Here is a 55673-nt window from a genome sequence, read left to right as displayed (position 1 = left end):
TCGGATCGTCCGCTCACGCATCGCTCACGCGCTGCCGACTGCTGAGCAGCGCCAGGTCAGACCTGCCCCAGGTCGATCTCCACCGGGAAGGGCGCCGCTGCCTTGAGGACGCCGGTGAAGACGTCTCCGTCCCGGTAGGTCTTCGTCGCGGGGTCGAGAACGTAGGTGTACACGAGGGGAACGCCGGTCGCGGCCTGTTCGATCCGCCAGTAGAAGGCGATGCCTGCCTTGGCGTACTGGTCGACCTTCACGATCCGGTCGGTGGTCTCCGATCCTGGCGACACTACCTCCGCGACCAGCAGCACGTGCTCAGGGCGGGTGGGGGTGATGTCGATCGTGTCCGCGCGGTAGACGACGACGTCCGGGCGGCGATTGGTGAGCGGGACGTCCTGAAGCCGGACGTCAAAGTCGGTGTCGGCGTTCCACTCCGAGCCCGCGGCGGCATCCAGAGCGTTGGCCAGAATGCGGGCCAGCCGGTTGTGCCGCTTGGACGCACTCGGGCTCACGACGACCATCCCGTCCACGATCTCGATGCCGGCGCACTGCTCCTCGGACCAGGAGTCGTACTCCTCCGCCGTGATCTGCTCATGCATCCACGCCGGGGCCACCATCTCGGCTGTCATGAAGCACCTCCCGGACACTGTGCTGCGGGCCCGATCCCGCTGGATTCAGCGTACTGTCTGCCATCCGCCCGGCATGCTGATCCCGCTCACGCCCCTCCCCGTCGGCCGGCGTCCGACCAGCGATCCCACAACAAGTGATGAACAGGCGCCGGCCTGCGGAACGTCTCGGTCGGTAGCAGCCCCTCCGTCGAGGGACCGTACGGGGCGTTCACCTCGCTGCTCCGGACCGGGACCGGCACCCTGCTGACCGCTGGGGTGCGGGGATCACGCCCGTGCGAGCCATGCTGGAGGAGGCGCCCGGCGGCGGCGTCTGCTGTGCCGGGTGGGCAGCGGCGCCGACGCCGTGCAACTGAACGAGGTGCGCCACCTGGTCGCGCTACGGGGCGGAGCTGCACCTGCTCACCGGCGTTACCGGCGAGGGCGGCACTGCGCCGTTCGGCCCGGGCAGCCGGTACCGGCTGGTCCCCGACATCACCGAACACGACGTGTACGTCTATGCCCCGCCCGCCCGCCATGACCAGGGCCGTGCCCGCCGGCCTACGAAACTTGCGGGTCCTGCGCGACAGGCGCACGCCGAGGAGTTCGGTCTGGCCTGAATCGGAAAGCGGCCCGACGTTCGCGGCCCTGGGTTATTAGGCGCAAGGGGCTTGAAAGTGTCGCTTCATCCAATTTCCGGATGGGGAGACATGCGCTCGTTGACCAGTCAACGGCGAGGAGGCTGCGTGTCGCGGAGACAGGACACAGAGAGGATCTTCAAAGAGCTCGAAGAGATACGGGAGGCGCTCAACGATCCGACCATCGGGCTCGGTGCTTTCCATCAAGATCAGGACCAACTGCGCCGCAAGATCCTGGAGAACGTCCAGCAGGGCACGGCCGGACTGCGCGAAGAGAACCGGGAGTTGCGCCGCCGCCAGGAGCGGATGCTGAGCGATCTCGGCGACACCCGCACTGCGGTCGAAGCGCTCCGTCGCGAGATTGCGCAAGCATGGGCGCACACGTTGGGTGTGCCACGCCCAGTAACTCCTGATGACCGGATCCGGATTGTGCTTCCAGAGCATGAGCCACAGCCTTTGGGGGCCAGCAGCGACAACGAGGAGCCTCACAGGTGGGGGGAAGAAGAGGTGGCCGAGGTGACAGACGCGGACCCTGCTGACGAAGGAAGCGCCAGGCACGACGATCAGTCGGGAACGAACGACCCACCTGCAGAGGCGTTGCCGGTGCCTGAACCGGACGTGGCGTCAGCCGATGCGAATGAGGGGGCGCCAACCGGACACGACGAAACGGCATCGGACATCGAACTGAGGGAGTCCCGGCGTGCGGAGGAGCGTGGTAAGCACCTTCGTGGCCTACTGACGGCCGCGGCCATTTCCTCGGTCCGACTGATCTGCCACAAAGATACGTGGGCATTCCTGCTGGAGCAGACCTCTCGGCACCAGCACTTTCGCCTGCCGGACCGCGTCACCGACCTCGAAGACGGGCGAATCGAGACGTTCGTCTCCGGTCGCTCCCTGCTCGCGGTTCTGGTCACCACCCGGGAAATTCTCGATGATCACGGGCCCGATACCGACATGGTGACGTGGGCCCTGGCAAGCGCGGTGTACTCGCGAACTCACTTGGCTATCGAGAACGCCACGGTGAATCGACCCGATGACAGTGAGGTCACGACCATCGTTCTGGACGACCGTCCAGGACGCCCGGTGCAAGGCAGCGCTGCGTGATCTCCTTGAGCCCGACCGTCGGTTCGTGCCCCTGAAGCACTGCGGCGTTCACTCAGAGGGCGATGTCAGCAGCGATGGGTGAACTCGGTAAGTGACCGCCTGGTGGCGCCCCCTGGAACTGGTTCGCTCGGTCTGCAGGGGGCGCACGTATCCGTGTTCTTCGAGCAGCCCGAGCACTGAGCTGACGGCAGAGACGGTCTTGAACCGGCGGGAGACGGTAACGACGTCCTTGTACGGGGCATTGAAGTGGCGGACGATTGAAACCAGGGGTTTCGGCTCGATCCCTCGGCGGCTGGTTGTGCACCAGCATCGTTGAGGGAAGGGGGCCGCACTGTGCGAGGTAGAGGCGACTGCCGTCAAATGGTGCCGCCAAAACGGCCCGGACCACGATCGGTCCGGGCCGTTTTGCCTAGTGCCCCCGGCAGGATTCGAACCTGCGACACCCGCTTTAGGAGTTCGATCCGAGCGCAGTCCCGGTGCTGCCGACGACTGATGCGATGCCCGGACGCAGCCGCTGGTGTACACCCCCGCCCGACGTCGTTGATGTCAGCAGTGGATGTCAGACACGTGGTCTTGCGGGGCGGGTGACAGCGCGGCGCGGGCGGCGGAGAGCACCCGCCCGGACAGCGGGGAGTTCTTGGTGGCGCGGGCCAGGAGAAGGGCGCCGAGCATGGTGCACAGCCGGGCGATGCCGTCCTCGTCGTCGGTGGCGAGCCACTGGGTGAAGTCCTCTACCCCTTCGGCGTAGGCGCGGTGCGCTCCGTGGTCGCCACTGTCCCGGGCCATGTCGGTGGCGAGCGCGGCGACGGGGCAGCCCGAGGCGGGGTTGTCCCGGTGCCGGACGGACAGGTACCCGTCGATCAGGGACTGCTGGGCCTCGACACGGTGCCCCTCGTGCTCTTCGAGTGTGGTGGCGTGGAACTCGGCCAGTTCGCCGAACGCGTGGGTGACCGCCTCGTCGATCAGGGCCTCCTTGGAGGCGAACTGCTTGTAGAAGCCGCCGTGCGTCAGGCCGGCCGCCTTCATCAGATCCGCGACGCTCACGCCCGTGCCCTGCTCGCGGAACAGCTGCGAGGCCCGTTCCACGACCCGCTGGCGGTTCGCCTGTGCCTGCGCCTGTGAGACGCGACCCATAGGGCACCTCCCTTTTGGATGCTGGACGGCATCTATCGTACGGTTGCTGTTTAGATTACTAACATCATCTATTTGTGGGTGCCCCCCTCCCCTCGTCCCAGGGCGCGCCCCCTTTCCGGGAGACACTTCATGGCCACTCGCCTCGGCCCGGCCGCCGAAGCCGACCTGACCACCGCCACCTCCTCCTCGGCAACCGCGCCACCGGTCCGGCTCTGGCTCCAGCCGACCGTGATCGCCCTGGTCGTCGTGGCGGCCTTCATCGGCTGCTACGTCGGTCTGCAGCGCAACCCCCAGCCGCACCGGGTGCCGGTGGCTGTCGCCGGCCAGGAGCTTTCGGGCGAGATGAGCCAGGTCCTTGGTGACAGCGTCGATGTCCATCCTGTCGCCGACGCCGCCACCGGGCGCGCTGAGGTTGAGCGCCGCGATGTCGTGGCCGCGCTCAGCGGCCGCGCGGCCTCCGACCGGTTGCGCCTGGAGGTCGGCGGAGCCAACGGGCAGTCGACCACGACGGCCGTCAAGAGCCTGATCGGCGCCTATGCCCATGGGTCGGGCCAGCGCCTGACCACGGTGGATGTCGTCCCGTTCGCTCGTTTCGACTCGCGTGGACTGGCCGGCTTCTACCTGGCGTTCGGCGTCACACTGGCCGGCTTCGTCCTCGCCCAGAACGTTCTGGGTCTCGCGAACCATCTGCACCTGCACCACCGGTTCTGGCTGCTGTCCGGCGCCTCTGCGGCCATCGGCATCGTCGCCACCGTCATCGCCGGCCCCATCCTCGGGGCGGTGCCCGCGCCGGTGATGCCGCTGGCCTTCGCCCTGACCCTGCTTGCCGCGGCAGCCGCGTTCACCACCAAGCTGCTGGGCACCTACCTCGGCCCGGTCGGCGTGCCCGTCGCCACTCTTTTGCTGCTCACGGTCGGCAATTCCACCAGCGGAGCGGCCATCGGCCCGGACCTCCTGCCCTCCGCCGCACACGCCGTCTCCGCCCTGCTGCCGCCGGGTGCGGCCGTTCGCGCCGTGACCGACCTGAGCTACTTCCACGGCGCGCAGGCGGTGCAACCCTTGGCCACCCTCGCGCTGTGGGCGCTGATCGCCGCCATGCTGGTGGGCCTGCGTCCCCGCCTGAGGCGGCGGCGCACGCGGGTTGCCACCTGACCCCACGGTCGGGGTGAAGGTCGTGCCGCAGGCATGGCACTACGGGCCCCCAGGGTCCTTCGCTTTTCTCAGGGCGGCTGTCGGCGTTAGCGAGTGAACAGCTCGGGGTTCTTGCGGACGAAGTCGGCTACTCCTCCGGCGGACCGCCCGGTGACCTCTGCCATGCCTTCTGCCTGGCGGTCATAGCGGCCGTCCAGGTGCAGGCGAGCCATGGTGGAGATGTGCTGACGTACATGGGCCGGCAGTTCCAGCGCTGCGAGATCGTTGTCCAGCCATTCCTGCAACGGGACGGCGGTGTAGTCGACCGTGTGGTGCAAAGCATCGGAAATCTCCGCGGCCAGGCCGGCAACGTCCTGTGATCGGGGGCCGGTCAGCTCGTAGCTCCGGCCGATGTGACCGGCCGGATCGGCCAAGATCTCCTCGACAACCGCGGCAACGTCATCGGCCGCGATCGGGGAGGTTCGCGCCTCCCCGAAGGGCCACCTGATCACGCCGTCCGTGGCGATCGAGGAAAACACGGTCTGGAAGAGCGGGTTCTCCATGAAGACGGTGGGCCTGACCTGGACCACGGGCAGGCCTGACCAGTCGAGAACCTGCTCGACCAGCCACTGCTGTCGATGCTGGTGCGACTCGGAGCCGCTGGTGGCGTCCATCTCGGAGACGGTCAGCTGCGACATGTTCACGAACACCTCCAGCCTTCCGTAGGCGCGCGCGACCGCCGCCGTGGTCACGGCAGCCAGCAGATACTGGTCTGACACGGCCATGCCGAAATACATCCGACCGCAGCCGTCGAGGGCGTCGGCAACATCACGAGCACACGTCAGATCTCCGACCACGACCTCGGCGCCCGTCGCGCGCAGCGCCTGGGCACGGTCGTCATCACGGCGCACCAGAGCACGGACCTGGAGACCCCGGCGCCGCAGACCCTGGACCACGGTTCTGCCGACAGCCCCGACGCTGCCCGCAGCACCGGTCACCAGAATGGGCCGCATGCCTGCTTCCGGGCTGTAGTCCATGTCGGCAGACTGCGGCCCGCATGGCCAGGACGCAACCGGGGGGCGTTCTCCCGACCTTCGGGGCCGGAACGGTGGCCGAAGTGACTACCGCCCGCGTGCGGAGCTGGCGCGGCAAGCTCTTGGCGGCCGGGGCCACAGCAGCTCTCGCACCGCGCTGATCCGTCAGGGAAGCGCTCATTGCGAGGTGAGGACCGGACCTGCCTGAACGTGTGGTGTCCGTCGCTGAATGAGACGGAAACGAGACGGCCGGACGTCCGCCGGACCAGGTGCGCTCCCCCATGCGAGCTACGGGTACGCCGGGGAACGGGCCGGACGCTGAGGCCAGCCCGTCGGGGTCAGGAACGGATGAACGCGAGGATGTCCGGGTTGAGGACCTCCGGGTGCGTCGACAGCATCCCGTGCGGATAGCCCTCGTAGGACTTGAGGGTCCCGTTCTTCAGGAGCTTGACCGTCAGGGGTGCCGAGTCGTCGTACGGGACGACCTGGTCGTCGGTTCCGTGCGCGACGAGGACGGGCACCCTGATCTGCTGCAAGTCCTCGGTGAAGTCGGTCTCGGAGAACGCGGCAACGCACTCATAGTGCGCGTTCGCCGCGCCCATCATGCCCTGGCGCCACCAGTTGTCGATCAAACCCTGCGACACCTGCGCTCCGGGACGGTTGAAGCCGTAGAACGGCCCCGAGGGAATATCGATGAACGACTGAGCCCGGTTGCCGGCAACGCCCTCACGGAAGCCGTCGAAGACCTCCATCGGCAGACCGCCCGGGTTGGCCTCCGTCTTCAGCATCAGCGGTGGCACCGCGCCCACCAGGACCGCCTTTGAGACACGGCCGGGCTTAGCGCGGGCGACGTAGCGGGCCACCTCGCCACCGCCGGTGGAGTGGCCGATGTGCACGGCGCCCCGCAGGTCGAGTGCGTCGGTCAGGGCGGTCACGTCCGCGGCGTAGGTGTCCATATCGTGGCCGGTCGCGGTCTGGGTGGAGCGTCCGTGGCCACGGCGGTCGTGGGCGATGACTCGGTAGTCCTGCGCCAGGAAGAACAACATCTGGTTGTCCCAGTCGTCGGCGCTCAGCGGCCACCCGTGGTGGAAGACGATCGGCTCCCCATCCCGAGGACCCCAGTCCTTGTAGAAGATCGTGGTGCCGTCGTCGGTCGTGACTGTACCCATCGCAGGTCCTCCGCTCGTCCGAGCGCACCCCCAGCTACAGAGCAATGGGTGCGGGGCACGCGGGACTTCACGCCCAGCGGGCGCGGTCCGGATGTATGGCCCACATTACGCGCTGCCCCTGCGGGCCACATCCGCAGCTTGTCGGCGTCCGCCAAGTCTCAGAGATGGCATCAAGCTCGCCCGCCCGTCGTGGTGGCTCGTGGCCCTGCTCCTGGGATCGGTCTCTAACTTGTTGATGGTCAGGCCACGAGCAGAAGCGCCGCTCCCGGCATCGGGGCCGGCCGTACCCTCGCCCACCGCGGGCACCTCCCGTCCTCAGCGGGCCAGGTCCGCGCGCCCTGACCCAGATCGGTGCAACTCGGGGTTCGTGAAGCTTGCGGTCGTCAGGGGGTCGCGACGGCTTTCAGGATGGTTCGGCTCGTTCATCAGCGTGGCCGCCGGATTGGCGGAGCTCCCCGATCCATCTCAAGGCGGACAGGGAGGGCATGAAGAAGTATTCGCCGCCGCGCAGCACGTTGAATGTCTGGATGCCGTGGATGCGACGCCGCACCGGATGTTGCGGGATGGTGAACGTCGCCCCGTCCTCCTGCAGCCCGACGTTCGGATCGCGTTCGTCGCCCAGGTCCATGAAGTTGCCGTTGTTGATCCACTCCTGCTGCAGGAACTCCATCGTGGCCATTGCCTTGGCGCTGAGGAAGATGAAGTAGGTGCCGCGTGCTACCTCGTCGTCCTGCTCCGAGGTCGCGTCAGGGTCGTAGGGTGCCCCGTAGGTCGTGCTGCGCCGGATGATCCGGTGAACGTTCACGTCGGCGAGTAGGGCCATCTTGGTGTCGCGCGGGTTCATGCGCCGCATGTGTGAGCCGAGCGGCACCTGCCGGCCGTGCGGATCCGCGGCGTAGGTGAAGTCGTTGTTCCGGCGCGCGTCCGCGCCGAGCGCTGGGTCGTCCTGCGTCGGGGCGAGCGTCAAGGGCGCGCCGCTGCGCCAGCGGCCCACCAGCTTCGCGGCGAGCAGTTCCCGCTCCTGCTCGGTCTGCGCGTGCTCGCGCAGGAACCGGTTGAACGTCCCGACGCGGGCCTGGTAGTTGCGCAGCCCGACGAAGGTGCCGTTGCGGCCCAGCACGTCCGGGCGGGGCATCGGCAGCGGCACGCCGGCCTCGCCGGGGTAGCCGAGGATGAATTCGCCAGCCTTGATCGGTGGTCCCTGGCCGGGCAACGAGTCGACGCCGCAGCCCTCGATGGCCGGCTGGCCGATCGAATCTTTGTAGCCCAGCGGATTGAGGTCTCCTGGCTGGGCGCCGAAGTCCTGCAACAGCATTACGGTGACGCCGGAGAACCCCTGATACTGCTGGCCCGCGGTCTCCATCGCGCGGCGCCACTTGTCTTCCGTGTCGCTGAAGATGCTGACCGCGATGTGGATCTCCCCGGTGCCGAAGGGCCTTTCCCAGTTCGTCGGGTCGTTGGGTCCGTAGTCCCGGAGCTTGTCGGCGCGTGCGGCCATCCCCACGCGGAATGCTTCGGGGAAGGACCGGAAAGAATCCTCCGGCAGGCCTAGAGTCACCAGCCCGGTGGAGCTGATGGCGATTGAGGTCCAGACGTCGCCGGCCTGCCACCAGTCGGCGGCGGAGTCGACATAGGGTGTCAGCCGCTGCACGAATTCGCGGCCGGCCTGGGCATCCTCCACGTGGAGCATGACGTGCGTGCCGTAGTAGGGCTCGGGCCGGTAGCGCAGCACCGTCGCCTGGATGTCGTCGAGCTCCACGGTGACGGGGGCACGCGGAAGGTCGCCTCCGAGGCGATCGACGAGCGGCATGGCGTTCTCCCCACAAGAAACCGAGACGAGCCGGCTCACGGGGACACTCTCGCCGGGTGGCACGGCCGCACCCCGCAGACTGTCCGGGTGGCTGGACTAGTCGCTGATCTTGTCCAGGAATTCTTCCAGCGCGTGGCCGACGCGGTTCAGCCGCCTGGTCTCCGCCACCGTCAGATCTGGATTCGCGACGTACCAGCCATCGGCCGGGATCTGGTACTTCGCGATCCAGTCCTTCACCGACGGGCTGCGCGTTCCCGGCCATCCCACGCAATTGCACATAAACAGATCCAGTTCGTCCGGGATCTTCGTTGCGAAGTCGTCGATGTAGGGGTCCCACTCATCGTCGTAGGCGGTGCAGAAGAGCAGCTTCGTGTCGTTGTCAAGGAATACGAAGCGCATATCGTGGACGGTGCCAACCCTGTCTGTGTCATCGAAGTTTCCGTCCCGCAGCTGCAGGAAGGCGCGCAGTCGCTCCGCTCCACCTTCCACGAACGGAGCGATCAGGGTGAGCTCCGAGACCCTGCCCTGACGGCTGCCGACCCGGCCAGCGGATTCCATCCGCGTTCGCGGCTTCCCCACAAACGACGTCGCGCCTTTTTGGAGTACGTTCTCCAACGCCTGCTTTCCCACCTCCGGCGCGTCGGCGTAGAGCTCTCGCAGCTTCTGGATGTTCTGCTCCACGGCCTGATCGGGTTCCGGTGCGGTCGCTGTCCCTTCTTGCATTGTCATAGCTGTCCTGTCCTTTCGATCCGGTTCGATTCCTGCGCCCGGATAATGGCCGCACGGCCCACGGATGCGCCGCGGACCGGGTGGCTACCGCCCGAGCCGGGCCCGTGGGCCTCTGATCACGGCAACACCGAATCGGCACTGGTCGGCTCGGTTTGCGGCTGGTGGTTGAGCGTCCGGCGGACCTTGGCCGACGCCGTGTAGATCCGTCGCACGTTCATGATTTCGCCCAGCGGGCGGTGAGCGGACGTGACACGCCACTGATTGAACGCGAGCGCGTCACCCTTCTCGAAGTTCTCGGGTCCCGAGATGTCCTGGCGCGGTAGATGCACGCGTCCCACGGTGACAAAGGGAGACAACTTTTCGGGCCATTCCACGGTCAGGACGTTCACTGGCATCGCCGCGAGGTCCGTGCACAGCTGGACCTGAAGATCGAAATCGAATGGTCTCGCCTGTAGCTCGTCCGCCAGCGTCGGATAAAACACGTCCGGGCCAATCGTGAGGTCGAGATCACGATGGATCACGTGCGTGGCGCTCTCCGCGGCCGGCGCGACACGTATCTTGGCGATGTAGTCCCCATGACGTACCGCGCCCATGCTCCAGAACGTGGTGAGCAGCGGATTGCGCACATGCGTCTGCGTTACCAGTCTCACGATCGCGAATAGCTCGTCCCATGCCCACTCTTGCTGGTGCAGCTGGCCCTTGCCCGTGAGCACATCCGCCAGCAGCTCGTGGAGACCCGCCTTGCCGCGCGTCAGGTAGTCCTGCGCGTTGTTCGCGATGTCCTCGATGAACAGGTAGTGTTTCGCTGTATTGCTGATGAAGATGGGATTATTTTTGAGCACGAGGTCGAAGGTGGTCGAGTCCGGCTCGTCTTCGACGAGTTTTGGTCCGTCGATATCGAATATTTTGATCGCGAAGCCAAGGCCGGGTCCGAGTTGTGCGTCCGTGCCCAGGTGGGTGGACGTGCTGGAGAAGCGAATCAGTGCGCCGTGGTGGCCCGGCTTGGCATAGATGCCCTGCGCATACGCCGCCGGCACATCAGCCAAGATCTCGACTTCTGCCTTGACCAGGCCGAATGACTTCGCGTGCGCGCCGCGGACGGCCCGCCCGGTGCCCTCGGTACTCGGCGATTCACGGCCCTTTTTCTCCCAGAAATCGATGATCTGTGCCAGCAGCTCGTCGAGATGGGGATCGATGGTCTCGATCTCAGGGGTATAACGAACGAACTCGGATGACATTTGTCGCTCCTCCAAGTCGGTCTCGCTTGTCCCGTTCGTTCAATGCTTGTGGTTCTGTTGTACTCCCGAGCAATATTTGGCGGCCAAGTACAGCCTTTGAGTACTGCTGGACTCGATGGTCCCGAGTGTGCCCGGCACTGTCGGCGACTGGCGGAGGTTGCCGCTGTTGATCCACTCTTGTCCGAGAACTATCCATCGCCTCGGCACTAACTCTGATCATTCATGCGCCCAGCAGACGGGAGGTGACCTCGTGCAGGTGATCTTTCGCTTGCCGATGTGAGTCCGGTCCGGGTGCCTGCCAGGAGGCCCAATGTCCGAGCACGCTGGGGCCCGGTCTTGAAACGGGTCAACTGCAGACTGGGGCAGTCGCCGAAGGCGCATCACCCGACCTGAGTTGCATCATTACGGTGTAATCATCGCATGCGTTGGGCAGGAGCGCGAGCCGTTCGAGGGCGGCGGTGATCTGTGCACTGCTTCGACGTAATACACGATTCGTTCCTGCCTCGCTATCTTGAGGTGCTGGCTCGCGACGCTCGAAAGGCGGCGGAGAGGCTCGATGAACACTCGGTAGAGATCGCGGCAGGTGTTGGGTACTCGGACTTTTCTGTAGGTCACCAAAATTTGCGGCCGCTAGAGCCCAATCACTCGTACGATCTAACTCAACCATGCACGATACACATCGGCCGATTGTCCACTTCTTTGGCCATCTCGGTAGATAAATCTAGCGGTGAGATATCGAGCGCGCTCCTACCGGGTGCACCGGTGTTGGTCTCCCTGAGCGCACTGCCCGAGGAGGCCGCTGTCCGCGCCTGGATCGGCTCCGGGACCCGGCTGGTCCGCCAGGCGGCATCGCGAGCACGGCCAGATCGTCGGGCGTCAGCCGGTCGCGGTCGAGATCGCGCAGGGCGCCGTACGCCTCGGCCCAAGCATGGCGGGCCACCGCGTCTCTCGCCTGCTCGACGCAACGCCTGCGGGGTCGCGTGCTCACCGGCGATGATCTGCCGGCTCGCACCCGTACTCGAAGCAGGGCACCTCGCGCGGCAGCATCTCAGGCCGACGCAGCCGACGACACCAGCTCCTCCAACTTGTCGAGACCCTGCGTCCAGCCCTCCTCGTGAAGAGCGCGGCGCCGCTCCGTGGCGAAGCCACCCTGGATGAAATTCAAATCGGTCGCCGTACCGCCGATATCGCCAAGCGACAGCGTCACCACTGTCTCCCGGTCCTCGGGATCGGGATCCTCCCACCGGAATGTGTAGGACAGACGTTCAGGAGGCTCGACCTCTAGGAACTCGCCGACCAGGTAGAACAGGTCGCCTTGCGGAGGCTGCATCGCGATCCGATACCCACCTCCTGGCCGAAGGTCGCTTTCCACACTCGGGGTGGCGAACCCGTCAGGGCCCCACCACTTGGCCAGCCGCTCCGGTTCGGTCAAGGCCCGGAACACGACCGAGCGGGGTGCGCGGAGGACACGCTGCATACGCAAGCTCAGCCCGCCATCGTGCGTCACCAACGAACCTCCTTCGGCCGAAGGTGTCAGTGACCTTGACGGCCTGACAGAGCCGGACACCCATCGGCTCGCCCGAGAAGTCGGCGCCCCTACGGGTGGGTCAGAAGATCGGCGTCTGCGCCTGGATCTCGGTGAGACCTTCTTCCAAGGTCAGGGACGGCAGCACATGAACGCTGTTCCACTGGGAGAGACGAGACTCCATGAGGAAGCGGTCGACATTCTCGGCCTTGTCCGACTGCACGACGGCGACAACCGTGTGCTCGCGGTTGACGAAGGGACCGGCCACGATGTCGACGCCTGCCTTCTGGGCGAGGTTCGGCAGATCGGGAGCGGTCTTCAGCATCAGGTCGCGCGTTGTCGCGTTGGCGGTCGGACAGGTGTCCGGCGTGTGCGTCGCGAGCAGGACGAAATGCATCTCAGGATCCCTTCAACTCGAGGACCCTTGATCTCAGGCTAGGCGGCCCGGAGCGCTCCGGCGACCGGCGATCCCGGCCCCGGCTGCGGACGAAGCGAGTCCCGCCCGGATCGCAGCGCAGTTTTGGGCTATCCCGATGCCCCGTCGGGTGTCGGGATGACGCCGAGCTGCTGAAGGAAGCCGAGGAGATCCTTGTCCGACCACTTCTCGGCGAGCTTGCCGTTCTCGATGCGGTGCGTGACCGTCGCGGTCATCGTGATCGGCCTGCCGGTGGTGGGGATGCCGGGGAGGTCCCCCGCGTGCACGCCCCGGGCCGTCAGCCGGGTTACGACCTTGTCGCCCTCCGCGATCTGGTCCTCGATCTCGTGGGTTCCGGGTGTGGCCTCCCAGAACAGACGGAACGCCTGCTTGAGTCCCTCGCGACCGGGTGCGAACCCTGGAAACGGCGGTGGCGAGTGGTCTTGGTAGTCCTCGGCCACGAGCTCGTCCATGGCTTCCAGGCTTCGAGCCGCCCGCCGAGGCCGGCGAACGTTTCGCCACCACTCTGCTGCTGGAACTCCCTGACGACGACCCCATCACCCGCATGATCAGCTGCGGACACCCCCCTCCCTTGCTGCTCAGCCCCGGTAACGCCCTGACCGTCCCCAGCCTGCACCCCGCGCCACGGGACCGGATGCATACGCCATCGACGCGGTTTCCTTCGAGCCCGGCGACACCCTCCTGCTCTACACGGACGGCGTCATCGAAGCCCGTGACGCCACCGGCCGCTTCTACCCGTTCGAGGCACGGACCGCCCAGTGGAACAAGGCCGACCCCGCATCACTGCTCCACCACATCCAACGCGATCTGCTCGCCCATACCGGCGGACGCCTTGACGACGACGCGGCTCTCGTCGCGCTCCACCGCGAGCCCGACAGCCACCGCCGCCACGAGCGCGTCATTCACTCAAGCGGGTTCGGCCACACCTCCTGAACCAGAAGTGAGGGCAGGGCGGGTGCCGGGCAGCCGGCCGCCTGGCAACCGCAGGGAAGATGACAGGAACGGCTCATGAGTATCGAGGCGCACTGGATGTACCGGGTGGAGGAGCCGCACGGCTCCGAAGGCTGGCAGGGGACCGTCACCACCGACGACCCGAAGGAGGACGCCGAATACGTCGCCGCCCTCGTCGTCACCGAACGCGGACGACCAAGGCAACTGCCAACGCCGGCGCAGCGCGGGCGGCCGCCTCACTCATCCATGTCCTCATGGGCTTCCGCGCTGTCGCTTCTCGCTCGCGTGGCTTTGTTCACGAGTCCCGTTCTCGTGACAGAGCCACGCGCGATATCGGCCTGGCTCGCAGCTCGCACCCTGAGGGACCAGCATGAAAAGGGAGAAGGTAGACCCGACTGGCTTCCAGAGGACGGGAGCGGCTCCGATGGCCACCGACAACCGGAAACTGATCCAGGGGGCGTACGACGCCTTCGGTGCCGGCGACATCCCCGCGGTGCTTCAGGCTTTCGCCAAGGACATCACCTGGCACGTTCCGGGCCGCAGCCCGCTCTCCGGCGACTATCGCGGGCACCAGGAACTCGTCGGATTCTTCGGGCGGGTCATGGAGCTGTCCGAGGGCTCGTTCCGCATCCTGATCGACGACGTACTCACGGACGCATCGCGGGTCGTGGTCCTGTGCACGGTCAGCGCGGAGCGCAACGGTCGGGCCTGGACCTCGCCTGAAGTGCACGTCTGGGAGATCGCCGACGGCAGGGCCGTTGCTTTCCGCGAGTTCCAGGGGGACCAGCAGACAGAGGACGAGTTCTGGACATGACCAGCGGTAGACCGCGTCCGGGCGTCGTCGGCACGCATGACGACTGCGACGATGCCCGTGCCCTTTCGCGTGGCGCCTGGCCAGGCTCTCTCGGCATCCCGACGATCTTCCGTCCATGGCCCATGGCCATGGACGATGCATGCCGCCCCCGGAAAGCTGATCCGGGCTGCCATTGCAAGGTAGTCCGAGCGGGCACCATGGGCCGTCGGCAAGGGCTGTCCCAGGGAGTCCGCACTACCGTCGACCGCCGAATGGTCCGCCGGTGATGGCCTACTCGTAGGCCCACGCACGGCCGGTCTGCCGGTATTCCTCCACAGGGATTGGGGAGACTCCGGTTCGCATGCGGGCGGTGTACAGCAGGCCGTCGAGGTGGTCGATCTCGTGGTGGATGAGGCGGGCGAGGCCACGTTCGTAGACGGCGGTGGCGGCCTCGCCGGTCAGCGCCGTGGTCTCCACCGTGATCTTCAGCGGGCGGGGGACGAGCCCGCGGACGTCGAAGAAGCTGAGGCACCCCTCGTATTGCTCGTCCGTCTCCTCGGAGCGGTCGGTGATCCGGGGGTTGAGCAGGATGACGGCCGGGGCGTCGTCAGGAGGCAGGACGACCGCGGCTGCGCGGGCGATGCCGATCTGTGGGGCGGCGATGCCCATGCCCTTGGCGAAGGGATGGACCTGGCCGATGCGCTCGATGGCGGCGAACAGTTCGTCCACGATGCGTTCGGCCTCGTCTCGCTCGGCGGGCAGGTCGAAGGCTCGGGCCGGTTCGGTGAGGATGCCGGTGCCGTGCTGGACGACGCCGAGGTCTCGCATGCGCTGGCTTGGCCGCACGTCAATCACCTGAACTCCCTTGATCCCATTCGCTGTCGGGCCTTGCCCTGAACCGCCATTCCAGACGGTACCGAGCGTGCAGGGCGGGTGTGGCCGTGATCCATGTGAATTGCCGTAGTCCGGCGTCGTCGCTGCGGACGGGTGGGGTGCGCAGGGGGGAGGCTTCGGCGGTCATGGAGGTCTCGGTGCCCCATACGACGGGGTCCAGGTCTGCGGGGAAGACGAGCTGGACTTCGAGTTGTTCGGTGGGTAGACGTACGGCTCGCTGGAACCAGTTGCCCCACTTGTTGTCGCCGACGGTGTATGCGTACTCGATCCATACAGATTCGCCGGGGTAGAGCGGGAAGCGACCGTGTTCGTTGTCGAACAACAGCCAGACTTCCTTGAAGGCGTCGCGGTCGTGTTTGGCCTGCCAGCGCATCGTCTCGCCCCGGCAGGTGGCGGTGAGGGCGAGTTCGTCCCAGGTCAGGGGGTGGGCTCGGTGGTGGGCGTTGGACCGCTCGGGGTCGCCGGGGTAGCGGTCGACGCTGATGCGGATCAGGTAGCGGGTGACTGGTTCGGTGCCGGTGTTCCGCAGCAGGCGGCGCATGGTGAGCCGGTAGTCGCGGCCGTCGTACTTCAGGCAGGCGGCGTCGTGTTCGACGACGAGGGCGGAGCCGGTGGCGTAAGGCTGCTCGGGCCTGCGCGGGGCCGGCGGGGCCGCCGGCGGGCGCTTGGCCCGTGTCTCGCGGGCTTTGGCCTGCTCATAGTCGCACCAGCGTCGCCAGATCGCCTTGCCGGCGTTCAGGGCCTCGTCGGCGAGGCGGGCGAAGTCCTCGCTGGGCTTGTGACGGCCGGATTCCATGTGGCTGACGTAGGACGGGTCGAAGCCCATGGCCTGCGCGAGCGCCCGCTTGGACATGCCTCTCACTTCCCGCCAGCGTGCCAGCTCGGCCGCGAAGTCCTCGGCCGCCTGCTCGACGGTGATCTCCTCGCCCTGCGCGTCCATCGAAGTCCCGCCCCGCGTCATCTTCAGTGACCATGAATGAACCGTGAGTGATCCCAGTTCATCATCCCGTCACGGCTCACGTCGCGGCTTTCCTTCCCTCACCGACCCGGATCGACCCGTCCGGGCAGATGAGGGAGGCGACGCTCCATGCGCATGCTGTACCTGCTGAACATCTCCAACCCCGACCGGCTGTCAGCGGATTCGGGGTGGATCTTCGCCGACCTCCTCGCACCGGCGATGGCGGACGCGGGAGCGGAGGTGACCGTGGCCGCGCCGGCGCCGGCCGGTGACGACCGCTGCGGCTTCCACCAGACCAAGGTGCCAGGGACGAAGTACCGGGCCCGGTTCTCGGCGGACATCGACGAACTGGTCGCGCTCATCCGGACTGAGCGGCCGGATGTGGTGGTTGCCAACCAGATCGAGGAGGCTCCGGCCGTCCGCACCGCCCTGCTGGAGGCTCGGTCCGAGGCTCTGCTGGCCGGGTACTGCCACTACCTGCCCTTCTCCTTCAACAACGGCGGTCAGCTCCTGCTCGACCCGTCCCTGAGCGATGCCGGTTTGGGCAGGCCGGTGCTGCTGGCGTTCGCCGCCGGCCTGGCTGCCTGTGACCGGGTACTGGTCCACTCCTCGACGGCCGCCTCCTGGGTGTCTGCCGCCGCCGCCCGGATGACGGTGGACCTGGGTGAGAAGCTGCGAGTGGTGCCTGCGCCCAGGGACGAGCGCCTGGTTTGTGATCTCGCCACAGCCCGGGCCGGTTCGGGCACCGGCGGCGCGATCGGTATCTACAACCACCGCCTGTACGCGCATTACGGCACCGAGCAGTTCGTCGGCCTGGCTCGTGAGCTGGTGGCCGCCGGAACAGTGAGGCTGCGGGTGATGGACCTGTTCGGCCAGCGTCGCACCGAGCGCACCGGCCTGGACGACAGCCCCGAGAAGATGCGCGACCAGCTCGCCGCGCTGCCGCACGTCCAGGTCGTCTCCGACCGGGGCGACCGCGTCCGCTACCGGAGTCTGCTGGCCGGTGCCCGCTTCGGCATCGCCCCGTTCAGGCCCGGCTGCCCGTGGTCGATGAGCGTGATCGACTGCCAGGGCATGGGCCTGCCCGTGATCTCGCCCCGCCTGGGCTGGCTCGCCGAGCACATCGACCCCGAGCTGTGCTTCACCACCACCGACGAGGCTGTGGCCCTGGCCGAACGCCTCGCCACGGACGACGAGTTCCACGCCGTACACGCCAAACGCGCCCACGCCTCCACCTGCGAATTCACGCCCGCTCTGGTCGCCGCCCGCTACCTGGAGGCCGTCGCGTGAGCCTGTTCGACGCAGTCTTCCTCTCGTACGACGAGCCGATGGCCGGCTCCTTGCATGCCCGGCTGCAGCGCACGCTGGGTGGCACGGTCAAGCGCCTGCACGGTGTGCACGGGATGCGCCGGGCCTACCGGCTGTGCGCAGAGCTGGTCGATCGTGAGCAGTTCTTCCTCGCCGACGGCGACTTCGCCATCGACAACGGCTTCGACGCCTCCGGCATCGAGCCGCTGGAGGAGGGGGTGTCCATGCGGGTCTGGCAGGCGGTCAACCCGGTCAACGGCCTGGCGTACGGCTACGGCGGGCTGAAGCTGATCCGCCGCAGTGCACTGCGTGCGATGGGCGAGGCCGTGGATGTGCTGGCCGCGCTGCCCGGCCGGATCGAGTTCGCCCAGCAGAGGGCGGGCATCACACGGTTCAACCAGAGCCCCTTTCACGCCTGGAAGGCGGGTTTCCGTGAGTGCGCGATGCTCGCCCGCGGCAGCGAGTACGGCATGGCGGACGACGACGCACGCCGGCGGGTGGAGGCATGGACGACCAGCCGCGACGGTGAGTTCGCCGACTACGCCGCCGCCGGGGCCCGTGAAGGCGTCGCCTTCTCCCGCGAGGCCGCCCGCGACGCGACGCAGTTCGACCATCTCAACGACCCCGCGTGGCTGCGTGAGCGATTCACCACCGCTCACGGCGACCAGGTGGTTTCCGGATGACCGGCCCGCTCGTCCTCATCGAGCCCCATGCTCACCGGCTGGGCGGCCACCCCCAGCGCACGCTGGCAGCCCTGGCCCAGGCCAGGCCCGGCAGCCTGGTCATCGCCCCGCACGGGATCGCAGCCGAGGCAGTGGCCTCCTTGCGCGAGACCGGTGCCCGGCTGGTCACCACGCCAGCCGGACGCCGGGCGGCCATGCTCCTGATCGCAGCGCGAGCGGCGGCCGGGCTGTCCGCGGCCGGCCGGCGGAGCTTGCGTCATCGCCGCTGGCCCCGCGTCCTGCGGCGGCTGCCGCACCAGGCCACACTGGTCGCCCGTTGCTTGACCGAGGCGTCCGCCCTGCGCAGTGCCCGCCATCTTCAGCCCGCCGCCGACGCCGTGGTGATCCTGACCGCGAGCGAGGCCCTGCACGGAGCCGCCGCCCTGCTCGGCGGCGCGCCGCACCTGCGGTTCATCCACGAACTGGTCACCACCGAGGACACCATCGTGCGGTGGCTGGGCCGGATCGCTCGCCGCTGTGAGCAAGAGGCGATCGCCCTGGCCCCGACCAGGGCTGTCGGCGACCAGCTCGCCGCGTCCTTCCCCCACCTGCCCGCGCTGGTGGCCGCCTTCGCGGTCGATGACGGCCGTCGCCTGAGCGACGCCGAACGCGACGGCGGGCGGGCCGCGTTCGACATTCCGGCCCCCGACGCCGTGGTCTGCCTGGTCGGCGGCTGGTGGCCCTCCAAGGACATCGACACCATCGACGCCGCCCTGGCCCGGCTGAAGGAACCGTTGCACCTGGTGGTCACCGGCCATCCCCTTGATGAGCAGGTCCTTCAGCGGTGGCGTGACCTGCCCCATCTGCGGCTGCACATCGTGCCCGGTCCGGTCACGGACAGTGTGCTGCGGCTCGTCTACGGCGCCGCCGATGCCGTCCTGGTCGCTCGGCGTCCCGGCGCGGCCAAGGAATCAGGGCTGGTGATGGACGCCGCCCGTCTCGGCGTCCCGCTGATCTTCTCCGACCACGATCCGGCTCTCACCGCCCGCCTGCGCGGGCAGCCGTGGGCCCTTCCCTTCCCCGCCGGCGATCCGGACGCCCTCGTCGGCACCCTGCACGACGTCATCCGTCAGCCGCCCGAACTGCCCGGCACCGACGCGCCCGCCCTGCTGGGCATGCGCTCGGCGGCCGAACAGGCCGACCTCCTCACCCGCACCTTCGCCTCCCTGCACACGAAGGGGTCCTGATGCTGAGCACGCCTCCCGCCCTGATCGCCGTGATCGGCCCCATCGAGCCTCCGCTGCTGGCAGCCTGGGCCCGCCACTACCGCAAGCTGGGCATCGAGCGGTTCCTGATCGCGTTTCACTTCCCCGAGCACGTCCCCGACATCCGTCGGCACGAACTCCAGGCTGCCGCCCGGGAGGCGGGCATCATCCCCGCCCACACCAGCACCGGTCCCTGGCACGAACACACCAACAGCGAACGTCGAGACGCGCTGCGTCACCGGGCCGGACCGGGCTGGCACCTGCTCGCAGACGCCGACGAGTTCCACCAGTACCCCGGCCCGCTGCACCAGGTGATTGCCCACGCAGAGAAGACAGGTCACAGCGTGGTGGGCGGGCTCATGCTCGACCGGGTTACTGCGAGCGGACGCCTGACCGGCTGGCGTCCGGAAGGCGGACTGGACCACGCCTATCCCCTCGGCGGCTACCTCACCCATCGGCTCCTGCACGCCGACCCGCGCAAGGTCGTCCTGGCCCGCCACGACATCACCGTGGCCTCCGGTAACCACCGGGCTCCAGGCCACCGCCCGGATCCGGACCGCATCTGCGCGGTGCACCACTTCAAGTGGCGCGACGGCGTGCGGCAGGACATCGAACGCCGGGCGACCCACTCGGCGGATGGGACCTGGCAGACGGCCTCCCCGGCCCGGCTCGCTGAGGCCCGTCGCCTGCTGGCCCACCTCGGCGAGCATGGGGGCGGCATCAACACCAGCGACCCGCGGTTCGCCTTCCGCCGCGTGAGCTTGGCCCGGATGCCCGCGAACTGGCACGCCGAGGCCCGTGCCATCGTCACCGCCTGGCGGCCGTACGCCTACAGCGGCCAGGATTGACCGACAATGGCCCATGTTCGCGGACAGCTCCTTGCGGAAGGGATGAGCACGTGCCCCTCGCCGTTCTCCTGGCCGGCCTGACCGGCTCCGGGAAGACCACCGTCGCTCAGGCGCTGGCAGCGCACGGCTTCACCCGGCTGTCTGTGGACGAGGAGGTACACCGCCGCCATGGCCGCTACGGCGTGGACTACCCCGAGCACACCTACTTCGAGCGGGAACGGCCCGTGGTCGAGACGATCCGCCAGCGGTTCATCAAGGAACTCCAGGCCGACCACGACCTCGTCCTGGACCACGGACTGTGGCGCCGCGCCGAGCGCGACGCCTGGCAGCAGGCCGCCCGCGAAGCGGGCGGCCACCCCGTGGTGGTCTACCTCCCGGCCGACCGGGAGGAACTGCTTCGGCGCCTCGCCGGGCGCAACCAGCGCGAAGACGCCAACGCCCTCACTGTCACCCCCGAGGCCCTCGACGACTTCTTCGCCCGGTTCGACATCCCGGGCGAGGACGAGGAAGTGATCGTCCATACCGGCAGTGTCGATGGTCTGCTGGCCAAACTCGCCAGGGAACGGCAGAGCTGAAGGTCTCGGTCTCGGCCGCACCGCCTCGCTGAAGCGAGGCGGTTGCGCCCGGATCAGCGGTGTCGGGGACGTGCCGCAGCCGCAGTGGGCTGGTGGGAGCGGCTCAGTGCAGGGTCGGCAGGCTGCCCCGGTTGCGCTATCGCGGCCGTGCGAGCTTGGGCGGCTAGCGCTCGGTCACTGGGTGCGTGCCTTTGGGAGAGGCGTTGGATGCGCCAGGTGAGGGTCCTGGCGGTGGAGCGGGCGTCGTCCAGTGCGCGCTGGTCGGCGGCGTGCTGGAGGAGCTGGCGGGGGTCGTGGCCGACGGTCTCGGCTTGGGTGAGAGCGGCGGCCAGTGCCGGCCACGCGGGGTCGTCGAGGACCTGATCGGCATGGTCGGGCAGGACGGCTCGTACATGCTGGACGTGGCGTTCCATGGTGCGGGCCGGTGGCGTGCGCTGAGCCAGTGCGGCCAGTGGCTGAGCCGCAGCATGCTCGTAGGCAGCCTGGAGGTGGATCAGGGTCTGGTGGGCGGCTGCGACCTGTTGGTCGTGTCGGCGGGCCTGGTGCCAGCGGGCGGCGGCGATGACGACCAGGACGGCGATGTCGAGGAACATCGCCAGCCCGCTCCCGTCGCCGGTGACCGGCGCGGTGCGCAGCGCGCGTACCGCGTTACGCAGGGCGCGGGCCTGGTCTTGCTGGGCGCGGATGCGGGAGCGGGAGGCGCGTTCGAACGCGAGGGCCGCCTGCTGAAGCTGTGCTCGCTGGTGGGCGGGGGCGATCAGCGGCAGGACGTCGAGGGCCTCGGCGAAGGCCGCGATGTGCGCCTGGGCCACCGTGTCGTTGCTGCGGTCGAGGTGGTCGGGGATGCGTTCGGCCGCCGCGGTGGCCTGGTGCCAGGGGTTCGGCCTGCGCCGGCTGCCCGCCCCGATGGCGGGTGGGGTGTCGATGCCGGTGAAGCGTTCGGCGATCTTGGGGAAGGACAGGTCGGGGGCGAGTTGGGAGCCGGAGAACCAGATTGGCTGGCCTGCGGCGTTGGTGTCGCCTTCGATGGCGACCTTGTAGCCGCGTACGTCCCCGGAGGGGAAGCGCTGAACGTCGACGCGGACACCCTCGACCCCGTCGAGCAGGTGGAGGAACTCCTCCGGGCTGGCGGCGACGGACACCAGTTGACGGACGGTGGTGCGCAGCTGTTCGCGGGAGGTCTTCTGCCGACCGTTGCGGCGGGCCTTCTCCTGCTCTGCTCGGGTGGGTCGCTTGGCGGCGGTGCGATCCCCGCGCACAACCTGCTGCAGGCCGTATTCCTTCTCGACGGCTGCCAGTTCGCGGTCGGCGGTGAGGTAGTCGTTCCAGTGGCGTGCGGTGCGAAGGTCGCCGCGGACCTTGGTGGCGGCGATGTGGATGTGGTCGGGTGCGTGGCGTACGGCGACCCAGCGGCAGCCGTCAGGGTCTCCGTCGGGTGCGATGCCGGTGGCTGCCACGACTCGGCGGGCGATGTCGGCCCACTCCTCGTCGCTGAGGTGGCGGTCGGTTGTGGCGGCGCGGATGGAGCAGTGCCACACGTGCTTCTCGGGGGCGCGGCCGTGCCGTCGGGCCTGCTTGACGTGCAGGTCGAGGTCGGCCACGAGGAGCCTCTTGGCGGCGTCGAAGTCGTCGGCGCGGCCGGGGTCCGGGGCGAAGCCGTCCCAGGAGGCGACCAGGTGGGGGTCGGTGTGGTCTGTGGTCTTCTTGGTGTCGAACAGGTAGCGAATCAGGCCGCTAGTGTCCTTGCCGCTGCCGATCTTCGCGATCATCAGGCTGCCTTCTTCGAGACGGCCTGGTTCGCGGCTGTCGCTATGTCGCCGATGGCTGTGCGGACCGTGGTGAGGGTGCGTTCGGCCTGGGCCAGGACGGCGGTGTCCCCAGGGTGTGGGTGGCCGTTGGAGTTGAGCTTCCTGGCGATCTGGTTGACGTTGTTGCCGATCTTTGCGACCTGGCTGCGCAGGGCGTTGAGTTCGTCGATGTAGTCGTCGAGCGGGGTGCGCTGGCCGGGCAGGGTGAGGTCACCATCGATGTAGGCCATGACTGCAGCGCCGACGAGGTAGGCGCCGCTGACGTTCAGCTTCTGGGCCTGGCCGAGGATCTTGGTCTTCTCCTCGATGCTGTAGCGGGCGTCGACCCGCTGCTTGCGCTGGCCGTTCGGGTCGGGCTTACGGCGTCGGGCGACGCGGTGCAGGGCGGCGGCTTCGGAGGCACGCGGCAGCTGGGCGGCAGCGGTGTCGGCGGGCTGTTCCCCCTCGGGCGCCCCCTGGTGCCCGAGGGCCTCCGCCACCCCCGGGGCGGAGGCATCCCCGTTGAGGCCGTCCTTGGACGGTCCAGCGGCATACCTTGCTGCGCGGTTGTCTGGGGCGATGGGCGTCTCCTGCCGGTTGGTGTGTTCATGGTGTCGATCGTGCATGTGTGGTTCTCCGGGTGTTCGGTAGGGGAGCTGAGCCGTCGGGGCGCCGAGCGAGGGCAGCGGTCGGAGCAATTCGGCGGTGGTGGGTTGAGGTCTGGACAGGTCGACCGAGATGGGCGCTGTCCGAGCGAGGGCTGCGGTTGAAAGGAGAGCGACGGGGACCGGTCCCCAAAGTGCTGCGGTGCACGGTCCCCAGACGCTTGGGGACGGGGACGCGATGCTCATCGGGGACGGTCCCCCTGACATGTCGTCACGGGGACGGTCCCCGTTTTTCTGCACGGTCCCGGTCCCCGAGGGACCGAAGGTGCTGCTGCGGGGACGGTCCCCGTTGCTGGGGCGGCTCTGGGGACCGGCATGAAAGGCCCTCTGAGCTGCGGTTTCAGGGGGACCGGTCCCCGGCGGTCGTCGGCACGGTCCCCTGGGGCGCGGTCCCCAAAGTGTTCGTCGGGACCGTGTACGCGGTTCGGGGACCGACGGACGTAGCCCCACGTAGCTGCCGCGAGGGGCGAAGCCGGACCCCGTCACGCAGTTCGGCGTCGGTCCGTCCGGGCAGCGGCGCGGTCGACGCGCGAGGGGTGGGGAGTCGCACGTGCGGCATGGCCCCGGGCGGTTCCGTCGGGGCTCGCCCTTCGGTGACGGCAAGGGGAGCCCACGGGTGCGTGGCACCAGTCGCACCGGACACGAAGCGCATCGGGGACGCCCTCGGCGACGGCGGCCTCGCGTGCGGCGCGGGTCGGACGGTAGTGGGCCAGCTCGGTGCGGACGGCCGGCGGGATGCACGACCCGATCTCACGCAGGCGCTCCTCGACGTCGCGAGGTCGGCCACCGCTGGCGATCTGCCGGTGCGTGGTAGGGGAGGCTATGCCGGCGGCGACAGCGTTCCGGGACCGGAGCAGCTCGGCTCGCCAGGCGGCCGGATCGTCGGGGTCGGCGGCGGGAGTGGGGTCGGTGTGCCGGTCTAGGCGGTCGCGTCGGTGGGCACGCCATCTGCGGGCGATGTCCACGGGCAGGATCGGGTAGGGCGAGTCGAGTACGTGGGACCGTATCGCCTCGCGGACGTCCCAGCCGCCGTCGGTGGCGAAGGGCACGGCGTCGAGTAGCTCCTGCCACTGGGCGATCTGGTCACGGGCCTCGCCCGTGCCGGTGCGGATGGTGCGGGGATCGAGGCGTCCGGTGTACGCGAGGACAGCGGCGATTTCGTGTCGGTCCAAAGGCGGGTTACTCCGTTCCGGTCGGTTCGTCGAGGGCGGCGAGCAGGGAGGCCATGTGCGCCTGGGAGCGCGTCATGCCGGGTGTTGGTGTGGAGGGTGTGCCGCCTGGCAGGGCGTAGAGGTTGGGGCGGCCAGGGGCGGGGGTGTGCTCGCGGGCGATCCAAGCGCGCCAGTCGGCCGCCCACGCGGCGGCGGTGCGGGGCGCCCAGGCTGCCCGGTAGGTGCGCCACTTCTCGTCGGCGGCGTGCAGTGCGTCCTCGCCGAGGCGGTCGAGGTGGCCGTGTTGCTGCAGCCAGGCACGGGCATCGTCGTCGATCTGCCATTCGATGGCGGGGATGAGCGGGGCAGAGCTGCTGCTGCTCTTACCGTTCACCTTCGGTTCTCTACTGTTCTGGGGGTCGGAATCTGCACCCCCCTCGGGTCGGAATCCGTACCCCCTGGGGGCCGGATTCCGTTCCCCGGGGTCGGATTCCGACCCCCCTTCGACGTGCTCGGCAGGGTCAGATTCCGATCCCCCGAGGGTCAGAATCTGACCCCCCTGGGTCGGATTCCGGTCCCCCTCCGCGGCCTGTTCGGCGAGGAACCGGGCGGCGCCCGGGAGGCGGTAGTACGTCTCGCCCCGTGGGCCCTTGCGGTCGGGGAGCTGCACGAGCTCGCCGTCGGCGATCAGCTTGGTCAGGGCGTCGCGCACGGCGGTGCGGGAGGCGTTGGCGCGTTTCATGAGGGTGGGCACGGACGCGTACGCGACGCAGTGCTGGTCGCGGCACCGGTCGGCGATCAGGGCGAGGACCATGCGGGCGGTGCCTTTGCTGTGGCTGTGATCCCACACCCATTCGCGGGCGTCGTAGCTCATCGGGCGGCGGCTCCTAGGTGAGGACGGGGAGGTGCGGTCGGCCCTCGTCGGGCATTGCACAGGGAGGGGGTTGCACACAGCCCCGGTCCGAGCGCGGGGGAGGGCTGGTGGCGTCGTATAGCCAAGACAGCCACACGCATGCCGCACAAGTCCAGCATTCCGCTGCGAAATCAGACAGCTGACGGCGAACGTGTGCTGCGAGGCATCACTAAAACCATAAACCCGGATCAGCGGTTACCGAAATAATGCACCGTCAGTTGAAGCCAGAAGCATCACATCGGGAGACCGTTGACTCCCTGCTGCGGCGCAAGCTACAACACAACATCCCACGTCAGAGCACTCTGTCGGGCCGGCGAAGGCAACGCCCGACGGATCCCCGAACCCCCAGCCCAGAGGTAACTCCCGCCTGTTCGCCGGGCGGAACATAGCCGACGATCCCCGGTTAACCAAACCGGCGAATGCAAGCTACAAATGGAGCCATGGCAGCACGATCCCTGGAAATCGGTACGGCCGGAATACGGACCGCCCGCAGCATCGAAATCCTCCGCACCGAACGCGGCCTCGCCCAGCGCGAGCTCGCCGCCCGCGTCACCGCCCTTGGCCGTCCGATGACCAACACGATGCTGTCCCGCATCGAACGCGCCCAACGCCGTTGCGACATCGACGACCTCGTCGCCCTCTCCCAGGCCCTCCGGGTCTCGCCCCAAGAACTTCTCCAGGGGCCCCGTGCCGCGTAACCCCAAGCGCTGCCAGCAGGAACGGCCTGCCGCCCAGAACCACCCCGAGTAAAGGACCCGTCGCCCTTGCGCCGATCCGCAATACCCCCTGCCCTTCCCCGCTCCCAGCGCACCGCTCGCACCACCGAGGAGGTGACCGCGAATGGCTGACCGCCTCCTGACAGTGGCCGAGGCCGGCGAAATGCTCGGTACAGGCGAGCGCTTCGTCCGCCGCCTGATCGCCGAGCGCCGCATCCGCTACGTGAAGCTCGGCCGCCCGGTGCGCATCCCGGAAAGCGCGATCGCCGAGTACGTCGAGGCGCGCACAGTCGAGCCGGTCCGCCGCATCCGTGCCCGCTACGGGAAGGCGGCTTGATGGCGGGACGCAAGCCGCAGCGGCGGCGCGAGTTCGGCACGGTACGCAAGCTCCCCTCCGGCCGGTGGCAGGCTCGCTACCTGGGACCGGACGGGCAGCGCTACACCGCGCCGGAGACGTTCGACACCAAGTCCGACGCGCAGGAGTGGCTCAACCTCACCCGCGCCGACATCGAGCGCAATCAGTGGCGCGACCCGGAGGCCGGGGCGGTCAACTTCAAGAAGTACGCCCTGCGCTGGCTGAAGGAGCGCGGACTGGCCCCGACGACGGTCGACCGCTACAGCGGTCTGCTGCGCCTGCACATCCTGCCGACCTTCGGCGGCAAGGACCTGGACGAGATCACCCCGCCCAGCGTCCGTACCTGGCGGGCCGAGCGCTTGAAGGCGACGGGCGCCACCACGGTCGCCAAGTCGTACCGGCTGCTGAAGGCCATCCTGCAGACCGCGGTCGACGATGACCTGCTCCGCAGCAACCCGTGCCGTATCAAGGGCGCCGGCAAGGAGGAGGCCGACGAGCGTCCAACGGCCATGATCGAGCAGGTCTTCGATCTGGCCGACGCCATGGGCCCGCGCTGGCGACTGATGGTCCTGCTCGGCGCGTTCGCCTCACTCCGCCCCGAGGAACTGGCCGAGCTGCGCCGTCGTAGTGTCGATCTCGACGATTGCTCCGTGCGCATCACGCAGGCTTCCCCGGAGCTCACCAACGGCAAGCGGGTCACCGGTGCCCCGAAGTCTCGTGCGGGTAAGCGCACCGTCTATCTGCCCGACTTCTTGCTCCCCGAGCTGCGCCGCCACCTGCAGTGGTTCGCCGAGAAGGAGGCGGACGGCCTCCTTTTCGTCGGTGAGAAGGGGGCACCGTTCCGCCGCTCGACCTTCGGGCGGAAGTGGCGCAAGGCGCGCGCCAAGGTCGGCATGCCGCAGAACTTCCGCTTCTACGACCTCCGGCACACCGGCAACACCCTCGCCGCCGACACCGGCGCCAAGCTGAAGGACCTCATGGTTCGCGCTGGCCAGTCCTCCGAGCGGGCCCAGCTGATCTACCAGCACTCGACGACGAAGCACCAGCGCAAGCTGGCGCGGGGCATCGACGCCGAGGTGCGGCAACAGCTTCGTGATTCAGCCGTCGAGCAGGGAGCCATGGAGGCGTGAGGAAACCCTGACCGACGGAGTCCGGCCGGACGGTTTCGTCGGCCGGACTCCGACACGTCGGCACCGCGTGCGACAGCCTCCGCAGTGCCGTGCGCCCCTCGTGCCCCCTTGAGAGACGGCCGTGAGTGAGATCAGCTTTTCCTGCATGCACTGACAGGGGAGTTGTGGGCGGCCGTGACCGGCCCAACTGGAGGGGGGAGCAATGGCGATCAAGTTGGTGTCCGTTTCGCCTGCGCAGGACGAGCTGATCGACAAGGCCATAGCCCTGGGTGATCGCTACACGAAGACGCTGGGGCTTCTGACGCCTCCTGCTTACCGGAAGGCAGCGGAGGATGGCGGCCTTCTGGCCGCGGTTGAAGCGGACGAGGTGCTCGGCTATGCGCTGTTCGGACTGCCGAAGAGGAGCGCGCGTATTCGGCTCGCACACCTGTGTGTGGCGGAGGAACAGCGCGGCCGGGGCATCGCCCGCCGGCTGGTGGAGAGCATCAAAGAGCGGTACCCACAGCGACTCGGGATCAAGGCCAAGTGCCGACGGGACTACAACCTGAGCGGGATGTGGAGGAGTCTCGGCTTCGTCCCGGATGGTGAGGTGCGAGGCCGCGGCCGTGACGGCGAGATCCTGGACGGTTGGTGGTTGGACCTCGGCCATCCGGACCTGTTCACGGAGATGGAGAGCGACGCGCTCCTGGTGGTAACGGTCGACCACGGAGTGTTCGCCGATCTGCGCGGCCTCGCTGACACGGCCGACGCGGAGGAATCCCGCGCACTGGAAGCCGGCTGGATGGCGGATCTCATCGAGCTCGCATACACACCCCAGCTGGTTCATCAGATCCGGGACCTCACAGACACGGCAGAGCGTCAGCACCAGCGGGCGGCTCTGACCGGCCTGCGCAAGCTGTCCCCCGACTCGGCAGCTGTGGACGAGCGAACCCGTGAACTACTCGTGGCCGCCACGCAGGCCATCCCCAGTCTGACCGTCGGCGCTGAGCTTCGGCTCTGCCTGCGGTACGTGGCCGAGACCTCATGTGCCGGTCTGCAAGTCCTGGCGACCCGCGATCCGCTGTTGTCCCGCCTGGCTGACGTGGCCTGGGAGGTCGCCCGGGTCCGGGTCGTCTCGCCTTCCACCGTGACGCTGCACGTGGATGAGTTGCGGCAGGCCCAGGTGTATCGCCCGGCCGATCTGATGGGGACGGAGTTCCGGTCCGGCGAGGTGGCACCAGGCGCAGAGGGCGAACTGGTCGCCTTCTTCCACCAGGCGGGTGGCGACGACGGCTCGGCCTTCGCCGAGCGCCTGCGGTCGCTGAATGGGGGTACGGTCGCCTGGCGCCGCGAACTGCTCAGGGATGGTCAGGGCCACCCGGTTGCCCTCTACGCATGGGCGCTGGATGGGCGAACGCTGGTTGTCCCCGTCCTTCGTACGGCCAGCCACCCACTGGAAGAGACTCTGGCCCGGCAGCTCCTCTTCCTGATCAAGCGGCTTGGCCGGGACTGCGGTGCAGAGATCATCCGCATCAGCGATTCGCATCCCTCCGCGGCCGCCAAGTCCGCGGCAGGCGACGACGGGTTCTTCGAGCATGACGGCAGGCTTGTCGCCCTCCTCGTGAATGTGTGCGGGACGGCTGCCGAGGTGGAGACTGTGGCGGGCGGACTGGCCCGCGAGCTGACCGTGGAGACGACCGCGCTCCGCGTCGGCATGCCCGCCGAGGTAGCCGCCGTGGTGGAGCGGGCGTGGTGGCCGGCGAAGGTCATCGACTCGGGGCTGCCGTCCTTCCTGGTGCCCATCAAGCCGCGCTGGTCAACCGAGCTGTTCAACGTCCCGGCCATGCTCATTCCTCGGAGTGACGCCCTGGGCATCAGCAGGGAGCACGTCTACTACCGTTCCTCGGGCCGCCGCGGGGAGAGCGTCCCGGCTCGCCTGCTCTGGTACGTCAGCGAGGGCAGTTCCCCGGGCGAAGGCCAAATGGTGGTGGGCAGTTCGCGACTCGACGAGGTGCTCATCGACACGCCCGACACCCTCTTCTCGAAATTCGAACACCTGGGCGTATATGGTCGAGCTGAGGTTCAAGCAGCTGCTGACACCTCCGGCCACGCCATGGCACTGAGGTTCTCGGACACCGAGATCTTCCCGAAGCCGGTGACGCTGCGGCGATTGACCTCGCTGGCCAGGGAGCGGGGACTACCGTGGTCGCCGAGTTCGCTGATCTCGCTGTCCAAGATCAGCGAGGAGCTGTTCCAGGCGATCTACCAAGAGGGGCACCGAACGACGTGAACGATCCGGAACGCGCGATGCTGCTGTCCGTCCACCCGCGCTTCGCCACCGCGATTTTGGCCGGCAGCAAGACGGTGGAGGTCCGCCGCCAACGCGTCGCTGCGCCACCCGGAACCCCGGTTCTGTTGTACGCGACCGCGCCCACCATGGCTGTGGTGGGCATGGCGCGCATCGCTTCAGTCCATGTCGCCTCCCCAAAGGAGGTGTGGTCCGCCCACAGCGCCCAGACGGGAATCACTCGGCGTGAGTACGACGCCTACATGAGTGGCGCGACTCAGGCGAGCGGCCTCACGCTGGAGGATCCCGTCTCCTTCGACGAGCCGGTGACGCTCAGCGCGCTGCGCTCCACGGGGGCTTTCCACCCTCCACAGAGCTACCGCTACATGAAGGGCGAAGAGCTTCGGCAGGTGGCCGTGGCAGGACCTGTCGTAGGCACCGCCCTTCGTGAAGCGTTGGGAGACCTGGTGCCTGCCTAAGGCAAGGGTCGAAGCCCTGGGTTGTCGCGTCCTACGTGATCAGTCGAAGAACAACGTGGCCCATGGGAGCCCAGCGACAACGCCGCCGTGGTGTGAACATGCACCTTGTCGGCCGATGGAGTTGGACGGCCACCTGTCGCTGCAGTGAGCGGGTGAGGGCATTTCTACCCGGCTGACCTCGGTAGGGGCCTGGTCTATGCGGGTGGCCTCGGCGATGAAGTCGCTGTCGAAGCACTCCTGGTGGTCGAGAACGATGCGTGCAGCCTGACCAGCCAGGTCGCGCTTCTTGGCGTACGCCGTTGCTATGTCCAGCTCGGTGGCCGATGTGGTGTCGAAGTTTCCGAGATCGTCGGGGAGCTTGGTCCCGAGCTGCAGGATGCTGATGTTCGGGTCGCTGGCGAACACCAATGGAATCGGTACGGCGCGGGCCTTGTCGCTCAGCGCAAGGGCCTCGGTTCGGTGTGGCCGGCACATGGACTCGTGCTGATCGTTCTTCCAGGCATCCCAGATACCGACGCCAAGGCCAACAAACACGGCCAGGGTGACGAGCGAGAGCACGACTCTGATCGTCCGTTGTTCTCGTTCTGCCTGCTGCCTCGCCGTCTCGGTCCGAGCTTTTGCCTCCTCGGCGGCAGCTTCACGCTCAGCTCGGGTGGCGTGGTGCCGACAGCCTCGGCCGATCTCCTGGGGGAGCTTGCAGGGCGTCCCTTTCTTCGTGGGACGCCCACAACGCGATGACGTTCGGCGTCTTCGAGAACGGTCGTACCTCGTGGGCATGGCGCGCATTGTGAACCACCCGCTCATGCTGCCGCTGCGAAACGACCGAAGTGCAGTCCGGATGGTCGACAGCTGCGTGCCAGCCCGCAAGTCGTCCTTTGCGTAAGCGACTTCACCATCATTTGCACAACTTGTGGCGCAGATCACGCGAAATACGTCTCGCCATTCGAGACGAACCAGGGCGGGGTGGCCAGAGAGGCGACCAGGCACCCCTGAAATGACCGCTCAGCCTCGACTTAGGGCACGCGGAGGGCGCGCCGCCCTCAAATTGGCCTAGACAACAAACAAACCCCAGGCCACTGACCTGGGGTTTCTCTCTGGAGCGGGTGACGAGAATCGAACTCGCGCTCTCAGCTTGGGAAGCTGATGTTCTACCATTAAACTACACCCGCGTAAGTCGGATTCGGTGATCCCCGAGGGGGTCGATGTCCCGACGCTCGCTCACTGTACATCATTGCGGACCCCCGGTGCTTCGGACCGGGGGTCCGTGTCCGTTCCGGGGGGCGGGATCCGGCTGCGGGCGGCCGGAGTTGGGGCGTACGGTGGAGGCATGGCGGAGGGTCCCGGCAGGGCCGGAGTGCCGCCTGGAGCACCGTCTCTTTGATCCCGTAATGTGGCTTTTGTCGTCAGGTCAGTAAGCCCGACGAGGCTCTTGGGGAAGGGACATAAGGGACTTGATGGAACGCACCGTCGTCCGCTGTGCGGATGGGCACGTCTTCAGCACCGCTTCGTTCCCGATGCAGAAGGCCGAGCGGCTCGGCCCCGGCCGGCTCGTGAGGTGTCCTCGCTGTGCCCGGCTCCGCAGCGTCGTGCCGGTCACCCTGCAGAAGCGCTAGCGGCGGGACAATCGGTAACCGGGTGGTGACACCCCGCAGTAGCGCCGGGCGCGCGGAGTCGTCACGATTGTCACGGCTCCGCGCGCCTTGCGTATCCTCGCTACGTGCTTCTCTCAGACAAGGACATCCGGGCCGAGATCGACGCCGGCCGGGTACGGATCGATCCCTACGACGAATCCATGGTGCAGCCGTCGAGCATCGACGTACGGCTGGACCGGTATTTCCGGGTGTTCGAGAACCACCGGTACCCGCACATCGACCCCTCCGTCGAGCAGGCGGATCTGACGCGGCTCGTGGAGCCCGAGGGCGACGAGCCGTTCATTCTTCATCCGGGGGAGTTCGTCCTCGCCTCGACGTATGAAGTGATCACGCTGCCCGACGACCTCGCCTCCCGCCTCGAGGGGAAGAGTTCGCTCGGCCGCCTGGGGCTGGTCACGCACTCCACCGCCGGGTTCATCGACCCGGGCTTCAGCGGACACGTGACCCTGGAGCTGTCCAATCTCGCCACCCTCCCCATCAAGCTGTGGCCGGGCATGAAGATCGGGCAGCTGTGCATGTTCCGGCTGTCCTCGCCCGCCGAGTTCCCCTACGGCAGCGAGCGCTACGGCTCCCGGTACCAGGGGCAGCGCGGGCCGACCGCCTCGCGGTCCTACGTCAATTTCCATCGGACCCAGGTGTGAGGACAGCCACGGCATGAGCAACGCAGACGTGCGGGAGAACCTGACCTACGAGCGGTTCGGGACCGCCGTGCGCGAGCTGGCGCAGACCATCGCCGACGACGGGTACGAGCCGGACATCGTGCTCAGCATCGCCCGGGGCGGGGTGTTCGTCGCGGGCGGGCTCGCCTATGCCCTGGACTGCAAGAACATCCACCTGGTCAACGTGGAGTTCTACACGGGCGTGGGGACGACCCTGGAGATGCCCGTCATGCTGGCGCCGGTCCCCAACATCATCGACTTCTCCGACAAGAAGGTGCTCATCACCGACGACGTCGCGGACACCGGCAAGACGCTCAAGCTCGTGCGCGACTTCTGCCTCGACACCGTCGCCGAGGTGCGCTCCGCGGTGATCTATGAGAAGTCCCACTCGCTCGTGAAGTGCGAGTACGTCTGGAAGCGCACGGACGACTGGATCAACTTCCCGTGGAGTGTCGAGCCGCCGGTGGTGAAGCGGGCCGGACAGGTGCTCGACGCCTAGTTCCACCACGTACGAAAGGCCCCCGGCTGCCGTGCCGGGGGCCTTTTCCGTGCGCCGTGGACGTGCGCCGTGACGTGCGCCGTGGGACTAGAACGTGCCCAGCTTCACGATCGACAGCAGCGCGATCAGCTGGATCGCCGCCGCGCCCAGTGCCTTCGGCCAGGGCAGGTCGTGGGAGCGGGAGACCATCAGGGTCAGCAGCGCACCCGCGCCGATCCAGGTGGCCCAGCCGAGCAGCTGGACGAAGCCGGCGTCGCCGCCGAAGAACATGGCGACGACCAGGCGGGGCGCGTCGGTGAGCGCCGTGATCAGCATGGACAGGCCCACGGTCGGCTGCCAGGCGCCGTCACCGCCGAGCTGGCGGGCCAGGGTGTGGGTGACCACGCCCAGGACGAACAGGCCGAGCACCATCACGACCGCCGTCACCAGCACGATCGGGACCGCGTTGGAGAGCGTCGCGCTGATCGCGTCCGCGCGGGCGCCGTCGAAGCCGAAGACGGCGAGCAGGCCGTAGAGGAAGGTGACGATGACGGCGGGGGCCCACATCGTGTAGTCCCGCATGCGCAGGAACGTCTGGTCCGGGGACAGGACGATCCCCTTCAGCAGTTCCTTCCAGTGCAGCGGCGGGCCCACCGGTGCGGCGGGAGCGGCGGCGGAGCCGGCGTGGTAGGTCGCGCCCCGGGTGTAGCCGGCGGCCTCGTCGACCGAGAACGCCTGGGTGTGGCCCGGGTTGTTCGCCGCGTAAGGGTCGTGTCCGCCGTGCCCCGCGCTCGGGTAGCCGCCGTCGTCGCCGAAGTACTCCGGGCCGTCGTCGGCCGGCCCCGGGTACCCGTACGACTGTCCCTGCTGCGGGTACGGCGGCTGCTGCGCCGCCGGGTAGCCGTACGAGGGGCCCGCGGGCTGCCCGTACGACGGTCCCTGCCGTCCGCGCGACGGCCCGCCGGGCCGCCCCTGTCCGTACGACGGTCCCTGCGGCGCCTGCTGTCCTTGGGGGGTGCGGTTGTCCCGGCCCCCGCGTCCGATCCTGAATCCAGCCACGTCATCGAACGTACCTGGTCCCGGAGACCGACGTGCCGGGCCCGGGCGTCCGGGCCCGGCTTTGCGGCCGACCTGTGACATCCCCTAAGGGAGCGTCAGGGGGGTGATTCAGGGTTCGGCCGGGGATCCCCCCGGCTTCCCCCGCGTCAGTTGTTCAGGACGGCGCCGTACCGCGGGGCGCCCGCGGTGGAGACTCCGGTGGCCGACGGGCCGAAGGAGAGCGCACCGGCCGTGGTGGGGCCGCCGGCCGCGCCGCGCAGCGACCAGACCGCGCCGTCGCTCGCGTTCTCCCCCGGGCCCGCCACGGTCAGCTCCGCGCGGCGGTCGCCGGAGTGGTCGGCGAGCAGGACCCGTGCGCCGAAGCGGTCGCCCTTCTCGGCGGCGCCGGGGACGCCCGCGGTGTTCTGGGTGTACGACACCGCGCCCTTGGTGGTCAGGCCGGAGGCGCTGCCGTAGAGGAGGGTGACCGACCCGGTGCCGGAGTCCTCGCCGGACGCGCCGATCGCCAGGTCCTTGAACCCGTCCCCGTTGACGTCGCCCAGGTGGACGCTGCTGCCGAACGCGTCGCCCGCCTCGGCCGCGCCCGGCACGCCCGCCGTGTCCTGGCCGAGGACCAGCGGGGCGCGGGAGGTGTCCTTGCCGCCCGGTCCGCCGTAGACCACGGTGACCTTGCCGCCCTTGGCACCGGCCGGGTCGGCGGAGGTCTCGGCCGGGTTGCCGATCGCGATGTCGGCGTATCCGTCCTTGTCGATGTCGCCGATCGCCGAGACCGTGCCGGCGGGCAGGTCCTGCCACCAGTCGGTGAAGTTGCCGATGGACGGGTCGGTGACCAGGTGGGTGACGGCGGCGCCGGTGCGGGGCTGCCGGCCGTGCACCACCAGGCTGGTGGACCAGGCGGGGGAGACACGGCCGGCGGTCACGGACGTGACGCCGTACGAGGGGGAGTAGGAGGAGGGGAAGCCGGAGCCGGAGCCGCCCTGCCAGCTCCCGGACCTGGTGACCGGGCCGTTGACGAAGGACAGGGCGACCGAGCCGGTGGAACCGATCGCGACGTCCGTGTCGCCGTCGCCGTCGAGGTCGCCCGCGGCCAGCGCCTGCCCGTAGCGGTCCACCTCGTCGTGCCAGTAGTCGATGACCGTACGAGCCCCGGACAGTCCGCTCCCGGCGCCCCAGACGACGACGACCGTGCCGTCGTTGGTGTCGCCGTCGACGTCCTCACCGGGCGCGCCGATCAGGAGGTCGGCGTAGCCGTCCTTGTTCAGGTCGGCGGAGGCGACGGCGCTGCCGAACGCGTCGCCCGCCTCCGCGGTGCCGGGCACGCCGGAGGTGTTCTGGGTGATCAGGGTGCGGGTGGCCGTCTTCAGCCCCGTGGAGCTGCCGTAGACGACCGACACGGCGCCCGCCTTGGACTGGCCGCCGACGGTCGCGTCGGGGGCGCCGATCGCGAGGTCGGCGCGGCCGTCGCCGTTGAAGTCGTACGGGGCGGCGGCCGTGGCCGCGTGGGCGGCGGGCACGGTCAGGGCGAGCGGGGCCAGGGCCCCGGCGAGGGCGACGGCGAGGACGCGTGGACGCATGGAGTTCCCTTGTGGAAGCCGGAGTCGGGGGCGTGTCACTGGGCGATGGCCCAGGCGAAGTCGCCGTTGCCCTTCACGGAGACGTCACGGGCGCTGATGAACTTGGCGTAGTCGGTGGTCAGACCGGAGGCGGTGCCGCGCAGGACGGTGACGGCGCCGTGGCCGTCCTCCCCGCCCGCGCCGATGACCAGGTCGGCCTTGCCGTTCTTGTTGATGTCCGTCAGCCGCACCGACTGGCCGAACTGGTCCCAGGCCTCGGAGCCGCCGGGGACGCCCTCCGTGTCCTGCGTCCAGGTCTTGGCCCCCTTGGTGGTCAGGCCCGAGGCGGAGCCGAACAGGATGGTCACCGCGCCCGCCTCGCCGATGCTGCCCAGGTCCTCGCCGGGCGCGCCGACCGCGACGTCGGCGTAGCCGTCGCCGTTGATGTCACCGGTGCCGATCGAGGAGCCGAACAGGTCCTCGGCCTCGGCGGCGCCGGGCGCGCCCGGGGTGTCCTGGTGGATCACGGTCGGGGTCTGGTCGGGGTCGGGGCCGTTCGGGCCGCCGTACCAGACGGTGATCTGGCCGCCCTTGTGGCCGGACTTCTTGGACGTGGTGGGGTCCGAGGGGTCGCCGAGGACCACGTCGCCGTAGCCGTCGCCGTTGACGTCGGCGATCGAGCCGGGCAGGCCGTCGGCGTTCGGCAGGCGCTTCATCGCCTGCTTGGAGCCGTTCCAGGTGTAGTAGATGATGTCGCCGCCCTCGTCGCCGTCGACGAGGAACGGGTAGAAGCGCTCGGCCGCGCCGTCGTGGTTCAGGTCGCCCGCGAACACCTCGGTGGTGGTGCCCAGTTCGCCGACGCGGAGGTTGTTCACCGGGGTGCCCGTGCGGGTGAAGGGGCCCTTGTAGATGCGGGTCTCGGTCCGGCCGGTGAGGGTGACGTCGGCCTTGCCGTCCCCGTCGAAGTCGGCGACCGCGATGCCGCGGGCGAAGTCGCCCCACTCGGGCAGGGTGGACGGCTGGGGCACGAGGGCGCCGCCGGAGAGGCCGGACGTGCCGCCCCACAGGATGGTGGCGCTGCCCACGGAGTCCCGGTCGCCGATGCTCTCGCCGGTGGCGCCCACGACGAGGTCGGAGTAGCCGTCGCCGTCCAGGTCGCCGGCGGCCAGGCTGGCGCCGAAGAGGTCGCCCTGCTCGGCGGTGCCCGGGACCCCGGCGGAGTTCTGCGTGATCACGGTGCGCCGGGTGGCGGAGACGCCCGAGGACGAGCCGTAGAGCACGACGACGGCGCCGGCCTGCTGGGCCGTGCCGACGTCGTGGCTCGCGGCGCTCAGGGCGATGTCCAGGTAGCCGTCGCCGTTGAAGTCGCCGGCCAGCCTGGAGGGGGCGGCGGCGGCCGGGGTGACGGGAAGGGCGGTGAGCAGGCCGGTGGTCAGGGTTGCGGCCAGCAGGAGGACGCGCTTGCGCAAGACGGGGCTCCGGATGGGAGTGGGGCCGGGCCCGCGGTGCTGCGGGTCCGGCCGGGAGGGAGGGAGAGGGGGGGTCGGTCAGTCGGCGAACAGGGCGCCGAACTGCGGGGTGCCCGTGGTGGAGACGCCGGCGGTGCCGGCCCCGATGAAGCGGCTGCCCGAGGTGGTGATCTTCGTGCCGTTGGACGGCAGGTAGGTGAGGGCACCGTCACCGGCGTCCTCGTAGGCGCCGATCACCAGGTCGGCCTTGCCGTCGCCGGTGACGTCGTCGAGCTTGACGTCGGTGCCGAAGAGGTCGTTCTTCTCGTTGCCGCCGGGGACACCGGTGGTGTTCTGGTTGAACGACTGGAAGCCGGAAGCGGTGTTGACGCCGGACGCCGAGCCGTAGAGGACGGTGACCGCGCCGGTGTCGGTGACGCCCTCGATGTCCTCCAGCGGGGCGCTGACCACGAGGTCCTGGAAGCCGTCGCCGTTGATGTCGCCGAGGTCGAGGTCCCAGCCGAAGGAGTCGCCCTTCTCCGAGGTGCCGGGGACGCCGCCGGTGTTCTGGTTGATGCCGGTGGTGGCGGCCGGACCGGAGGCGGAACCGTAGGTGACGTTCACCCGGCCGCCGTTGGAGGCGTCCGGGACGGGGGTGCCGTCCTCGATGGTGGCGTCCCAGCCGGCGCCGCTGACGATGTCGCCGAAGCCGTCGCCGTTGATGTCGCCGATCGCGGTGATGATGCCGGGCTTGATGGCCTTGGCGGAGGAGCCGGTCAGGCCGCTCGCGGTGCCGGGCAGCCAGTAGTTGGTGTTCCAGCCGTACTGGGTGGACGTCTCGTAGCCGTCGACCACGAGGTCGGTGCGGCCGTCGCCGTTGACGTCACCCGCGGTCAGGCTCATCGGGCCGAACGGGTAGTCGTTGCTGCCGGACAGGATGGGCGGCTTGACGGTGGTGAGGCTGCCCGCGGTGCCCGAGCTGCTGATCCCGCCCTTGTAGAGGTACAGGGTGGCGGCGGAGCTGCCGACGACCAGGTCGGTCTTGCCGTCGCCGTCGAAGTCGCCGGCGGCCAGGTCCTTGCCCCAGTAGTCGTGGCCGGAGACGGCCGGGTCGACCAGGTGGGCGGACTTGCCGGTCAGGCCGTTCTGGGACCCGTACAGGATGACGAGGTCGCCGCCGTTGGTGTCGGTGCCGACCTTCTCGTACGGGGAGCTGACGGCGAGGTCGTCGTAGCCGTCGTTGTTGAAGTCGCCGAAGGCGGTCTCCCGGCCGAAGCCGTCGCCGGCCTCGGCGGTGCCGGCGACGCCGGTGGTGTCCTGGCTGATGACGGTGCGCTTGGCGGAGGAGACGCCGGTGGCCGTGCCGTAGAGCACGACGATCTGGCCGGCGTCCTTGTGGCCGCTGACGTAGGCGCCGGGCGCCGAGGTGGCGACGTCGCCGATGCCGTCGCCGTTGAAGTCGGCCTTCGCGACCTTGACGGAGTCGGCGGCGGTCGCGGGCGAGGCGACGAAGGTGAGCAGACCGCCCGTCAGCGCGGCCGCGGTGGCCGTCGCGAGGGCGAGTCGCCGGTGCTTGTGCATGCGGGTTCTCCTGCGGCATGCGGGGGATGCCTGGCGGGCATCCACAGTCGATGGGGTGCGGACTGCCCGTGTTCGACGCGGGTTCTCCCGCGGTTCACAGGCGATCGGCGATCAGGAGACCTGTGCCGGGGCGTAAAGGTTGTACGTGAGTTCGGTAATTTTTCGGGGCTGTGGTGACGGCGGGTGGGCCGTGGGGTCACGGCTCCAGGAACGCCGAGGTGGAGAAGGCCACCACCGGCTCGGCGCCGACCAGTTCCTTCGCCGTGCCCCCGTACACGGCGACCGTGTCCCGCGTCTCGCCCCGGTACGTCCGTACGGCCAGGTCGGCGCGTCCGTCCCCGTCGAAGTCGGCGGCGGCCAGGACCCGGGTCGTGCCGGCGGTCCGGGGAACGACGGTGACTGCGCCGCGCGTCGACAGCCCGGCCGCACCGGCGCGGAAGAGGCGCAACCGGGAGCCGCTGGAGAGGAGTTCGTCGCGGCCGTCCCCGTCGAAGTCGGCGGCGTCGAGCATCGAGCCGGGGGCGGCGAGGGCGGCCCGGGCGGCCGGGACCGGGAGGTCGTAGCGCAGAGACGTTTCCGCCATGCCGCCCACGGCCGCGTCCAGTGCCTTGCCCCGCCCGAAGCGGCCGAGGGCGACATCGACGCCCGAGGGCAGGACGGCTCCGGTGCGGGCCGGACCGGTGGGGCCGCCGAGGACGACCGCGGCCCTGCCGGTGCCCTCCGCCGCACGGACCACGAGGTCGTCGTACCCGTCGTCGTTCACGTCGGCGGCGGGGCCGACGGGCACCTCACCGGGGGAGGTCAGGGGTGCGCCGGCGGCGTGCGGGGCGCCCTGCCGGCTGAACGGGCCGCGCAGGTAGGACAGTTTCCCGCCGGAGGCGTGCAGCACCAGGTCGGCCTCGTCGTCGCCGTCGAAGTCGCCGCACACCGGCTGGTCCGGCCAGTCGTTGCCGTAGCGGGCGCGGGCCGGGACGGCGAGCTTGACCCCCCGCCCGGTGAGCCCGGCCGGAGAGCCGAAGAGGATCTGCAACGGCACCGGGGGCTGCCCCTGGCCGTCGTACGGCGGGTCGGTCGACACGATCAGGTCGGTGAAGCCGTCGCCGTCGAGATCACAGCCCTCCTCGGCGTCGAAGACGGCCGGAAGCCGCCCCGCGGTGGGGGCCGCCTGCTTCTTCGGGCTGAGCAACTGCCGGGCTCCCGGCCTGAGTCCGCGCGCACTGCCGTACACGATGCCGATGCCCGCGTCGTCGGCGTGGCTCTGTGCCTTGACCAGGTCGTCCAGGACGAGGTCGCGGTGGCCGTCGCCGTTGAAGTCGTCCGGGACCCTGCTGCCCTTGCCGTGCGGGACGGGCAGCGAGGCGGGGGCGTCCGCGACCGTCGTCCGCGCGGGCCGGCCGGCCTTGCCGCCGTCGGCCGGGCCACAGGCGCCGAGCAGGCCGCAGGCGCCGAGCAGGAACGCGCAGCCGGCGGCCATCGCCGCATCCGCTCTGCCGCTTCGCATTCGCACCGTCCATCTCGCAGGCCCCGTTGGCAACCCCCGGCAATGATGCACGTGTTCGAGTGGTGGCGACACCCCGCCCCCGGCCGGGAGCCGCGGCCGGGGGCGGAGGCCGGGGGTGGACAGGTGGGCGCGGCCCTGATTCCCTACTGGGCCGGTCAGGCGTCCGGGGGGAATGGATGGCGTTCACGCTGGTGTGGCTCGTGCGGCTGTGCGGGCTGGTGGGATGGGTCGCGGGGGTGGTCGCCTGCACGTGGCTGCTGGGGGTCGCGCCCATGTCCCACCCGTGGGACGGGCCGCTGCTGTGGGGTGGCGTGGCCGCGGGGTGCGCTGCGGTGCGGGTCGTGGCGCTGTGGGTGCTGCGGCTGATGGACGAGGCCGGCCCGCCGGACTTCGGCGGGGTCTCACTGACGAAGGGCGGCCGGAGGACCGGCACACCGTGGCCCGGCCTCGGCGAATCCGCGTTCTGGGTCAAGGGCCGTACGGCTGTCGTCTGGCTGCTGGTTGCCCTCGCCTCCGGCGCCATGTTCGCCTGCCTCTTGAGCATGCCGTCCAACGAGCGGATCGAGAAGCTGCGGGACGCGGGTGCCGAGGTCGGCACGGCACGGGTGGTCGGCAAGCCGCTGCGGACACGGGCCGAACTGGACGACGAGGACCAGGTGAAGGGCTACGCCTCACGGCTGGCGCTCGCCGTCGACGGCGGCCCCGAACGCCTCCTCGTGAAAGGCGCCTACACCTACGACAAGCCCCGTGCGGACACCCGGGTCGAGGTGCTGTGGTCCCGCTCGCAGCCCGGCCTGGGCGGATACGTCAACGAGTCCAAGGACCTGCCGACCCTGGCCGCGGGCCGCTGGAAGGCGTTCCCGGACGACGAGCTGGGCGGGGCGGCCCTGTTCGCCTTCGTCCTCGTCGCGGGGGTCTTCGGCGTCGTCATGGCCGCGGTCTTCGCCCTGGCCCCCGACACCGACTCCCTCCAGGAGCGGGCCTGGTCGGCGCCGGCGCAGACGGTGCGGGGCCTGTTCCTCGTCGGGCTCTACGCGGCCTGGCGCCCGATCCTGCTCGGACAGGACGGGAACGTGGTGTCGTTCCTGTTCGCCGGCGGCGGCTTCGTCCTCGTCCTGTTGGTGTACGCCGGCACGACCTCCTTCTGAGACGGCCGCGGTGTGGGTCAGGATGGGGGTATGAGCGTAGTGAAGATCAACGTGCTGACCGTTCCCGCCGAGCAGCGGGAGGTGCTGGAGAAGCGGTTCGCCTCGCGGGCCCACGCCGTGGAGAACTCCGACGGCTTCGAGTGGTTCGAGCTGCTGCGACCCGTCGAGGGCACCGACCAGTACCTCGTGTACACCCGCTGGCGTGACGAGGAGTCCTTCCAGGCGTGGATGGAGGGCCCGATGAAGTCCGCGCACCAAGGCGGCGGCGAGGGCGGCGAGCGGCCCCGGCCGGCCGCCTCCGGCTCCACCCTGTGGTCCTTCGACGTGGTGCAGCAGGCCGGTCCCAAGGGCGCGTAGCCGGCACGCCGCGCATGGGGCGCCCCGTCGCCGAGTGGTCCTGGGCGGACTGCCCGGGTTCTCGACGGGGCGCTTCGCCACGAAGGAGCCGAGGCCGGCCTCGGCTCGGACGAGTCCCTCGGCCTGGCGCGGTCAGCGTGCGGACCGGCGCCCCGGTCGCACCGCGCGGTCGATCGCCCAGGCGTCCGCCACCGGGCCCAGGTGACCGAGCTTGTCCGGGTTGATCACGAAGCGGATCGCCTGGATCCGGCCGTCCAGCACATCGAGCGTCAGGGTGTTGAGCACCTGGCCGTCCCGGTCGCGCACGATCGCGCCCGGCTGGCCGTTGATCTCGTGCGGCTCGCACGTCACGTCGACCCGGGCCATCCGGGGGAAGGCGAACGCGAGCAGCCGGGCCACGTTCCCGGCGCCGCTGACGGCCCTGGCCAGCTGCGGCGCCTTGCCGCCGCCGTCGCCGACCATCGACACGTCGGCGGCGAGCAGGTCCTGCAGACCGGCGACGTCGCCCGCGCGGAGGGCGTCGAAGAAGCGGGAGGCCAGTTCCGCCCGCTCCTGGCGGTCCGCCTCGAAGCGGGGGCGGCCCGCGGACATGTGGCGCCGTGCCCGCACCGCCAGCTGACGGCACGCCGCCTCCGAGCGTCCCACCGCCGACGCGATCTCGGGGAAGCCGAAGTCGAACACCTCCCGCAGGACGAAGACAGCCCGCTCGAGCGGGCTGAGCCGCTCGAGGAGCAGCAGGGCCGCCATCGACACCGAGTCGGCCAGCTCCGCCGACCGCGCCGGATCCTCGTAGGGGTCGGCGAGCAGTGGCTCGGGGAGCCACGGTCCGACGTACCGCTCCCGCCGCACGCGCGCCGAGCGCAGCACGTCGATCGAGATCCGGGTGACCGTGGCCGAGAGGAAGGCCTTGACCGATCTGGGCTCGGCCGGGGAGGCCTGGAAGCGCAGCCAGGTCTCCTGGACCGCGTCCTCGGCCTCGCCGACGCCGCCCAGTATCCGGTAGGCGATCGAGAACAGCAGCGGCCGCAGCTCCTGGAACTCCTCGGTCCTGCTCACGCCGGTTCCTCCTGGACGTCGTGGATGATCGGTCGTCGGCCGCCGGTCAGCCGCTGAAGGGCCCGGGGCCGAAGCGGCCCCAGGCGAGGAGTACCGCGAGCGCGAGGTAGACCAGGTTCAGCAGCACGAACGCGGATTCGCCACGGCGGCCATGGGTGATCATCGCGCCGATCATCAGCAGGATCCAGCAGACGGCGGTCACCGGCACCAGGACCGGTGCGATACCGAGCGCGGCGGGCAGGACCAGGCCCGCCGCGGCCAGGAGTTCGAGGACGCCGAGCGTCTTGACGAATGCGACGCCGGCGTCCGCGGTCCAGCCCCCGCCATGGGCCTCGGCCAGCTTCCGCCGGGGTACGAACGTCTTGCTGATGCCACCGGTCAGGGCCACCGCGGCCAGCAGTCCGGCAGTGATCCACAGCGCGAGGTCCATCATCCGCTCCTTGGTCGAGGATGCCTGCGCCCCTGAGACGAGACGGCGCCCCGGCCTGTGACATGCGAACGACGGCGCCCCCTGCCTGTGCGGGTCAGGGGGCGCCGTCGGTTCTCAGGGGCCGGTCGCTGCCGGCCGTGCGGGGGCCGCTACTTCACCGGCTCCGGCTGCGGCTCGGTCTCCGACTCGGCCGTGCCCGCCGGGGGCTCGTCGTCCGGGACCGGGGTCTTGACGGAGTCCAGCAGGAGCTGGGCGACGTCCACGACCTGGATGGACTCCTTGGCCTTGCCCTCGTTCTTCTTGCCGTTCACGGAGTCCGTGAGCATGACGAGGCAGAACGGGCAGGCGGTGGAGACGATGTCCGGGTTGAGGGAGAGGGCCTCGTCGACGCGCTCGTTGTTGATGCGCTTGCCGATCCGCTCCTCCATCCACATCCGGGCGCCGCCGGCGCCGCAGCAGAAGCCGCGCTCCTTGTGGCGGTGCATCTCCTCGTTGCGCAGGCCCGGGACCTTGCCGATGATCTCGCGCGGCGGCGTGTAGATCTTGTTGTGGCGGCCCAGGTAGCACGGGTCGTGGTAGGTGATGATGCCCTCGACCGGGGTGACCGGGATCAGCTTGCCCTCGTCCACCAGGTGCTGCAGCAGCTGGGTGTGGTGGATGACCTCGTAGTCGCCGCCGAGCTGCGGGTACTCGTTGCCGAGGGTGTTGAGACAGTGCGGGCAGGTCGCGACGATCTTCTTCGCGGACTTCGGCTTCTTCGTCGACTCGTCCACCTCGCCCTCCTCGTTGAGGGACTCACCGAACGCCATGTTCAGAGCGGCGACGTTCTCCATGCCGAGTTCCTGGAACAGGGGCTCGTTGCCGAGGCGGCGGGCGGAGTCACCGGTGCACTTCTCGTCCCCGCCCATGATCGCGAACTTGACGCCCGCGATGTGGAGGAGTTCGGCGAAGGCCTTGGTGGTCTTCTTGGCGCGGTCCTCCAGGGCACCGGCGCAGCCGACCCAGTACAGGTACTCGACCTCGGAGAGGTCCTCGATGTCCTTGCCGACGACAGGGACCTCGAAGTCGACCTCCTTGGTCCACTCCAGGCGCTGCTTCTTGGCCAGGCCCCAGGGGTTGCCCTTCTTCTCCAGGTTCTTGAGCATCGTGCCCGCCTCGGACGGGAACGCGGACTCGATCATGACCTGGTAGCGGCGCATGTCGACGATGTGGTCGACGTGCTCGATGTCCACCGGGCACTGCTCGACACAGGCGCCGCAGGTGGTGCAGGACCACAGGACGTCCGGGTCGATGACGCCGTTCTCCTCGGCGGTGCCGATCAGGGGGCGCTCGGCCTCGGCGAGAGCGGCGGCGGGAACGTTCTTCAGCTGCTCCTCGGACGCCTTCTCCTCGCCCTCCACGGTCTTGCCGCCGCCCGCGAGCAGGTAGGGCGCCTTGGCGTGGGCGTTGTCGCGCAGCGACATGATCAGCAGCTTCGGGGACAGCGGCTTGCCGGTGTTCCAGGCGGGGCACTGCGACTGGCAGCGGCCGCACTCGGTGCAGGTGGAGAAGTCCAGCAGGCCCTTCCAGGAGAACTGCTCGACCTGGGAGACGCCGAAGACGTCGTCCTCGCCCGGGTCCTCGAAGTTGATCGGCTTGCCGCCGGAGGTCATCGGGAGCAGCGCGCCGAGGGAGGTCTCGCCGGCGGCGTTGCGCTTGAACCAGATGTTCGGGAAGGCCAGGAAGCGGTGCCAGGCCACACCCATGTCGGTCTTGAGGGCGACCGTGATCATCCAGATGAAGGAGGTCGCGATCTTCACGCCGGCGAAGAAGTAGGTGAGGTTCTGGAGCGTGGAGACGTCCATGCCCTCGAACCAGGAGACGACCGGGTACGAGATGAAGAACGAGGCCTCGTAGCCGTCCACGTGGTGCTGGGCGCCCTCGAGGGCGTGCAGCATGAAGATGCAGACGCCGACGACGAGGATGACGGACTCGACGAAGTACGCCTGGCCGAAGTTGGATCCGGCGAAGCGGGACTTGCGGCCCGGCCTGCGCGGGTGGCTCAGCTGGCGGATGGCGATCAGGACGAGGATGCCCGCCACCGTCATCGTGCCCATGAACTCGACGTACACGTTGTACGGCGCCCACTCGCCGATGATCGGCAGGATCCAGTCCGCCTGGAACAGCTGGCCGATCGCGTTGACGATCGTCAGCAGCAGGGTGAGGAAGCCGACCGCCACGAACCAGTGCGCCACACCGACGACGCCCCAGCGGTTCATCCTGGTATGGCCGAGGAACTCCCTGACCACGGTGATGGTGCGCTGTGTGGGATCGTTGGTCCGCGTACCGGCCGGCACCGGCTGGCCCAGCCGCATGAAGTTGAAGATCTGCAGGAGGGCGCGGCCGAACAGTGCCACGCCGACCACGATCAGGACCAGCGACACGATGATCGCGGCGAGTTGCATTGGGGCTCCTGAGGCGGCCTGGAATTTAACTGAGCGACATTACTAAGCGGTAACTTATGCAGTCCGTCTGAGACTACCCCCATCTTCCGTCGGGATGCAGCGGAGCGCGGGGTGATCTGAGTCGCTGAGGGCCGCCTTCCTCCGGGGGTCCTCAGGGTGTGTCCGGTGCTTCCGGCAGGCAATCCGATCGTGTTATTCATACCGAATTGCTACATTCGCCCCTACCTTAGAGCCGTGCTCTACGGGATCGCCGCCGCAACAGCCGCCCTCCTCCTCGCCGCAGTGTTCGCGGCGCTGCTCAGGGTGCCCGGGCTGCGGCTGGGCGTCCTCGACCCGCGCCGCCAGCGGCCCCTGCCGGTGCTCGGCGGGCTCGCCGTCGTGACCGTCACCTGTCTGGTCGCCTGGACGGGGGAATGGACCCGGGTCGCCCCGCTCGGGGACGGGGTCGGGCGGCTGCTGATGGCCGCCACCGTGGTCGCCGCGCTGGGCCTGGTCGCCGACGTGTGGCGGCTGCGCGCGCGTGTGCTGGTCGCGGGTACGGCCGTGGCGGCGGCCTGTGTGGTGCCGTACGACGCGACGGGTGTGCCGGGCGGGGCGCTGGCCGTGGGCTGGATCGTGCTCGCCTCTCTCGCCTTCAAGGGGCTCGATCACGCCGACGGGCTGGCCGGGACGGTCGGGGTGGTCACCGCGTTCGGGGCGGGTGCCTGTGCCGCCGCCGAGGTGATGGACGGCCTCGCCGTGCTGCTGAGCGTGTTCGCCGCCGCTCTCACCGGCTTCCTGATGCACAACTGGCATCCCGCGAGGGTCGGCATGGGGGCGTGCGGGTCGCTGTTCACCGGGTTCCTGCTGTCCTCGTCCGTCGTCTTCACGCGCGCGGGGTACGCGATCGGGCCGAGCGCGGCGGTGGTGTTCTGCCTCGGCGCGGTCGCCGCCGCCGACGCCGTCCTCGTGGTCCTGGCCCGGCTGACGGCCCGGCACCCGCTGCTCAGGCGGCGGCCGGACCATCTCGCGCACCGGCTGCGGCGGCTCGGGCTCACTCCTCAGGGGTCCGTCGTGCTGCTGGGCGCCGCCTCCTTCTCCTCGGTGCTCGTCGGGGTGCTCGTGCACACCGGATGGACCGGGGACGGGGCCGTGCTGTGGGTGGGGGGAGCGGCGCTGCTGGCCGTCCTCGTACTCCTTCGCATCCCTGTCCAGCCGCCCCGACGCACGGAATCGACGCAGGTCAGCGGCCGGTTGCGTGTAAGGAACGGATAAGACTTGAGTCTGGCTGGCTCAGGTCTGTTGACCCGTCGCGTCTCCTCATGCACACTTGAGCCTGTTCCACTCAAGTCAGCTGGAGGAATCAACCATGGCACGTGCGGTCGGCATCGACCTGGGCACGACTAACTCCGTCGTCAGCGTTCTGGAGGGCGGCGAGCCCACCGTCATCACCAACGCCGAGGGTGCCAGGACCACGCCGTCCGTCGTCGCCTTCGCGAAGAACGGTGAGGTGCTCGTCGGCGAGGTCGCCAAGCGCCAGGCGGTCACGAACGTGGACCGGACCATCCGCTCGGTGAAGCGTCACATGGGCACCGACTGGAAGATCCAGCTGGACGGGAAGGACTTCAACCCGCAGCAGATCTCCGCGTTCATCCTGCAGAAGCTGAAGCGGGACGCCGAGGCCTACCTGGGCGAGAAGGTGACCGACGCGGTCATCACCGTCCCGGCCTACTTCAACGACTCCGAGCGCCAGGCGACGAAGGAGGCCGGCGAGATCGCCGGTCTGAACGTCCTGCGCATCGTCAACGAGCCCACCGCGGCCGCTCTGGCGTACGGCCTCGACAAGGACGACCAGACGATCCTCGTCTTCGACCTCGGTGGCGGCACCTTCGACGTGTCCCTCCTGGAGATCGGCGACGGCGTCGTCGAGGTGAAGGCCACCAACGGTGACAACCACCTCGGTGGTGACGACTGGGACCAGCGCGTCGTCGACTACCTGGTCAAGCAGTTCCAGTCCGGCCACGGCGTGGACCTGTCCAAGGACAAGATGGCCCTGCAGCGCCTCCGCGAGGCCGCCGAGAAGGCCAAGATCGAGCTGTCCTCCTCCACCGAGACCTCGATCAACCTGCCGTACATCACCGCGTCCGCCGAGGGCCCGCTGCACCTGGACGAGAAGCTCACCCGGGCTCAGTTCCAGCAGCTGACGGCCGACCTGCTGGAGCGCTGCAAGACGCCGTTCCACAACGTCATCAAGGACGCCGGCATCGCCCTCGGCGAGATCGACCACGTCGTCCTCGTCGGCGGCTCCACCCGTATGCCCGCCGTCGCCGAGCTGGTCAAGGAGCTGACCGGCGGCAACGAGGCCAACAAGGGCGTCAACCCGGACGAGGTCGTCGCCATCGGCGCCGCGCTCCAGGCCGGTGTCCTCAAGGGTGAGGTCAAGGACGTCCTGCTGCTCGACGTCACCCCGCTGTCCCTCGGTATCGAGACCAAGGGCGGCATCATGACCAAGCTGATCGAGCGCAACACCACGATCCCGACCAAGCGCTCCGAGATCTTCACGACGGCCGAGGACAACCAGCCGTCCGTGCAGATCCAGGTCTACCAGGGCGAGCGCGAGATCGCGGCGTACAACAAGAAGCTCGGCATGTTCGAGCTGACCGGTCTGCCCCCGGCCCCGCGTGGCGTCCCGCAGATCGAGGTCGCCTTCGACATCGACGCCAACGGCATCATGCACGTGACCGCCAAGGACCTGGGCACGGGCAAGGAGCAGAAGATGACCGTCACCGGCGGCTCCTCGCTGCCGAAGGACGAGGTCGACCGCATGCGCCAGGAGGCCGAGAAGTACGCGGAGGAGGACCACGCCCGCCGCGAGGCCGCCGAGACCCGCAACCAGGGCGAGCAGCTCGTCTACCAGACCGAGAAGTTCCTCAAGGACAACGAGGACAAGGTCCCGGGCGAGATCAAGACCGAGGTCGAGGCCGCGGTCGGCGAGCTGAAGGAAGCCCTCAAGGGCGAGGACACCGCCGAGATCCGCACCGCCACCGAGAAGGTCGCGGGCGTCTCGCAGAAGCTGGGCCAGGCCATGTACGCCGACGCCCAGGCCGCGCAGCCCGGCGGTCCCGAGGGTGCCACCGCGGGCGGCGCCAAGCCCGCTGACGACGACGTCGTCGACGCCGAGATCGTGGACGACGAGCGCAAGGACGGTGCCGCGTGACGGAGGAGACCCCGGGCTTCGAGGAGAAGCCCGACGTCCCCTCCGGCGCGACCCCCGAAGACGCCGAGTCGAAGGCCGCTCCCGAAGAGGGGGCGGCCCCGGCCGGGGACGTAAGTGCAGACGCGGGCCTGGTGGCCCAGCTGGACCAGGTGCGCACGGCGCTCGGCGAGCGTACGGCGGACCTCCAGCGCCTCCAGGCCGAGTACCAGAACTACCGCCGCCGCGTCGAGCGTGACCGGGTCGCGGTCAAGGAGATCGCCGTCGCGAACCTCCTGACCGAGCTTCTGCCCGTGCTCGACGACATCGGCCGCGCCCGGGAACACGGTGAACTGGTCGGCGGCTTCAAGTCCGTCGCCGAGTCGCTGGAGACCGTCGCGGCCAAGATGGGCCTGCAGCAGTTCGGCAAGGAGGGCGAGCCCTTCGACCCGACGATCCACGAGGCCCTGATGCACTCCTACGCGCCGGACGTCACCGAGACGACCTGCGTGGCGATCCTCCAGCCCGGGTATCGCATCGGCGAGCGCACCATCCGCCCCGCGCGGGTGGCCGTCGCCGAACCGCAGCCCGGCGCGCAGACCGTCAAGGGCGAGGGCGCCGAGGAGAACACCGCGGCGGAGGGCGACGACAAGGAGAACGGTGGCCCGGAGGAGGGCTGACGTAATCACCGACGACGCAGGAGAGGAGGGACGTCGGGGATGAGCACCAAGGACTTCATCGAGAAGGACTACTACAAGGTCCTCGGCGTCCCCAAGGACGCCACCGAGGCCGAGATCAAGAAGGCGTACCGGAAGCTCGCCCGCGAGTTCCACCCGGACGCCAACAAGGGCAACGTCAAGGCCGAGGAGCGCTTCAAGGAGATCTCCGAGGCCAACGACGTGCTCGGCGACCCCAAGAAGCGCAAGGAGTACGACGAGGCCCGCGCCCTGTTCGGCAACGGCGGCTTCCGCCCCGGACCGGGCGCCGGCGGCGGCTCCTTCAACTTCGACCTGGGCGACCTCTTCGGAGGCAACGCCCAGAGCGGCGGAGGCTTCGGCGGCGGAATCGGAGACGTCTTCGGGGGCCTGTTCAACCGCGGCGGCGCGGGGCCGACCCGGACCCAGCCGCGGCGCGGCCAGGACATCGACACCGAGGTCACCCTCAGCTTCACCGAGGCGATCGAGGGCGCGACGGTCCCGCTGCGGATGACGTCCCAGCAGCCCTGCAAGGCCTGTTCCGGCACCGGCGACAAGAACGGCACCCCGCGGGTGTGCCCGACCTGCGTCGGCACCGGGCAGGTCGCCCGGGGTTCGGGCGGTGGCTTCTCGCTCACCGACCCCTGCCCCGACTGCAAGGGCCGCGGCCTGATCGCCGAGCACCCCTGCCTGGAGTGCAAGGGCAGCGGGCGCGCCAAGTCGTCCCGCACGATGCAGGTCCGCATCCCGGCGGGTGTCACCGACAAGCAGCGCATCCGGCTGCGCGGCAAGGGAGCGCCCGGCGAGCGGGGCGGACCGGCGGGCGACCTGTATGTGGTCGTGCACGTCGGCGAGCACCCGGTGTTCGGGCGCAAGGACGACAACCTCACCGTCACCGTGCCGGTGACGTTCGCCGAGGCGGCCCTCGGCGGTGAGGTGCGGGTGCCGACCCTCGGCGGCCCGGCCGTCACGCTGAAGCTGCCGCCGGGCACGCCCAACGGCCGCACGATGCGCGCCCGTGGCAAGGGCGCGGTCCGCAAGGACGGCACTCGCGGCGACCTGCTGGTCACCGTCGAGGTGAGTGTCCCGGGGGACCTGTCGGGGAAGGCTCGTGACGCACTGGAGGCGTATCGCGAGGCGACCGCGGACGAGGACCCGCGGGCGGAGCTGTTCGAGGCCGCGAAGGGAGCTTGAGAGTGATGGACGGCCGTCGGCGTAACCCGTATGAACTGACCGAGGAGACCCCGGTCTACGTCATCTCGGTGGCGGCCCAGCTCTCCGGACTCCACCCGCAGACGCTGCGCCAGTACGACCGCCTGGGCCTGGTCTCCCCCGACCGCACCGCCGGCCGGGGCCGCCGTTACTCGGCTCGCGACATCGAACTGCTCCGCCAGGTGCAGCAGTTGTCGCAGGACGAGGGCATCAACCTGGCCGGAATCAAGCGGATCATCGAACTGGAGAACCAGGTCGCCGCCCTGCAGTCCCGCGTCGCGGAGATGGAGGCGGCGCTGGACGGCGCGGCGGCCGCGATGCGGCAGCGCGAGGCCGCCGTCCACGCCTCCTACCGCCGGGACCTGGTCCCGTACCAGGAGGTGCAGCAGACCAGCGCCCTGGTGGTGTGGCGGCCCAAGCGGCAGCAGCAGTCGGACTGACGCGCGGGAACGCGCGAGAGGGGCCCGCAGGCATCCGTGCCTGCGGGCCCCTCTCGCGTGCCGCCGCTGTCGGCGGGTGGGTGCGCCGATCCCGGCCCGGATGTGGACTTCCGCTGGATGGAGGGTCCGTAAAGAGGGTTTGTAGGTGGTTCCGCGTAATCTTCACAGGTACAGCTGAGCGTGGTGTTGCGGACTCGTTAAGTGATTCCGCTTGACGTCGGGTGGCGGCTCCGCGTTGTCTTTTCAGACACCTGGGTCGTATAGCGCCACCCACGTCCGGAACGCACCTGAAGTGAGCCCTCGAATGCGTCGTATCGCCATATCCGTGGCCGCGTCCACGATGACCCTCTCGCTCGCCGGCTGCGGCGTGCTGAACGCGGCGGAGGACGGCGCGAGCGCGAGCCCCACCAAGGGCAACGACATCACCGTGGGCCTGCTGCTGCCCGAGAAGGCCAACACGCGCTACGACAGGTTCGACTACCCCATCATCCGGGACAAGGTGGCCGAACTCACCCGGAAGCAGGGCAAGGTCAAGTACGCCAACGCCGACGCGAGCGCCACCCGGCAGGCCGACCAGCTGCAGCAGATGGTCGACGACAAGGTCGACGTCATCCTGCTCGACGCGGTCGACGCGCACGCCGTCGCCGACGGGGTGAAGAAGGCCAAGGACGCGGGCATTCCGGTCATCGCCTACGACCGCCTCGCCGAGGGTCCGATCGACGCCTACATCTCCTTCGACAACGAGCTGGTCGGCGAGGTGCAGGCCCGCACGCTGCTGGAGGCGCTGGGTTCGGGCGTCGACACCTCCGACAAGATCGTCATGATGAACGGCTCGCTCACGGACCCGAACGCCAAGCAGTTCAAGCAGGGCGCGCTGTCCGAGCTGAACGGCAAGGTGACGATCGCGGAGTCCTACGACACCAAGGACTGGAAGCCGGAGAACGCCCAGACCAACATGGCCGAGGCGATCAGCAAGATCGGCAAGGACAACATCGCCGGCGTCTACGCGGCCAACGACGGCATGGCGGGCGGCGTCATCAAGGCCCTCAAGGCGGTCGGCGTCACCGACCTGCCCCCGATCACCGGCCAGGACGCCGAACTCGACGCCATCCAGCGGGTGGTGACCCGCGAGCAGTACATGAGTGTCTACAAGTCCTACCCGGACGAGGCCGAGGCCGCCGCGCAGATGGCCGTCACCAAGATCCAGGGCAAGGACATCCAGTTCGACGCCCTCACCCAGGACAAGGTCGACAGCCCCACGACCAAGGACATCCCGTCCAAGCTGGTCCAGGTGAGCGCGCTGACCAAGGACACCATCAAGGACACGGTCATCGCCGACGGCATCTACACCGTCGAGGACATCTGCACCGCCAAGTACAAGGCGGCCTGCGCGGCGATCGGCCTGAAGTAGCCCCGCGGCGGGGCCCCTGCGGCGTCAGCTCCGGTCCGGATCACCACCTTCCCTCATCTTGTTGCAAGCAGGGGGATGGAGCCTGGATGAAACCCGGGCATACCGGTGGTTCGCGGCAGCCCCCGCCGGGAGAGCCGTGTTGCGGACCCGGTCGCCGCCGCGCATAGTTGCGCTGCGGAAGTGGCAGCACACCGGGGGTGGAATGGGCGATGGCCGGGCACGGGGCGGAGGAGCATCCTCACGGTGCCGACCGGCTGTGCGAGGCCGGGGACCGTGTGTATTCCCGTGCCGTGCGCCGGGGGCGGGTGCCGCGCACGGACGCCGAACCGGTGCCCTGTCTGCTGGAACTGGCTCTGCTGCACCCGGACCCGGACGACATGGACTGGCTGGTGCCGACCTCCCCGCAGGAGGTCATGACCAGGCTGCTGCGCGGGGTCTACGACGAGGTCAGCGAGAGCCAGCGGCGGATGGGCTCGGCGGTGGCCGCCTTCGAGTGGTACGCGGGCCTCGGCCGGCAGCTGAACGCGCTGGCGGCCCCGGCCGAGGGCAGCGCGATCCGGGTCCTGGACGGGCTCTCCCGCATCCAGGCCGCGATGGACGAGGCGACCGAGGCGTGCACCACCGAGGTGCTCACCGTGCAGCCGGGCGGCATCCGGCGGGAGGCCGAGCTGACCGAGGGGCTGCACCGGGCGCTGACCCTGCGCGGCCGGGGCGTGCGCATGCGCGACCTGTACACGCATGTGGCCCGGCACGGGCAGGGGCTGCTCAACTACCTGGAGCTGATGGGTGACACGGTCGAGGCACGCACCCTGGACGAGGTCATCGACCGGCTGATCCTCTTCGACCGCACGGTGGCCTTCATCCCCGCCAACACCGACCGCACGATGGCGCTGGAACTGCGCCACCCGGCCCTGGTCGAGTATCTGGTCACGGTCTTCGAACGCCTGTGGCGCCTGGCGATCCCGCTGACCGCCGCCCTGCCCGACACCGGCATCGAGGGCATCTCGCACCGCGAGCAGTCCATCGCCGCGCTGCTCGCCGAGGGCCACCAGGACGCGGTGATCGCCGAGCGGCTCGGCATCAGCGTCCGCACCTGCCGTGCCCACATCGCCCGCCTGTCGGAGACGCTGGGCGCGGCCAGCCGCACCCAACTCGGCGTCCGCATCGCCCAGGTGGGCCTGGACGGCCACCGCCCCGGCCGTCCGGCCGGCGCCCTCACCGCCGCGGACCAGGAGTCCCCGACCGTCCTGTGAGGTGACCGGGCCGGGCACGGCCGTCACCGCCGGGAGCGGCGGTGAGCCGGGCGGTGTGCCTTGGCCGCGGGCCCGCGCCTCGCCTCAGTGGTCCCGGTCCAGGATGCCGGACTGGGCGATGAGGTAACCGAGCTGGGCGCGGCTGCCGCTGCCGAGGGCCTGGGCGAGCTTGGCGATGTGGGCCCGGCAGGTGCGCACGTTCATGCCCAGCCGGCGCGCGATGGCCTCGTCGACGTGGCCCTCCACGAGGAGCTTGGCGATCGAGTGCTGGATCTCGGTGATGCCGTCGAGGGCGGTCTCGTACGGGGTCCCGGCGCTCAGCGGCACGGCGCGGTCCCACATGAACTCGAACACCTTGATGAGGTAGCTGACGAGGCCGGGATGGCGCAGTTCCAGGGCGACCTGCCGGTCGTCCCGTATGGGGATGAAGGCGACCGTCTCGTCGCAGATGATGAGGCGCTCGACCAGCTCGTCTATGGTGCGGTACTCCGCCTTGCCGTTGGTGAACTGGTCGACGTAGGCCAGCCGTTCGGGGATGTAGCGTGCCGTGTGCTGGTACAGCGTGCGGATCCGGACGCCGCGCTCGATCAGTGTCCGGTCGCGTTCCAGGCCCTCGATGACTCTGCGCTGGGGATGGCGGACGCTCGGCTGGACCGTCAGCACCTCGTTGCGGCACTGGTCCGTGGCCAGGTCGAGGGCCGTGTTGATGCGGTCCAGGCCTTCCAGCACGGTGATCGCGTGCGTGGGGGCGGCACCCTGGACGGTGAGCGACATGAAGGGCTCGAAGGTCTCGGAGATCCTCAGGGACGCGCTCCTGCGCTCGGAGATCTCGCGTTCGAGCGGGTCCAGCCGCTGGGCCAGGGCCATCGAGGGAGGCACCGGGCGCAGCCAGTTCGCGTCGTCGGGATCCGCGTGCAGGAGGGCGAACTCCATCAGGCAGGGGGCGGCTTCCGCCTCCGCGCGCGAGAGACGCCCTGCGCGCAGAGCATTGGCGTAGAGACGCCTTCCTTCCTCGCACAGTTCAGTAATGGCATGGGGATGTACCGTGTTTGCCGGATTTGTAGTCAAATCTCCACCCCCCAGGGTCCTGAACATGCAGGAACATGATGCACTGATTGTGTGGTCATGACGTGCCCGAATGAGCCATCGTCTTATCCGACGGGGGAAGAGGGGACCTTCAAGTGAGGACGAAGCCGACTATGCGTAAGAGAATGCTTCGCTCGGTGCTTGTCGCCGCCTTCTCCGCCGTTGTGGCCTTCGGAACGCTGAATGGCCTCTCCACTGCGAAGGGCGACGTGCGAGCGGACACCCAGTGGTCGTTGGTGAAGACCGGGGTGGCTGCCGACGAAGACGTGGTTGCCAGCCCGACCGACACTCAGTGGTCCTGACATGACGACGCCTCCTGACGATCGCTCCTTCCGCCGCGAGATGGCCACCGCCTACCGCTCGGGCTGGCACTTCATCGACCTGGTCACCGCCATCCCCCACAGCGGTGACTCGTTGATGGTGACCGTCTTCGGTGAGCCGGTCGTCGTCACCCGGGACGAGGACGAGGATGTACGGGCCTACCGGTGCCTGCGCAAGCCCCGTGGGGCGCCGCAGCCCGTACGGTGCGCCATCCGGTACGGAATGATTTTTGTGAACCTGGACCAGCGGGACCACCGGCTGACCGAACCGGCGGACTCCGACCTGAGGACCATCTCGGCCACCCCCCGCAGTGCCTGACGCGATTCCCCCGTCGTAAAAGATCGCTCAGGTGCTTCCCCCCGCAGCGGGGGGGGGGGGGGGGGGGGGGGGGGGGGGGGGGGGGGGGGGGGGGGGGGGGGGGGGGGGGGGGGGGGGGGGGGGGGGGGGGGGGGGG

Annotated in this window: 53 protein-coding genes and 1 tRNA gene; 27 read left to right on the top strand and 27 right to left on the bottom strand. The window is 69.2% G+C overall.

All coding sequences use genetic code 11. From position 1 onward, the window contains the following. Positions 1-56 precede the first annotated feature (56 nt). Positions 57-623: a Uma2 family endonuclease gene (locus ACZ5CW_RS28910; RefSeq protein ID WP_351243598.1), complete on the bottom strand. Its 567-nt coding sequence runs from the start codon at positions 621-623 to the stop codon at positions 57-59. Between the two features lie 722 nt (positions 624-1345). Between ACZ5CW_RS28910 and ACZ5CW_RS28905 the strand changes: the two genes are divergently transcribed. After that, complete coding sequence (locus ACZ5CW_RS28905) at positions 1346-2341, top strand: hypothetical protein (RefSeq protein WP_468606405.1); 996 nt, start codon at positions 1346-1348, stop codon at positions 2339-2341. A gap of 546 nt (positions 2342-2887) precedes the next feature. Here ACZ5CW_RS28905 and ACZ5CW_RS28900 read toward each other — a convergent pair. Next, positions 2888-3475, bottom strand: a complete 588-nt coding sequence (locus ACZ5CW_RS28900) for a TetR/AcrR family transcriptional regulator (RefSeq protein WP_468606403.1) — start codon at positions 3473-3475, stop codon at positions 2888-2890. A gap of 129 nt (positions 3476-3604) precedes the next feature. Here ACZ5CW_RS28900 and ACZ5CW_RS28895 point away from each other — a divergent pair, with 129 nt between their 5' ends. Continuing rightward, on the top strand, positions 3605-4627 hold the full coding sequence (locus tag ACZ5CW_RS28895) for a hypothetical protein (RefSeq protein WP_468606401.1): 1023 nt from the start codon (positions 3605-3607) through the stop codon (positions 4625-4627). 86 nt (positions 4628-4713) lie between these two features. Here ACZ5CW_RS28895 and ACZ5CW_RS28890 read toward each other — a convergent pair whose 3' ends face one another. The 8 genes from ACZ5CW_RS28890 to ACZ5CW_RS28855 all read right to left on the bottom strand — a co-directional run bounded on the left by ACZ5CW_RS28890 (position 4714) and on the right by ACZ5CW_RS28855 (position 12999). After that, positions 4714-5643 carry an NmrA family NAD(P)-binding protein gene (locus ACZ5CW_RS28890; protein ID WP_468606399.1) on the bottom strand — a complete coding sequence of 310 codons (930 nt, stop codon included), beginning with the start codon at positions 5641-5643 and terminating at the stop codon, positions 4714-4716. A 335-nt stretch (positions 5644-5978) separates the two neighbouring features. Next, on the bottom strand, positions 5979-6809 hold the full coding sequence (locus tag ACZ5CW_RS28885) for an alpha/beta fold hydrolase (RefSeq protein ID WP_468606397.1): 831 nt from the start codon (positions 6807-6809) through the stop codon (positions 5979-5981). Positions 6810-7212: 403 nt separating this feature from the next. After that, positions 7213-8658 carry a Dyp-type peroxidase gene (locus ACZ5CW_RS28880; RefSeq protein ID WP_468606395.1) on the bottom strand — a complete coding sequence of 482 codons (1446 nt, stop codon included), beginning with the start codon at positions 8656-8658 and terminating at the stop codon, positions 7213-7215. A 57-nt stretch (positions 8659-8715) separates the two neighbouring features. Then, the gene (locus ACZ5CW_RS28875) at positions 8716-9300 is read right to left on the bottom strand and encodes a hypothetical protein (protein ID WP_468606393.1); all 585 of its coding nucleotides are present in this window, start codon (positions 9298-9300) and stop codon (positions 8716-8718) included. A gap of 164 nt (positions 9301-9464) precedes the next feature. Continuing rightward, positions 9465-10586 carry a catalase family protein gene (locus ACZ5CW_RS28870; protein WP_468606391.1) on the bottom strand — a complete coding sequence of 374 codons (1122 nt, stop codon included), beginning with the start codon at positions 10584-10586 and terminating at the stop codon, positions 9465-9467. Between the two features lie 1048 nt (positions 10587-11634). Further along, a complete protein-coding gene (locus ACZ5CW_RS28865) occupies positions 11635-12093 on the bottom strand; it encodes an SRPBCC family protein (RefSeq protein WP_468606389.1) in 459 nt (152 codons plus the stop codon). A gap of 100 nt (positions 12094-12193) precedes the next feature. After that, positions 12194-12508, bottom strand: a complete 315-nt coding sequence (locus tag ACZ5CW_RS28860; protein WP_468606387.1) for a hypothetical protein — start codon at positions 12506-12508, stop codon at positions 12194-12196. A gap of 128 nt (positions 12509-12636) precedes the next feature. Next, entirely contained in the window at positions 12637-12999 is a 363-nt protein-coding gene (locus tag ACZ5CW_RS28855; protein ID WP_468606385.1) for an ester cyclase, read from the bottom strand. Positions 13000-13192: 193 nt separating this feature from the next. On the opposite strand from ACZ5CW_RS28855, the gene ACZ5CW_RS28850 reads away from it, so the two are divergent. Together ACZ5CW_RS28850 and ACZ5CW_RS28845 are read left to right on the top strand one after the other, a co-directional pair. Further along, positions 13193-13480: a SpoIIE family protein phosphatase gene (locus ACZ5CW_RS28850; protein WP_468606628.1), complete on the top strand. Its 288-nt coding sequence runs from the start codon at positions 13193-13195 to the stop codon at positions 13478-13480. A gap of 442 nt (positions 13481-13922) precedes the next feature. Continuing rightward, on the top strand, positions 13923-14312 hold the full coding sequence (locus ACZ5CW_RS28845) for a nuclear transport factor 2 family protein (RefSeq protein WP_468606383.1): 390 nt from the start codon (positions 13923-13925) through the stop codon (positions 14310-14312). A gap of 270 nt (positions 14313-14582) precedes the next feature. Here ACZ5CW_RS28845 and ACZ5CW_RS28840 read toward each other — a convergent pair whose 3' ends face one another. Together ACZ5CW_RS28840 and ACZ5CW_RS28835 are read right to left on the bottom strand one after the other, a co-directional pair. Next, on the bottom strand, positions 14583-15137 hold the full coding sequence (locus ACZ5CW_RS28840; protein WP_468606381.1) for a peptide deformylase: 555 nt from the start codon (positions 15135-15137) through the stop codon (positions 14583-14585). Position 15138: 1 nt separating this feature from the next. After that, positions 15139-16125, bottom strand: coding sequence for a helix-turn-helix domain-containing protein (locus tag ACZ5CW_RS28835; protein WP_468606379.1), 987 nt, complete (start codon positions 16123-16125; stop codon positions 15139-15141). Between the two features lie 147 nt (positions 16126-16272). On the opposite strand from ACZ5CW_RS28835, the gene ACZ5CW_RS28830 reads away from it, so the two are divergent. From ACZ5CW_RS28830 to ACZ5CW_RS28810, 5 genes are read left to right on the top strand one after another with little or no spacing between them, the layout of a single operon-like run. Further along, complete coding sequence (locus ACZ5CW_RS28830) at positions 16273-17433, top strand: glycosyltransferase (protein ID WP_468606377.1); 1161 nt, start codon at positions 16273-16275, stop codon at positions 17431-17433. Continuing rightward, the gene (locus ACZ5CW_RS28825; RefSeq protein WP_468606375.1) at positions 17430-18134 is read left to right on the top strand and encodes a hypothetical protein; all 705 of its coding nucleotides are present in this window, start codon (positions 17430-17432) and stop codon (positions 18132-18134) included. Before ACZ5CW_RS28830 ends, ACZ5CW_RS28825 begins: the two co-directional genes overlap by 4 nt. After that, positions 18131-19360 (top strand): glycosyltransferase family protein, encoded by a 1230-nt coding sequence (locus ACZ5CW_RS28820; protein WP_468606373.1) that lies wholly within the window; start codon positions 18131-18133, stop codon positions 19358-19360. Before ACZ5CW_RS28825 ends, ACZ5CW_RS28820 begins: the two co-directional genes overlap by 4 nt. After that, positions 19360-20226, top strand: a complete 867-nt coding sequence (locus tag ACZ5CW_RS28815; protein WP_468606371.1) for a glycosyltransferase family 2 protein — start codon at positions 19360-19362, stop codon at positions 20224-20226. Before ACZ5CW_RS28820 ends, ACZ5CW_RS28815 begins: the two co-directional genes overlap by 1 nt. 50 nt (positions 20227-20276) lie before the next feature. Continuing rightward, positions 20277-20801: a P-loop nucleotide/nucleoside kinase family protein gene (locus tag ACZ5CW_RS28810; protein WP_468606369.1), complete on the top strand. Its 525-nt coding sequence runs from the start codon at positions 20277-20279 to the stop codon at positions 20799-20801. Between the two features lie 53 nt (positions 20802-20854). On the opposite strand, the gene ACZ5CW_RS28805 is transcribed toward ACZ5CW_RS28810, so the two are convergent. From ACZ5CW_RS28805 to ACZ5CW_RS28790, 4 genes are all read right to left on the bottom strand, one after another. After that, the gene (locus ACZ5CW_RS28805; RefSeq protein ID WP_468606367.1) at positions 20855-22570 is read right to left on the bottom strand and encodes a relaxase/mobilization nuclease domain-containing protein; all 1716 of its coding nucleotides are present in this window, start codon (positions 22568-22570) and stop codon (positions 20855-20857) included. After that, on the bottom strand, positions 22570-23214 hold the full coding sequence (locus tag ACZ5CW_RS28800) for a MobC family plasmid mobilization relaxosome protein (RefSeq protein WP_468606365.1): 645 nt from the start codon (positions 23212-23214) through the stop codon (positions 22570-22572). Before ACZ5CW_RS28800 ends, ACZ5CW_RS28805 begins: the two co-directional genes overlap by 1 nt. A 521-nt stretch (positions 23215-23735) precedes the next feature. After that, the gene (locus tag ACZ5CW_RS28795; RefSeq protein ID WP_468606363.1) at positions 23736-24425 is read right to left on the bottom strand and encodes a zinc finger domain-containing protein; all 690 of its coding nucleotides are present in this window, start codon (positions 24423-24425) and stop codon (positions 23736-23738) included. Positions 24426-24432: 7 nt separating this feature from the next. Further along, positions 24433-25278: a helix-turn-helix domain-containing protein gene (locus ACZ5CW_RS28790; RefSeq protein ID WP_468606361.1), complete on the bottom strand. Its 846-nt coding sequence runs from the start codon at positions 25276-25278 to the stop codon at positions 24433-24435. Positions 25279-25757: 479 nt separating this feature from the next. Between ACZ5CW_RS28790 and ACZ5CW_RS28785 the strand changes: the two genes are divergently transcribed. The 5 genes from ACZ5CW_RS28785 to ACZ5CW_RS28765 all read left to right on the top strand — a co-directional run bounded on the left by ACZ5CW_RS28785 (position 25758) and on the right by ACZ5CW_RS28765 (position 30263). Next, positions 25758-26015 carry a helix-turn-helix domain-containing protein gene (locus tag ACZ5CW_RS28785; RefSeq protein ID WP_330338755.1) on the top strand — a complete coding sequence of 86 codons (258 nt, stop codon included), beginning with the start codon at positions 25758-25760 and terminating at the stop codon, positions 26013-26015. A 142-nt stretch (positions 26016-26157) separates the two neighbouring features. After that, positions 26158-26370 (top strand): helix-turn-helix domain-containing protein, encoded by a 213-nt coding sequence (locus tag ACZ5CW_RS28780; protein WP_468606359.1) that lies wholly within the window; start codon positions 26158-26160, stop codon positions 26368-26370. Continuing rightward, positions 26370-27518, top strand: a complete 1149-nt coding sequence (locus tag ACZ5CW_RS28775; protein WP_468606357.1) for a tyrosine-type recombinase/integrase — start codon at positions 26370-26372, stop codon at positions 27516-27518. The genes ACZ5CW_RS28780 and ACZ5CW_RS28775 overlap by 1 nt, the downstream gene beginning before the upstream one ends. Before the next feature lie 202 nt (positions 27519-27720). Continuing rightward, positions 27721-29787, top strand: a complete 2067-nt coding sequence (locus ACZ5CW_RS28770) for a GNAT family N-acetyltransferase (RefSeq protein ID WP_468606355.1) — start codon at positions 27721-27723, stop codon at positions 29785-29787. Beyond that, on the top strand, positions 29784-30263 hold the full coding sequence (locus ACZ5CW_RS28765; protein ID WP_468606353.1) for an ASCH domain-containing protein: 480 nt from the start codon (positions 29784-29786) through the stop codon (positions 30261-30263). Before ACZ5CW_RS28770 ends, ACZ5CW_RS28765 begins: the two co-directional genes overlap by 4 nt. Before the next feature lie 39 nt (positions 30264-30302). Here ACZ5CW_RS28765 and ACZ5CW_RS28760 read toward each other — a convergent pair whose 3' ends face one another. Both ACZ5CW_RS28760 and ACZ5CW_RS28755 read right to left on the bottom strand, forming a co-directional pair. Next, positions 30303-30821, bottom strand: coding sequence for a hypothetical protein (locus ACZ5CW_RS28760; RefSeq protein WP_468606351.1), 519 nt, complete (start codon positions 30819-30821; stop codon positions 30303-30305). Positions 30822-31358: 537 nt separating this feature from the next. Next, positions 31359-31432 (bottom strand) — tRNA-Gly (locus tag ACZ5CW_RS28755). A gap of 548 nt (positions 31433-31980) precedes the next feature. Between ACZ5CW_RS28755 and dcd the strand changes: the two genes are divergently transcribed. Further along, positions 31981-32556: a dCTP deaminase gene (gene dcd / locus ACZ5CW_RS28750; RefSeq protein ID WP_468606349.1), complete on the top strand. Its 576-nt coding sequence runs from the start codon at positions 31981-31983 to the stop codon at positions 32554-32556. Positions 32557-32569: 13 nt separating this feature from the next. Then, positions 32570-33073, top strand: coding sequence for a phosphoribosyltransferase (locus tag ACZ5CW_RS28745; RefSeq protein ID WP_468606347.1), 504 nt, complete (start codon positions 32570-32572; stop codon positions 33071-33073). A gap of 87 nt (positions 33074-33160) precedes the next feature. Here the strand turns inward: ACZ5CW_RS28745 and ACZ5CW_RS28740 are convergent, their stop codons facing one another. From ACZ5CW_RS28740 to ACZ5CW_RS28720, 5 genes are all read right to left on the bottom strand, one after another. After that, entirely contained in the window at positions 33161-34192 is a 1032-nt protein-coding gene (locus ACZ5CW_RS28740) for a Yip1 family protein (protein WP_468606345.1), read from the bottom strand. Positions 34193-34257: 65 nt separating this feature from the next. Next, a complete protein-coding gene (locus ACZ5CW_RS28735; protein WP_468606343.1) occupies positions 34258-35685 on the bottom strand; it encodes a hypothetical protein in 1428 nt (475 codons plus the stop codon). A gap of 35 nt (positions 35686-35720) precedes the next feature. Next, complete coding sequence (locus tag ACZ5CW_RS28730; protein WP_468606341.1) at positions 35721-37133, bottom strand: FG-GAP and VCBS repeat-containing protein; 1413 nt, start codon at positions 37131-37133, stop codon at positions 35721-35723. A 78-nt stretch (positions 37134-37211) separates the two neighbouring features. Next, positions 37212-38693 (bottom strand): FG-GAP and VCBS repeat-containing protein, encoded by a 1482-nt coding sequence (locus ACZ5CW_RS28725; protein ID WP_468606339.1) that lies wholly within the window; start codon positions 38691-38693, stop codon positions 37212-37214. Positions 38694-38889: 196 nt separating this feature from the next. Continuing rightward, positions 38890-40194, bottom strand: a complete 1305-nt coding sequence (locus ACZ5CW_RS28720; protein ID WP_468606337.1) for an FG-GAP repeat domain-containing protein — start codon at positions 40192-40194, stop codon at positions 38890-38892. A 176-nt stretch (positions 40195-40370) separates the two neighbouring features. Here ACZ5CW_RS28720 and ACZ5CW_RS28715 point away from each other — a divergent pair, with 176 nt between their 5' ends. Both ACZ5CW_RS28715 and ACZ5CW_RS28710 read left to right on the top strand, forming a co-directional pair. After that, entirely contained in the window at positions 40371-41342 is a 972-nt protein-coding gene (locus ACZ5CW_RS28715; RefSeq protein WP_468606335.1) for a hypothetical protein, read from the top strand. 30 nt (positions 41343-41372) lie between these two features. Continuing rightward, complete coding sequence (locus ACZ5CW_RS28710) at positions 41373-41699, top strand: antibiotic biosynthesis monooxygenase family protein (protein ID WP_468606333.1); 327 nt, start codon at positions 41373-41375, stop codon at positions 41697-41699. 132 nt (positions 41700-41831) lie between these two features. Here the strand turns inward: ACZ5CW_RS28710 and ACZ5CW_RS28705 are convergent, their stop codons facing one another. The 3 genes from ACZ5CW_RS28705 to ACZ5CW_RS28695 form a co-directional block, all read right to left on the bottom strand. Further along, a complete protein-coding gene (locus tag ACZ5CW_RS28705; protein ID WP_468606331.1) occupies positions 41832-42755 on the bottom strand; it encodes an RNA polymerase sigma-70 factor in 924 nt (307 codons plus the stop codon). Between the two features lie 46 nt (positions 42756-42801). Continuing rightward, positions 42802-43185, bottom strand: a complete 384-nt coding sequence (locus tag ACZ5CW_RS28700; protein WP_468606626.1) for a DoxX family protein — start codon at positions 43183-43185, stop codon at positions 42802-42804. A 149-nt stretch (positions 43186-43334) separates the two neighbouring features. Further along, the gene (locus ACZ5CW_RS28695) at positions 43335-45629 is read right to left on the bottom strand and encodes a (Fe-S)-binding protein (protein WP_468606329.1); all 2295 of its coding nucleotides are present in this window, start codon (positions 45627-45629) and stop codon (positions 43335-43337) included. A 234-nt stretch (positions 45630-45863) separates the two neighbouring features. Between ACZ5CW_RS28695 and ACZ5CW_RS28690 the strand changes: the two genes are divergently transcribed. The 7 genes from ACZ5CW_RS28690 (at position 45864) to ACZ5CW_RS28660 (ending at position 53812) form a co-directional block, all read left to right on the top strand. Next, entirely contained in the window at positions 45864-46883 is a 1020-nt protein-coding gene (locus tag ACZ5CW_RS28690; RefSeq protein ID WP_468606327.1) for an MraY family glycosyltransferase, read from the top strand. Positions 46884-46977: 94 nt separating this feature from the next. Beyond that, positions 46978-48825, top strand: coding sequence for a molecular chaperone DnaK (gene dnaK / locus ACZ5CW_RS28685; RefSeq protein ID WP_468606325.1), 1848 nt, complete (start codon positions 46978-46980; stop codon positions 48823-48825). Continuing rightward, positions 48822-49481 carry a nucleotide exchange factor GrpE gene (gene grpE / locus ACZ5CW_RS28680; RefSeq protein WP_468606323.1) on the top strand — a complete coding sequence of 220 codons (660 nt, stop codon included), beginning with the start codon at positions 48822-48824 and terminating at the stop codon, positions 49479-49481. Before dnaK ends, grpE begins: the two co-directional genes overlap by 4 nt. A gap of 39 nt (positions 49482-49520) precedes the next feature. Continuing rightward, entirely contained in the window at positions 49521-50690 is a 1170-nt protein-coding gene (dnaJ, locus tag ACZ5CW_RS28675; protein ID WP_468606321.1) for a molecular chaperone DnaJ, read from the top strand. A gap of 5 nt (positions 50691-50695) precedes the next feature. Then, the gene (locus ACZ5CW_RS28670) at positions 50696-51148 is read left to right on the top strand and encodes a heat shock protein transcriptional repressor HspR (protein ID WP_351844589.1); all 453 of its coding nucleotides are present in this window, start codon (positions 50696-50698) and stop codon (positions 51146-51148) included. A 304-nt stretch (positions 51149-51452) separates the two neighbouring features. Continuing rightward, positions 51453-52559 (top strand): sugar ABC transporter substrate-binding protein, encoded by a 1107-nt coding sequence (locus ACZ5CW_RS28665; protein ID WP_468606318.1) that lies wholly within the window; start codon positions 51453-51455, stop codon positions 52557-52559. 209 nt (positions 52560-52768) lie between these two features. After that, entirely contained in the window at positions 52769-53812 is a 1044-nt protein-coding gene (locus tag ACZ5CW_RS28660) for a helix-turn-helix transcriptional regulator (RefSeq protein WP_468606316.1), read from the top strand. A gap of 84 nt (positions 53813-53896) precedes the next feature. Here the strand turns inward: ACZ5CW_RS28660 and ACZ5CW_RS28655 are convergent, their stop codons facing one another. Beyond that, the gene (locus tag ACZ5CW_RS28655) at positions 53897-54907 is read right to left on the bottom strand and encodes a helix-turn-helix transcriptional regulator (RefSeq protein ID WP_468606314.1); all 1011 of its coding nucleotides are present in this window, start codon (positions 54905-54907) and stop codon (positions 53897-53899) included. Positions 54908-55035: 128 nt separating this feature from the next. On the opposite strand from ACZ5CW_RS28655, the gene ACZ5CW_RS28650 reads away from it, so the two are divergent. Together ACZ5CW_RS28650 and ACZ5CW_RS28645 are read left to right on the top strand one after the other, a co-directional pair. Continuing rightward, positions 55036-55200 carry a hypothetical protein gene (locus ACZ5CW_RS28650; protein ID WP_468606312.1) on the top strand — a complete coding sequence of 55 codons (165 nt, stop codon included), beginning with the start codon at positions 55036-55038 and terminating at the stop codon, positions 55198-55200. A gap of 1 nt (position 55201) precedes the next feature. Then, on the top strand, positions 55202-55537 hold the full coding sequence (locus tag ACZ5CW_RS28645; protein ID WP_356938489.1) for a hypothetical protein: 336 nt from the start codon (positions 55202-55204) through the stop codon (positions 55535-55537). Positions 55538-55673: the final 136 nt, after the last annotated feature.

The organism is Streptomyces sp. NPDC031379 (genome assembly GCF_055569615.1).
Note: the sequence above shows the minus strand (reverse complement) of the source record. Positions and strands in the feature narration are given on the sequence as shown.

Coding starts and splice junctions, on each gene's coding strand:
- ACZ5CW_RS28910 (WP_351243598.1), bottom strand. CDS start 623: ATGACAGCCGAGATGGTGGCCCCGGCGTGGATGCATGAGCAGATCACG.
- ACZ5CW_RS28900 (WP_468606403.1), bottom strand. CDS start 3,475: ATGGGTCGCGTCTCACAGGCGCAGGCACAGGCGAACCGCCAGCGGGTC.
- ACZ5CW_RS28895 (WP_468606401.1), top strand. CDS start 3,605: ATGGCCACTCGCCTCGGCCCGGCCGCCGAAGCCGACCTGACCACCGCC.
- ACZ5CW_RS28890 (WP_468606399.1), bottom strand. CDS start 5,643: ATGGACTACAGCCCGGAAGCAGGCATGCGGCCCATTCTGGTGACCGGT.
- ACZ5CW_RS28885 (WP_468606397.1), bottom strand. CDS start 6,809: ATGGGTACAGTCACGACCGACGACGGCACCACGATCTTCTACAAGGAC.
- ACZ5CW_RS28870 (WP_468606391.1), bottom strand. CDS start 10,586: ATGTCATCCGAGTTCGTTCGTTATACCCCTGAGATCGAGACCATCGAT.
- ACZ5CW_RS28860 (WP_468606387.1), bottom strand. CDS start 12,508: ATGCATTTCGTCCTGCTCGCGACGCACACGCCGGACACCTGTCCGACC.
- ACZ5CW_RS28855 (WP_468606385.1), bottom strand. CDS start 12,999: ATGGACGAGCTCGTGGCCGAGGACTACCAAGACCACTCGCCACCGCCG.
- ACZ5CW_RS28845 (WP_468606383.1), top strand. CDS start 13,923: ATGGCCACCGACAACCGGAAACTGATCCAGGGGGCGTACGACGCCTTC.
- ACZ5CW_RS28835 (WP_468606379.1), bottom strand. CDS start 16,125: ATGGACGCGCAGGGCGAGGAGATCACCGTCGAGCAGGCGGCCGAGGAC.
- ACZ5CW_RS28830 (WP_468606377.1), top strand. CDS start 16,273: ATGCGCATGCTGTACCTGCTGAACATCTCCAACCCCGACCGGCTGTCA.
- ACZ5CW_RS28820 (WP_468606373.1), top strand. CDS start 18,131: ATGACCGGCCCGCTCGTCCTCATCGAGCCCCATGCTCACCGGCTGGGC.
- ACZ5CW_RS28815 (WP_468606371.1), top strand. CDS start 19,360: ATGCTGAGCACGCCTCCCGCCCTGATCGCCGTGATCGGCCCCATCGAG.
- ACZ5CW_RS28805 (WP_468606367.1), bottom strand. CDS start 22,570: ATGATCGCGAAGATCGGCAGCGGCAAGGACACTAGCGGCCTGATTCGC.
- ACZ5CW_RS28800 (WP_468606365.1), bottom strand. CDS start 23,214: ATGCACGATCGACACCATGAACACACCAACCGGCAGGAGACGCCCATC.
- ACZ5CW_RS28790 (WP_468606361.1), bottom strand. CDS start 25,278: ATGAGCTACGACGCCCGCGAATGGGTGTGGGATCACAGCCACAGCAAA.
- ACZ5CW_RS28785 (WP_330338755.1), top strand. CDS start 25,758: ATGGCAGCACGATCCCTGGAAATCGGTACGGCCGGAATACGGACCGCC.
- ACZ5CW_RS28780 (WP_468606359.1), top strand. CDS start 26,158: ATGGCTGACCGCCTCCTGACAGTGGCCGAGGCCGGCGAAATGCTCGGT.
- ACZ5CW_RS28775 (WP_468606357.1), top strand. CDS start 26,370: ATGGCGGGACGCAAGCCGCAGCGGCGGCGCGAGTTCGGCACGGTACGC.
- ACZ5CW_RS28770 (WP_468606355.1), top strand. CDS start 27,721: ATGGCGATCAAGTTGGTGTCCGTTTCGCCTGCGCAGGACGAGCTGATC.
- ACZ5CW_RS28745 (WP_468606347.1), top strand. CDS start 32,570: ATGAGCAACGCAGACGTGCGGGAGAACCTGACCTACGAGCGGTTCGGG.
- ACZ5CW_RS28740 (WP_468606345.1), bottom strand. CDS start 34,192: ATGTCACAGGTCGGCCGCAAAGCCGGGCCCGGACGCCCGGGCCCGGCA.
- ACZ5CW_RS28735 (WP_468606343.1), bottom strand. CDS start 35,685: ATGCGTCCACGCGTCCTCGCCGTCGCCCTCGCCGGGGCCCTGGCCCCG.
- ACZ5CW_RS28725 (WP_468606339.1), bottom strand. CDS start 38,693: ATGCACAAGCACCGGCGACTCGCCCTCGCGACGGCCACCGCGGCCGCG.
- ACZ5CW_RS28720 (WP_468606337.1), bottom strand. CDS start 40,194: ATGCGAAGCGGCAGAGCGGATGCGGCGATGGCCGCCGGCTGCGCGTTC.
- ACZ5CW_RS28715 (WP_468606335.1), top strand. CDS start 40,371: ATGGCGTTCACGCTGGTGTGGCTCGTGCGGCTGTGCGGGCTGGTGGGA.
- ACZ5CW_RS28710 (WP_468606333.1), top strand. CDS start 41,373: ATGAGCGTAGTGAAGATCAACGTGCTGACCGTTCCCGCCGAGCAGCGG.
- ACZ5CW_RS28700 (WP_468606626.1), bottom strand. CDS start 43,185: ATGGACCTCGCGCTGTGGATCACTGCCGGACTGCTGGCCGCGGTGGCC.
- ACZ5CW_RS28695 (WP_468606329.1), bottom strand. CDS start 45,629: ATGCAACTCGCCGCGATCATCGTGTCGCTGGTCCTGATCGTGGTCGGC.
- dnaK (WP_468606325.1), top strand. CDS start 46,978: ATGGCACGTGCGGTCGGCATCGACCTGGGCACGACTAACTCCGTCGTC.
- dnaJ (WP_468606321.1), top strand. CDS start 49,521: ATGAGCACCAAGGACTTCATCGAGAAGGACTACTACAAGGTCCTCGGC.
- ACZ5CW_RS28670 (WP_351844589.1), top strand. CDS start 50,696: ATGGACGGCCGTCGGCGTAACCCGTATGAACTGACCGAGGAGACCCCG.
- ACZ5CW_RS28665 (WP_468606318.1), top strand. CDS start 51,453: ATGCGTCGTATCGCCATATCCGTGGCCGCGTCCACGATGACCCTCTCG.
- ACZ5CW_RS28660 (WP_468606316.1), top strand. CDS start 52,769: ATGGCCGGGCACGGGGCGGAGGAGCATCCTCACGGTGCCGACCGGCTG.
- ACZ5CW_RS28655 (WP_468606314.1), bottom strand. CDS start 54,907: ATGTTCAGGACCCTGGGGGGTGGAGATTTGACTACAAATCCGGCAAAC.
- ACZ5CW_RS28645 (WP_356938489.1), top strand. CDS start 55,202: ATGACGACGCCTCCTGACGATCGCTCCTTCCGCCGCGAGATGGCCACC.